The organism is Litoreibacter ascidiaceicola, assembly GCF_900129235.1.
GTDB lineage: Bacteria > Pseudomonadota > Alphaproteobacteria > Rhodobacterales > Rhodobacteraceae > Litoreibacter > Litoreibacter ascidiaceicola.
Genome location: NZ_FQUV01000006.1, coordinates 171,867 through 229,148, shown reverse-complemented (window position 1 = coordinate 229,148; position 57,282 = coordinate 171,867). Strand labels below are relative to the sequence as shown.

54 protein-coding genes (2 of these 54 running past the window's edge) are annotated in these 57,282 nt (G+C 56.3%); 29 read left to right on the top strand and 25 right to left on the bottom strand.

Translation table 11 applies throughout. From position 1 onward, the window contains the following. A protein-coding gene (locus BUB72_RS13920) for an NAD-dependent epimerase/dehydratase family protein (protein WP_073144861.1) crosses the window boundary here: on the bottom strand, nt 1-960 show its 5' portion. Its footprint begins 60 nt before the window's first position; 960 of the gene's 1,020 nt are visible here — the first part of the coding sequence; its start codon is at nt 958-960; the stop codon falls past the left edge of the window. A 161-nt stretch (nt 961-1,121) separates the two neighbouring features. Between BUB72_RS13920 and BUB72_RS13915 the strand changes: the two genes are divergently transcribed. Together BUB72_RS13915 and BUB72_RS13910 are read left to right on the top strand one after the other, a co-directional pair. Then, on the top strand, nt 1,122-1,937 hold the full coding sequence (locus BUB72_RS13915) for a metallophosphoesterase family protein (protein WP_083588682.1): 816 nt from the start codon (nt 1,122-1,124) through the stop codon (nt 1,935-1,937). A gap of 97 nt (nt 1,938-2,034) precedes the next feature. After that, nucleotides 2,035-3,210: an acetyl-CoA C-acyltransferase family protein gene (locus BUB72_RS13910; protein ID WP_073144859.1), complete on the top strand. Its 1,176-nt coding sequence runs from the start codon at nt 2,035-2,037 to the stop codon at nt 3,208-3,210. On the opposite strand, the gene pbpC is transcribed toward BUB72_RS13910, so the two are convergent. Continuing rightward, nucleotides 3,211-5,214, bottom strand: a complete 2,004-nt coding sequence (gene pbpC, locus BUB72_RS13905) for a penicillin-binding protein 1C (RefSeq protein WP_425435171.1) — start codon at nt 5,212-5,214, stop codon at nt 3,211-3,213. A 23-nt stretch (nt 5,215-5,237) separates the two neighbouring features. Further along, nucleotides 5,238-10,670 (bottom strand): alpha-2-macroglobulin family protein, encoded by a 5,433-nt coding sequence (locus BUB72_RS13900; protein ID WP_073144854.1) that lies wholly within the window; start codon nt 10,668-10,670, stop codon nt 5,238-5,240. Between the two features lie 163 nt (nt 10,671-10,833). Here BUB72_RS13900 and BUB72_RS13895 point away from each other — a divergent pair, with 163 nt between their 5' ends. Continuing rightward, nucleotides 10,834-12,939, top strand: a complete 2,106-nt coding sequence (locus BUB72_RS13895; RefSeq protein ID WP_245814858.1) for an ATP-binding protein — start codon at nt 10,834-10,836, stop codon at nt 12,937-12,939. Here BUB72_RS13895 and BUB72_RS13890 read toward each other — a convergent pair. Further along, nucleotides 12,930-13,928, bottom strand: coding sequence for an asparaginase (locus BUB72_RS13890; protein ID WP_073144849.1), 999 nt, complete (start codon nt 13,926-13,928; stop codon nt 12,930-12,932). The genes BUB72_RS13895 and BUB72_RS13890 overlap by 10 nt on opposite strands. 167 nt (nt 13,929-14,095) lie before the next feature. On the opposite strand from BUB72_RS13890, the gene BUB72_RS13885 reads away from it, so the two are divergent. The 3 genes from BUB72_RS13885 to rlmN all read left to right on the top strand — a co-directional run bounded on the left by BUB72_RS13885 (nt 14,096) and on the right by rlmN (nt 16,575). Beyond that, a complete protein-coding gene (locus BUB72_RS13885) occupies nt 14,096-14,626 on the top strand; it encodes an invasion associated locus B family protein (protein WP_073144847.1) in 531 nt (176 codons plus the stop codon). A gap of 95 nt (nt 14,627-14,721) precedes the next feature. Further along, nucleotides 14,722-15,339 (top strand): Hint domain-containing protein, encoded by a 618-nt coding sequence (locus BUB72_RS13880; RefSeq protein ID WP_083588681.1) that lies wholly within the window; start codon nt 14,722-14,724, stop codon nt 15,337-15,339. 42 nt (nt 15,340-15,381) lie between these two features. Further along, entirely contained in the window at nt 15,382-16,575 is a 1,194-nt protein-coding gene (gene rlmN / locus BUB72_RS13875) for a dual-specificity RNA methyltransferase RlmN (RefSeq protein ID WP_073144843.1), read from the top strand. A gap of 76 nt (nt 16,576-16,651) precedes the next feature. Here rlmN and BUB72_RS13870 read toward each other — a convergent pair whose 3' ends face one another. Together BUB72_RS13870 and BUB72_RS13865 are read right to left on the bottom strand one after the other, a co-directional pair. Beyond that, a complete protein-coding gene (locus BUB72_RS13870; protein WP_073144841.1) occupies nt 16,652-16,831 on the bottom strand; it encodes a hypothetical protein in 180 nt (59 codons plus the stop codon). Nucleotides 16,832-16,987: 156 nt separating this feature from the next. Then, on the bottom strand, nt 16,988-17,590 hold the full coding sequence (locus tag BUB72_RS13865) for a L,D-transpeptidase (protein WP_073144839.1): 603 nt from the start codon (nt 17,588-17,590) through the stop codon (nt 16,988-16,990). 159 nt (nt 17,591-17,749) lie between these two features. Here BUB72_RS13865 and dalA point away from each other — a divergent pair, with 159 nt between their 5' ends. After that, entirely contained in the window at nt 17,750-18,259 is a 510-nt protein-coding gene (gene dalA, locus BUB72_RS13860) for a divisome-associated lipoprotein DalA (RefSeq protein WP_073144836.1), read from the top strand. Nucleotides 18,260-18,269: 10 nt separating this feature from the next. On the opposite strand, the gene BUB72_RS13855 is transcribed toward dalA, so the two are convergent. The 6 genes from BUB72_RS13855 to BUB72_RS13830 form a co-directional block, all read right to left on the bottom strand. After that, nucleotides 18,270-18,767: a L,D-transpeptidase family protein gene (locus BUB72_RS13855; RefSeq protein WP_073144834.1), complete on the bottom strand. Its 498-nt coding sequence runs from the start codon at nt 18,765-18,767 to the stop codon at nt 18,270-18,272. 77 nt (nt 18,768-18,844) lie between these two features. After that, the gene (locus BUB72_RS13850) at nt 18,845-19,711 is read right to left on the bottom strand and encodes an SDR family oxidoreductase (RefSeq protein WP_139250687.1); all 867 of its coding nucleotides are present in this window, start codon (nt 19,709-19,711) and stop codon (nt 18,845-18,847) included. Beyond that, nucleotides 19,708-20,736, bottom strand: coding sequence for a tRNA epoxyqueuosine(34) reductase QueG (queG, locus tag BUB72_RS13845; protein ID WP_073144828.1), 1,029 nt, complete (start codon nt 20,734-20,736; stop codon nt 19,708-19,710). Before queG ends, BUB72_RS13850 begins: the two co-directional genes overlap by 4 nt. Then, nucleotides 20,733-21,398 carry an FtsZ-binding protein FzlA gene (gene fzlA, locus BUB72_RS13840; RefSeq protein ID WP_073144826.1) on the bottom strand — a complete coding sequence of 222 codons (666 nt, stop codon included), beginning with the start codon at nt 21,396-21,398 and terminating at the stop codon, nt 20,733-20,735. Before fzlA ends, queG begins: the two co-directional genes overlap by 4 nt. 57 nt (nt 21,399-21,455) lie before the next feature. Continuing rightward, nucleotides 21,456-22,223 (bottom strand): monofunctional biosynthetic peptidoglycan transglycosylase, encoded by a 768-nt coding sequence (gene mtgA / locus BUB72_RS13835; RefSeq protein WP_073144823.1) that lies wholly within the window; start codon nt 22,221-22,223, stop codon nt 21,456-21,458. 56 nt (nt 22,224-22,279) lie between these two features. Continuing rightward, the gene (locus tag BUB72_RS13830) at nt 22,280-22,549 is read right to left on the bottom strand and encodes an I78 family peptidase inhibitor (RefSeq protein ID WP_073144821.1); all 270 of its coding nucleotides are present in this window, start codon (nt 22,547-22,549) and stop codon (nt 22,280-22,282) included. Between the two features lie 105 nt (nt 22,550-22,654). On the opposite strand from BUB72_RS13830, the gene BUB72_RS13825 reads away from it, so the two are divergent. Further along, nucleotides 22,655-23,767, top strand: a complete 1,113-nt coding sequence (locus BUB72_RS13825) for an S-(hydroxymethyl)glutathione dehydrogenase/class III alcohol dehydrogenase (protein WP_073144956.1) — start codon at nt 22,655-22,657, stop codon at nt 23,765-23,767. Beyond that, a complete protein-coding gene (locus tag BUB72_RS13820; protein WP_073144819.1) occupies nt 23,767-24,483 on the top strand; it encodes an NYN domain-containing protein in 717 nt (238 codons plus the stop codon). Before BUB72_RS13825 ends, BUB72_RS13820 begins: the two co-directional genes overlap by 1 nt. On the opposite strand, the gene BUB72_RS13815 is transcribed toward BUB72_RS13820, so the two are convergent. Then, nucleotides 24,480-25,097: a TetR/AcrR family transcriptional regulator gene (locus BUB72_RS13815; protein WP_073144817.1), complete on the bottom strand. Its 618-nt coding sequence runs from the start codon at nt 25,095-25,097 to the stop codon at nt 24,480-24,482. The two genes, BUB72_RS13820 and BUB72_RS13815, sit on opposite strands and share 4 nt — an antisense overlap. Nucleotides 25,098-25,218: 121 nt before the next feature. Beyond that, nucleotides 25,219-25,485: a hypothetical protein gene (locus tag BUB72_RS13810; RefSeq protein ID WP_073144815.1), complete on the bottom strand. Its 267-nt coding sequence runs from the start codon at nt 25,483-25,485 to the stop codon at nt 25,219-25,221. A 166-nt stretch (nt 25,486-25,651) separates the two neighbouring features. On the opposite strand from BUB72_RS13810, the gene mbfA reads away from it, so the two are divergent. The 6 genes from mbfA to BUB72_RS13780 are packed head-to-tail and all read left to right on the top strand — an operon-like array spanning nt 25,652 to nt 30,725. After that, nucleotides 25,652-26,626, top strand: coding sequence for an iron exporter MbfA (mbfA, locus tag BUB72_RS13805; RefSeq protein ID WP_073144812.1), 975 nt, complete (start codon nt 25,652-25,654; stop codon nt 26,624-26,626). A gap of 42 nt (nt 26,627-26,668) precedes the next feature. After that, nucleotides 26,669-27,592 (top strand): AEC family transporter, encoded by a 924-nt coding sequence (locus tag BUB72_RS13800; protein WP_073144810.1) that lies wholly within the window; start codon nt 26,669-26,671, stop codon nt 27,590-27,592. A gap of 10 nt (nt 27,593-27,602) precedes the next feature. Next, a complete protein-coding gene (gene fghA / locus BUB72_RS13795; protein ID WP_073144808.1) occupies nt 27,603-28,433 on the top strand; it encodes an S-formylglutathione hydrolase in 831 nt (276 codons plus the stop codon). Further along, nucleotides 28,430-29,050 (top strand): HAD family hydrolase, encoded by a 621-nt coding sequence (locus BUB72_RS13790; protein ID WP_073144806.1) that lies wholly within the window; start codon nt 28,430-28,432, stop codon nt 29,048-29,050. The genes fghA and BUB72_RS13790 overlap by 4 nt, the downstream gene beginning before the upstream one ends. Next, nucleotides 29,047-29,955, top strand: coding sequence for an ornithine cyclodeaminase family protein (locus BUB72_RS13785; protein ID WP_073144803.1), 909 nt, complete (start codon nt 29,047-29,049; stop codon nt 29,953-29,955). The genes BUB72_RS13790 and BUB72_RS13785 overlap by 4 nt, the downstream gene beginning before the upstream one ends. Then, nucleotides 29,940-30,725, top strand: a complete 786-nt coding sequence (locus BUB72_RS13780; protein WP_073144801.1) for a phytanoyl-CoA dioxygenase family protein — start codon at nt 29,940-29,942, stop codon at nt 30,723-30,725. The genes BUB72_RS13785 and BUB72_RS13780 overlap by 16 nt, the downstream gene beginning before the upstream one ends. On the opposite strand, the gene BUB72_RS13775 is transcribed toward BUB72_RS13780, so the two are convergent. Further along, nucleotides 30,713-31,951 (bottom strand): MFS transporter, encoded by a 1,239-nt coding sequence (locus tag BUB72_RS13775; RefSeq protein ID WP_073144799.1) that lies wholly within the window; start codon nt 31,949-31,951, stop codon nt 30,713-30,715. The genes BUB72_RS13780 and BUB72_RS13775 overlap by 13 nt on opposite strands. 84 nt (nt 31,952-32,035) lie before the next feature. On the opposite strand from BUB72_RS13775, the gene zapE reads away from it, so the two are divergent. Further along, entirely contained in the window at nt 32,036-33,118 is a 1,083-nt protein-coding gene (gene zapE / locus BUB72_RS13770; RefSeq protein WP_073144797.1) for a cell division protein ZapE, read from the top strand. Here the strand turns inward: zapE and BUB72_RS13765 are convergent. The 3 genes from BUB72_RS13765 to BUB72_RS13755 are packed head-to-tail and all read right to left on the bottom strand — an operon-like array spanning nt 33,115 to nt 36,165. Beyond that, complete coding sequence (locus tag BUB72_RS13765; protein ID WP_073144795.1) at nt 33,115-34,386, bottom strand: bifunctional folylpolyglutamate synthase/dihydrofolate synthase; 1,272 nt, start codon at nt 34,384-34,386, stop codon at nt 33,115-33,117. The genes zapE and BUB72_RS13765 overlap by 4 nt on opposite strands. Further along, nucleotides 34,383-35,309 (bottom strand): acetyl-CoA carboxylase, carboxyltransferase subunit beta, encoded by a 927-nt coding sequence (gene accD, locus BUB72_RS13760; RefSeq protein ID WP_073144792.1) that lies wholly within the window; start codon nt 35,307-35,309, stop codon nt 34,383-34,385. Before accD ends, BUB72_RS13765 begins: the two co-directional genes overlap by 4 nt. 55 nt (nt 35,310-35,364) lie before the next feature. Beyond that, nucleotides 35,365-36,165 (bottom strand): CPBP family intramembrane glutamic endopeptidase, encoded by an 801-nt coding sequence (locus tag BUB72_RS13755; protein WP_175549169.1) that lies wholly within the window; start codon nt 36,163-36,165, stop codon nt 35,365-35,367. A gap of 223 nt (nt 36,166-36,388) precedes the next feature. Here BUB72_RS13755 and ilvD point away from each other — a divergent pair, with 223 nt between their 5' ends. The 7 genes from ilvD to BUB72_RS13720 all read left to right on the top strand — a co-directional run bounded on the left by ilvD (nt 36,389) and on the right by BUB72_RS13720 (nt 44,113). Further along, a complete protein-coding gene (ilvD, locus tag BUB72_RS13750; protein ID WP_073144788.1) occupies nt 36,389-38,122 on the top strand; it encodes a dihydroxy-acid dehydratase in 1,734 nt (577 codons plus the stop codon). A 10-nt stretch (nt 38,123-38,132) separates the two neighbouring features. After that, nucleotides 38,133-38,834: a hypothetical protein gene (locus BUB72_RS13745; protein ID WP_139250685.1), complete on the top strand. Its 702-nt coding sequence runs from the start codon at nt 38,133-38,135 to the stop codon at nt 38,832-38,834. Nucleotides 38,835-38,916: 82 nt separating this feature from the next. Further along, on the top strand, nt 38,917-39,678 hold the full coding sequence (locus BUB72_RS13740) for a DUF6478 family protein (RefSeq protein WP_073144784.1): 762 nt from the start codon (nt 38,917-38,919) through the stop codon (nt 39,676-39,678). Nucleotides 39,679-39,690: 12 nt separating this feature from the next. Then, nucleotides 39,691-40,071, top strand: coding sequence for a hypothetical protein (locus BUB72_RS13735; RefSeq protein ID WP_073144782.1), 381 nt, complete (start codon nt 39,691-39,693; stop codon nt 40,069-40,071). Nucleotides 40,072-40,169: 98 nt separating this feature from the next. Further along, on the top strand, nt 40,170-42,194 hold the full coding sequence (locus BUB72_RS13730) for an FAD-dependent oxidoreductase (RefSeq protein ID WP_073144780.1): 2,025 nt from the start codon (nt 40,170-40,172) through the stop codon (nt 42,192-42,194). Next, the gene (locus tag BUB72_RS13725) at nt 42,191-43,057 is read left to right on the top strand and encodes a zinc transporter ZntB (RefSeq protein WP_073144778.1); all 867 of its coding nucleotides are present in this window, start codon (nt 42,191-42,193) and stop codon (nt 43,055-43,057) included. Before BUB72_RS13730 ends, BUB72_RS13725 begins: the two co-directional genes overlap by 4 nt. A 144-nt stretch (nt 43,058-43,201) precedes the next feature. Then, the gene (locus tag BUB72_RS13720; RefSeq protein ID WP_073144776.1) at nt 43,202-44,113 is read left to right on the top strand and encodes a LysR family transcriptional regulator; all 912 of its coding nucleotides are present in this window, start codon (nt 43,202-43,204) and stop codon (nt 44,111-44,113) included. A gap of 31 nt (nt 44,114-44,144) precedes the next feature. Here the strand turns inward: BUB72_RS13720 and BUB72_RS13715 are convergent, their stop codons facing one another. The 4 genes from BUB72_RS13715 to BUB72_RS13700 are packed head-to-tail and all read right to left on the bottom strand — an operon-like array spanning nt 44,145 to nt 47,100. Then, nucleotides 44,145-45,035, bottom strand: a complete 891-nt coding sequence (locus BUB72_RS13715) for an OmpA family protein (RefSeq protein WP_217653861.1) — start codon at nt 45,033-45,035, stop codon at nt 44,145-44,147. 59 nt (nt 45,036-45,094) lie between these two features. Continuing rightward, nucleotides 45,095-45,664 (bottom strand): peroxidase-related enzyme, encoded by a 570-nt coding sequence (locus tag BUB72_RS13710; protein WP_281250217.1) that lies wholly within the window; start codon nt 45,662-45,664, stop codon nt 45,095-45,097. Nucleotides 45,665-45,677: 13 nt separating this feature from the next. Next, the gene (locus tag BUB72_RS13705) at nt 45,678-46,382 is read right to left on the bottom strand and encodes a GNAT family N-acetyltransferase (protein WP_073144952.1); all 705 of its coding nucleotides are present in this window, start codon (nt 46,380-46,382) and stop codon (nt 45,678-45,680) included. Continuing rightward, on the bottom strand, nt 46,369-47,100 hold the full coding sequence (locus tag BUB72_RS13700) for a competence/damage-inducible protein A (protein ID WP_073144954.1): 732 nt from the start codon (nt 47,098-47,100) through the stop codon (nt 46,369-46,371). Before BUB72_RS13700 ends, BUB72_RS13705 begins: the two co-directional genes overlap by 14 nt. 46 nt (nt 47,101-47,146) lie before the next feature. Here BUB72_RS13700 and sfsA point away from each other — a divergent pair, with 46 nt between their 5' ends. Genes sfsA through radC form a run of 3 tightly spaced genes read left to right on the top strand, consistent with a single transcriptional unit; the run spans nt 47,147 to nt 49,534 of the window. Then, complete coding sequence (sfsA, locus tag BUB72_RS13695) at nt 47,147-47,881, top strand: DNA/RNA nuclease SfsA (RefSeq protein WP_073144769.1); 735 nt, start codon at nt 47,147-47,149, stop codon at nt 47,879-47,881. 47 nt (nt 47,882-47,928) lie between these two features. Beyond that, on the top strand, nt 47,929-48,741 hold the full coding sequence (gene map / locus BUB72_RS13690) for a type I methionyl aminopeptidase (RefSeq protein ID WP_073144767.1): 813 nt from the start codon (nt 47,929-47,931) through the stop codon (nt 48,739-48,741). 43 nt (nt 48,742-48,784) lie between these two features. Next, a complete protein-coding gene (gene radC / locus BUB72_RS13685; RefSeq protein ID WP_073144765.1) occupies nt 48,785-49,534 on the top strand; it encodes a RadC family protein in 750 nt (249 codons plus the stop codon). A 3-nt stretch (nt 49,535-49,537) separates the two neighbouring features. On the opposite strand, the gene BUB72_RS13680 is transcribed toward radC, so the two are convergent. The 3 genes from BUB72_RS13680 to secA form a co-directional block, all read right to left on the bottom strand. Next, nucleotides 49,538-51,034: a phosphate ABC transporter substrate-binding/OmpA family protein gene (locus BUB72_RS13680; RefSeq protein ID WP_073144763.1), complete on the bottom strand. Its 1,497-nt coding sequence runs from the start codon at nt 51,032-51,034 to the stop codon at nt 49,538-49,540. Nucleotides 51,035-51,101: 67 nt separating this feature from the next. Then, nucleotides 51,102-51,965, bottom strand: coding sequence for a hypothetical protein (locus tag BUB72_RS13675; protein ID WP_073144760.1), 864 nt, complete (start codon nt 51,963-51,965; stop codon nt 51,102-51,104). Between the two features lie 85 nt (nt 51,966-52,050). After that, nucleotides 52,051-54,741: a preprotein translocase subunit SecA gene (gene secA, locus BUB72_RS13670; protein WP_073144759.1), complete on the bottom strand. Its 2,691-nt coding sequence runs from the start codon at nt 54,739-54,741 to the stop codon at nt 52,051-52,053. A gap of 180 nt (nt 54,742-54,921) precedes the next feature. Here secA and BUB72_RS13665 point away from each other — a divergent pair, with 180 nt between their 5' ends. The 3 genes in view from BUB72_RS13665 to mutT are tightly spaced (at most 22 nt apart) and all read left to right on the top strand, a layout consistent with a single transcriptional unit that may run on beyond the window. Beyond that, on the top strand, nt 54,922-55,761 hold the full coding sequence (locus BUB72_RS13665; protein WP_073144757.1) for a peptidylprolyl isomerase: 840 nt from the start codon (nt 54,922-54,924) through the stop codon (nt 55,759-55,761). A 22-nt stretch (nt 55,762-55,783) separates the two neighbouring features. After that, nucleotides 55,784-57,019: a bifunctional glutamate N-acetyltransferase/amino-acid acetyltransferase ArgJ gene (gene argJ, locus BUB72_RS13660; RefSeq protein ID WP_073144755.1), complete on the top strand. Its 1,236-nt coding sequence runs from the start codon at nt 55,784-55,786 to the stop codon at nt 57,017-57,019. Further along, nucleotides 57,016-57,282, top strand: the 5' portion of a protein-coding gene (mutT, locus tag BUB72_RS13655) for an 8-oxo-dGTP diphosphatase MutT (protein WP_073144753.1). The gene runs 132 nt beyond the window's last position; 267 of the gene's 399 nt are visible here — the first part of the coding sequence; it begins with the start codon at nt 57,016-57,018; its stop codon lies beyond the right edge, outside the window. Before argJ ends, mutT begins: the two co-directional genes overlap by 4 nt.

The window sequence follows — 57,282 nt, the reverse complement described above, 5'->3', positions numbered from 1 at the left end:
GGTTTTTGGCTGATACCCCGTCAGGCGTTTTAGTAGATCAGCCTCGGCCCATGTTGCGGGCACGTCGCCGGGCTGCATATCCATGAAGTTTTTCTTTGCTTCATGGCCCGTCGCCGCTTCAATCGCCTCAATGAATGCCATCAACTGAACCGGCTCACCATTGCCGATATTGACGGCGCGCCACGCGGCGACGGGTGACAGGCTGTCACCGTCCTCGACCTTACCTTCGGAGCGTTCCGGGGGAGTGTCGACCAGCAGCCGGATACCTTCCACCAAGTCGTCAATATAGGTGAAATCGCGGCTCATATCGCCGTGGTTGTAGACGTCAATCGAAGTCCCTTCGAGTATCGCCTTGGTGAATTTGAACAACGCCATGTCAGGCCGCCCCCAAGGACCATACACCGTGAAAAAGCGGAACATCGTCACGGGCATGTCGTACAGGTGGGAATAGGAATGGGCCATTGCCTCATTCGCCTTTTTGGTGGCGGCGTAGAAGCTCATCTGAGTGTCGACCTTGTGGGTTTCCTCATAAGGCATGACGGTATTTGCACCGTAGATCGACGACGTGGACGCCATCAACAGATGTTCACACGGATACGCCCGCACAGCCTCCAATACATTGAACGCCCCGATCAGATTGGCGTCGACATAAGCGCGCGGGTTTTCGATGGACCACCGGACACCGGCTTGCGCGGCAAGATGGATAACAACGTCCGGCTTGTGGTCAGACATGATGCCCATGACCAATCCGTCCGTTTCCAACAAACCTTCGATCGGTGTGAAATTCGGGGATTGGGACAGCATCTGATGGCGTCGCTGCTTCAGCGTCACATCATAGTAATCCGTCATGCCGTCGAAGCCCACGACCTTGAAGCCCTCCGCCAGCAAACGGGCCGCAACATGGTAGCCAATGAACCCTGCCGATCCGGTGACCAGTGCGGTGCGTTTCTTAGCTGTCATGATGGGTACTCCCTGCGTTCAATATTACGTCTGCCAATTTGACGATCAGGTCAAACCCGAAAAAAGTGCGACTTTCCGCGAGTTGGTGCCGTTGCCCCTGTTTCGCTTGCATTTCGCCGTTGAGGCCACCAACTGTAAGGCACCCAACCGAGAGTAGCCCAATGAACCTGCTGCGTTCTTTTTTCAAAGGCAAGAAAGCCGCCACTCAGGAGCATTCTGACGGGCGGAACGTCTCACGGCCTAACCCGACCTCAGCCCATTTCGTGGTGGGTGACCTACACGGAACGCTCGATTTGCTGGAACATATTCTAGAGCAAATCGACCATGTTATCGGCTCGTTGGATCTTAACGATCCCAAGTTGGTCTTCGTCGGCGACTATGTCGACCGCGGACCGTCAAGCTCCGCCGTCCTGACGCGGCTGCACGAGTTGGCAAGCGAGTTTCCGCAGAACGTAACCTGTATCCTTGGCAATCACGAGCAGATGATGCTCGACTTTCTTGACGCTCCAGAAGCCAGGCATGCAAGGTGGTTCCGGAACGGTGCGGCGCAAACGCTGGCCAGCTTCGGTATCGACCTTCCTGACGAGGCTGATTGGCCCGCGACCTCCGGGGCCATCGCCGCTGCTTTGCGCGCGCAAATGGGCGACCAAGTAGAAGATTGGGTACGTTCCCTACCGATGTCGGTCAGGTCTGGAAATCTGATGATCACCCATGCCGGAACCGATCCGGGGCGCGCAATCGACGACCAGTCTTCGCGTGTTCTACTGTGGGGTCACCCCGAGTTCCTGAGTCGGGCGCGCTCTGACGGACACTGGGTCGCGCACGGGCACACCGTCATGGAGAACGCTATTTGCGAAGACGGGCGCATTTCGGTGGATACTGGTGGATATTCCACTGGCTGCCTGACTGCTGCCGCGATCCTGCCCGACGGAACCGTCGAGTTTTTACAAACCACGGAGCCTCGTCAAAACGGCTGAGGTACCGCTACCGTTCGAATTTTTGACAACGCAACGTAACCTCTACGCCCGTGAAGAAATGCGGTAAGGTTGGCGCGACACACACGGAGGACCCAGAATGACTGAAATCATGATCCTGAGCGGCGCACGCACGGCCATCGGCACCTTTGGTGGCGCGCTTGCCAGCACCCCCCCTATCGACCTTGGCGCAACAGTTTCGAAAGCCGCGATGGAGCGGGCGGGGGTCGACCCGTCCCAAATCGGGCATGTAGCATTCGGCCACGTGATCAACACCGAACCGCGCGATATGTACCTGTCCCGCGCCGCCGCTATGCAAGCGGGTGTTCCTGACACGGTTCCGGCGATGAACGTGAACCGGCTTTGCGGCTCCGGCGTGCAAGCGATTGTCTCGGTGATCCAGTCGCTGATGCTGGGCGATGCAGAGTTCGGACTTGCGGGTGGCGCAGAAAACATGAGCCGCTCCCCCTACATCATGCCGGACGCGCGTTGGGGCCAGAAAATGGGTGACATCAAATCCCAAGACATGATGCTGGGCGCTTTGAACTGCCCGTTCGGCACCGGCCATATGGGCATCACCGCAGAGAACGTTGCGGCGGAACATAACATCACCCGCGAGGCGCAAGACGCCTTCGCACTGGAGAGCCAGACCCGCGCCGCACACGCCATCGAAGCAGGTTACTTCAAGGACGAGATCGTGCCCGTCGAAGTCCGCGTGAAACGTGACATGGTGCCGTTTGATACGGACGAGCACCCGAAGGCGACCTCGCTTGAGGTGTTGGCAGGGCTGCGCACTGTGTTCCAGAAAGACGGCACCGTCACGGCTGGCAATGCGTCCGGCATCAATGATGGTGCTGGCGCGGTCGTGCTGGCCACGGAAGCCGCGGCAAAGGCATCCGGCCTGACACCCCGCGCACGGATCATTGGATACGCCCATGCAGGGGTGCGGCCAGAGGTCATGGGCATCGGCCCCGTTCCAGCGGTGCAAAACCTGCTGAAGCGCTCGGGCCTGAAAGCCAGCGATTTCGACGTGATCGAGTCCAACGAAGCCTTTGCCGCGCAAGCGCTGGCGGTTTCGCAGGAACTGGGCCTCGACCCTGCCAAAGTGAATCCCAACGGTGGTGCAATTGCTTTAGGCCACCCTGTTGGCGCGACCGGTGCCATCATCACTGTCAAAGCTTTGCATGAACTGGAGCGGACCGGAGGGTCGAAAGCGCTGATCACCATGTGCATCGGCGGCGGTCAGGGCATCGCCTTGGCAATCGAGCGCGTCTGATTATTCGGCAAAAATAGTGGTGCCCGCGGCGCGGCCTCGGGCATCAATCACCCTCACTTGCAGATATCCGCGTCCTGACGGGACTAGCTGCGCCTGACGCTCCCAACTGTTGGTGAGAACCGGCGCACCGTTTTGCAGCCATGTGAACGGTGCAACACCATCCCTGATTTGAACCGTCACTGCCCCGCCACGCCGCGCAACGCGCGCACCATCAGGTGGAAAGGCCACCTTAGGATGATCCTGTGCCACGCCTTTTTGCTCGGAGCGACTGGTGAACCGTTGCATGGGCCGCGGCAATTCAGCATTTCCTAACAGCAACGCATCGCGTGGCGGCGCAGGCAACGGGTCGCTCTGGGGTTTTACCTTGTCGAAGGCTTGGAACATGAGCGGCGCGGCCAGCTCTCCACCGAAGGCCCCCGGCACAGGCGTGCCGTCGACCCGCCCCATCCAGACACCAATCACATGCCGCCCGTCATACCCGATCGCCCATGCATCTCGGTGTCCGTAAGACGTCCCAGTTTTGAAGGCGACGTCTTTGCGCCCTGCCATGGCCGGACGTGGAACACCCTTCAAGATATCGCCGATATACCAACTTGCCCGTTTGCTCAAAACCGAAGACAAGGGCGCGATGTTCTTCTGGGTCGCCGCGAGGGTCTTCGCCCCGTCGGGCTGCGCGATAGCGGCATATAGCTGGACAAGTTCAGTGAGACTTAAGCCCAAACCACCCAGCGCAATGGCAAGACCAGCCTGATCACCCGCCAGCTGCGGCGACGTACCCGCCTGATGTAGTTTAGCAATCAGGTTGGCGGGGCCGAGCCTGTCCAACACACTCACGACGGGCAAGTTCAAAGAGGCCTGCAAGGCTTCCCTCACACGTATATCTCCGCGAAACAGGCCGTCGAAATTCTGTGGCGCATAGGCTCCGAATTGCATTGGCCGGTCAGAAATCAGCGATTCGGGATGGATTAGACCCTGATCGAACCCCATGCCGTATATCAACGGCTTCAAGGTCGACCCCGGAGAGCGACGCGCCTGCGTCATATCAATAAACCCGCCACGCCGATCATTCGCGTAGCTGGCAGAGCCGACGGACGCGATAATCTCGCCCGTCTGGTGGTCTGCCACCATGATCGCAGCCGACAGATGCTGGCCACCTTCGCCCACGGCCTTGGCAGCCAGCCGTTCCAGCTTTTGCTGAATGCCTGCGTCCAAAGTGGTGCGAATGACCTGTCCGCCTTCCGAGCTACGAACGCGGTCCGTCAGGTGAGGAGCCAGTGCCGCAAAGTCGTGACGCTTTGCGCGAAGTGTTTGCCCTGAGTTGTCCTCCGGCTTCAAAGCGCCGTCACCAACCAGACGCTCCAGAACACGGTTTCGCGCTAGCAGCGCGAGTTTTGGGAAACGGTCGGGTCTGCGGCTTTCTGGCGATTGCGGCAGCGCGATCAGCATAGCAATCTGCGTTGGGGTCAGGCGGCGCGGTTCTTTGCGGTAATAGGCCAGACTGGCCGCGCGCAGCCCTTCCAGATTGCCGCCATAGGGCGCGCGCACCAGATAGAGCGACAGGATTTGCTCCTTGCTCAGTCGCTGCTCCAACGCCAAAGCAAGCCGGATTTGACGCAGCTTTCCGGGCCATGAGCCCGTGCCGCTTTCCTCCAACAGACGTGCAACCTGCATTGTCAGGGTCGACCCGCCAGAAATGACGCGCCCGTTCCCTACCGCTTGAGCAGTCGCGCGCAACATCGCTACAGGATCAACGCCAGCGTGGCTGTAAAAGCGTTTGTCTTCATAGCGGATCAGGAGACGCAGAAATTCCGGATCAACGTCGGCGACGGATATGGAAAGCCGCCACCGGTCGTCTGAGGTTTGAAAAGCCCGCAGCAGTGACCCGCGCCGATCAAGGACTTCTACACCTGTTTCGATGGCCAGCTCCGGCATTTCGGTGCGATCGACCCATCCGTCAAACTGGTCACGCCCCAAGGCGGCCGCCCAAAGGGCGACAGCCAACACCCCAAATGTTCGGGCAAGCCTCACTAGCGGACGACCTGCACACGTCCCTCGTCGGTGCGGGCGCGGTAGAACGGGCGATACATATCTTCGACGCTTGCCGCAGGGTGGTGATAATCCCCGGGTGCCACGGCGCGCAGAATATAGGCCAGCTGAAACTCCTTCTTGCCATAGTGATCAACTGCGGCAAGGAACCTATCGTCGCGAAACTCCGAGTTGCGGACATTTGCGTCGGTATTGAGCCACGGTAGCGATTTGACGTCACCGCTGCGCAACAGGTTCGGGTTATCGATCTCGAAACCGGCAGGCAACGGATCGTTCACCATCAGTCTTGCTTCACCCGTGGCAAGCGGGGTCACGGTCAGGACTGAAACCAAGCGTGTTCCCGACGCCACGCGACCGGCATCAACGGGATTTCCGTCCAGATCATAGTAATCGCGCGCTATCCGGTATCCGTTTCCACCAGCTTCCACAGGGTCATCAGAGACGCCGATGGCCGTGAGTGTCACGATTGTTGCATCGGGCGAGGTATTGGTGATCTCGACAGGTTGCTGCGCATCCTCGTCCAGAACCTTGACCAATGGCCCGTCCACGATATCGCCATTCAACGACAGCCCCGTCCCTTGGCGGTCAATCAGTGCGTTGGCTGCCAGCAGTGTCCACACGGATTCCTGCGTCGAGCGCCCGACCACATCTCCGATGGAAGGTGCAATCTGCGCGCCGATCTCGGCCACGTTCAGCACGTTTGATCCGGCTTCGACGGCCAACGTCAGAACGGCAGCGGCATCCCGCAGGTCGGTGCCGTAATCGTCACGCCATACTTGTGCATTCCCCGTTGGCTTGTCCAAGAGGTTGGCTGCACGTCTAAACATTGCGTCGGCGCGCGACGGGTCACCGTAGGATGCAAGTGCCGCGCCCAATTGTGCTGCCGCCAAGGCTGTGGCGAAATCCGAAGCTTTCGTATCTGCATAGTACCGCAGGTCTCCGATAGATGCGGCACCCTCCCGGGCCAGAACCAGCAGGGCGTAGGCAAGGCCTTCACCGCCATACTCGAAGTCAGGCGCGCTGTTCACTTCGTTGCGCAGGTTATCGAGCGCTTGTCTGAACGCCACTTGCGGCACGTCATGGCCCTGCGCCCGTGCTCTGCTCAAGAAGTCGGTCACGTATGAATCGAGCCACAAATCGCCACGGTCGGGCCGCCAAAGCCCGAAAGCCCCGTTGGATGCCTGATTGGTCAGAACCAACGATATGGACTGGCTGATCCGCTCCGCGATGCCATCGCGGTCTTCCAGACCCATCGCGCGGGCGACCTGATCAAGATAGAGTAACGGCAACGCCTTCGACGTCACCTGCTCGGTGCAACCATAAGGGTACCTGTCGAGCGCGTTGAGCAATCCTGCCACGTCAAACCGGGCCAACGGACCTGCCGCAAGCGTCACGGAGCTGGAGCCAGCGGCGAACCCCGCGAAAGCGTTTTCATCCAGCGTAAATGTTCCGCCCGCCGCCAATGAGAACTGGCTGCGCCGTTGAATAGGCGGGTCGTTCCGGCGCAGCTCGATCCGGTGCGTTTGGTTCAGCGTTCGGCCATCAGGCAGCGTGAGCGCGACATCCACTGAAACAGCGTCGGTCCCTTCTGCGGTAAACGGCATGGATAGGCGTACTGTTTCCTTATCGCCAAGCGTCACAGAGTTCGGGACCTCGCCCGTGAGGCGCGCACCGCTCGCACGAACAGACAGTGGCATGTCTCCTGTCGGACCGTCCGCATGCACGATCTCCAACAAAAGCTGACTGCTGTCACCCGGTGCCAAGAAGCGCGGCAACGTGGCGGCCACCACGACGGGGTCGCGCACCAGTACCTCGGCATCCGCTTCGCCAACCCCGTCTTTCGACCAGACGACCGCCATCAAACGAACCGAACCATTGAAGGCCGGTAGGTCGAACACGGTCTCTACGATACCATCTGCACCGACTTTCAAAGGGCCGCTGACATAGGCCACGAGTTCTTCGGTTGGTGGTGGCGATTTTGCGCGAAGCTGCGCGCTTGCGTCGCCACCAGAGCGCACGGCGCCCAAGGCCCCTGTGGTGCCGTCAATGAGGCGGCCATAGACATCGCGAATGGCGACGCCCAGCTTGCGCTGACCGAAGTAATGATCCGAGGCATCCGGCGGCGTGAATCCCGTCAGATTGAGGATGCCCTGATCCACCGCGGCGATCATCGCGTAGACTTCGCCATCCGCGTTATCAACTTTGAGCCGTGCTGTGAGCGGGCCACGCGGAGCGGCCTCCTCGGCAGTTTCGAATTCCGCCGAGAGTTTCGCATTTTCAGGGTCTACAGACGCATGGGACAAGCCCAAAGCGCGCGCAGGGTTCTGACCTGCCACGGCATCCATCGGGCGCAGAACGGATGCAGACACATACGCCCCGCTTCCCCAGTCGTCTGTGACAGGAAGTGTGATCAGGTTCTCGCCCTCGGACACCTCAACCGCCTTCATATCAATCAGGCGGTTTGACATCACAGTGACCAAGGCCGTGCCCGCATAGCGCGACACGATGCGAAGCGTTGCAGTATCGCCGGACTTGTAGAGTTCCTGATCAAGAGAGGCTTCGAGGAGATCGGGTGTTTGAGCGGCGTCGGCACTTGCGTACCAACCGGCAGTGAAGCTCATCGAGGTCGCAACATAAGGGCCGTCAACGCGCTCGACCTTGATTTCGTATTCGCCCCACTCAACTGGTGCGCCGATTTGCAACGGCGCGCCCGCCGTCACGGTTGCGTCGCCGGATGCCACACTGCTGCGCGTGGTGATCGGGTCCCAGTACCAATTGCCGTAGTTTGAGTACCACTGATACTCGGTCCGCACGCGATTGATGGTCCAACGGACTTGCATGTCTTGTGGTGTCAGGTCGGGGGCCAGCGCGACAATATTGAAATTCGCCTCGGCATTTTCAGGCAAAACGCCATCAAAGCCCGGCTTGACTCCGATCAGCGGTTTATCGAGCAAAAGGGGCCGCGTGATACGGCGCTCGATCGGGCGGTTAGAGCCTTCGCGGACACGAACGACAACTTCAGCTTCCAACGGTTGCATCACCTCGGTCAACTCAGGCACATCAAGCAGTGCGGTTGCCATGCCAGCCACATCAGTGCGGACATTAGAGACAAAGCCGCTACGAATGGGGCGGAACGGGGTGTCGTGACGCCCGAAGCGGTACCCCTTGAAGCCATCCAGAGAGCCGGACGCACGAAGGACCATGTCGCCCTCGACCGCGAGGTCTGCGCCGGGCGCGCCGAACAGATATCGCGCCTCAATCCCAAGCTCGGGGGCATTCTGGCCCGCGATCATAGGTCCTTCGGGGAGCGTGAGAGTCGCGTCGATACGTTCCGGCAGAAAATCCTCCACCAACAGGTTTTGCGTAGACAGCGCAGGTGCGTCGGGGTCCGCAAATATGGCTAGGGTCCATGTGCCGCGAGGAACTTCCGTGCCAAGCGGCATCGCAAACATGCGGCCACCCGCGCCTGCATCCTGCTCGGTGGTTCGTGAATATTCGACGCCGTCAGGGCGGCTTAGGACTGCTGTAAGCGACAAATCATCAATCGACTTGGCCGTACCGTCCCGCGCGAGGGCCAAAGCGTTGATAGTTTCGCCTGCGCGGTAAGCCCCGCGCTCGGTGGTCACGAACAGATCGACGGGCTTAGCGGGCGCGTTGCCTTCTACACCGCGATCCGACAGATCAAATTCGGGGTCGCGTAGGGACAGAAACGCAAAGTCGTCGTCTTTTTGGACCGTCAGCAAACCGGGTGCGGCCGCACCGAGACCACGAATAAGGCCGGCATCAAAGCGGGCATAGCCTTCCGCATTGGTCATTACCGTATCCAACACTTCGTTGGCGCGGGAGATCAGCGAAACGGAAACCCCCTCTTTCGCCGCAACGTCGGAAAGACCGCGCACGAACACATGCATGCCGTCGACGCCCTCAAGGCTGGTCAGGCCAAGATCACTAATCACAAACCACTGCGTTGCGGGGGAAGCTTCATTGGTTGATTTACCCGAGACAGATGCCTGCAGAGCGTACACCCCTGGTTGCATCTGCCCCACGATATCGGAAACCGGCAGTCGGGTCGTGACATCACGGTTCAACTCGGTCTGAACGTCGCCTGTGCCTTTCCACACCTCAACACCCATGGAGGAGCGGAACTCCCGCTCGCCATAATAGCTAAGCGGTCGGGCGAAGAAGTCGCTTTGCATTGTGCGCAAGATGTTTCGGTCCGACACCTTATAAAGCGTCAGGTCCAACTTGTCGGTATTGACAGCGACCACAGGCAACGCGGCATCGCCGCTGCTTGGCAAGATATAGGCACGCCCGGGGAAGCGGACGGACGGGGCGCGGTCGCGCACGTATTGGGTAATCTCTATCGGCTTTTGTAATACTTCACCGGAGTCTGCGGGCAGGCCTTGGCGCAAGGTGAAGCGATAGCGCTCGCCGTGATTCAGGCCACCAAGACAAAGCTGACGATCTTGCGCTTCAATGCTGAGCCCTTCGATCTGTGACTGCACAAAGGACGTGTAGTCGGTGGTTTTGGACAATGGCTCGGAAAACGCGACGCAAATCCGCGGTTCCTCGGAATTGCTTTCAACATCTGTGTCAGCCACGTTGAAGCCGAACAGGCCGATCACCCGATCCAAGGCTTTTTCTGTGTCATCTCTGGGCTGCGAGGACTGCGCAAGCCGCAGCGGCGCGATGGCGTCACGCCCCCTGCCGTTCTGTTCAAACGCCTTCGCCATCGTCGTCAACGCATTGACAGACATCGCAGGGTTGGGCGCGCGTAAATAAGCGTTGATGGAGGCGGTCAAATAGAGCCGGTTAAACTCGCGTCGTTTGCTTGAATCTTTCTTGGCAGCCGACGCGGCATCGCGGGAAAACTGCTCCCATAGATCAGAGCGGTCCTCGACCGTGAGCCCAGCACCAATGAAACGCATCGCGACGTCGGGGTTACCTTCGCCACGGGATTTCGCCGCCGCTTCGACAAACTGTTGGGCCGTAAACGCATTTGCAGCATAGCGGCTCGTCATGGTGGATGCTTGCGTGAGGGCAGCGTTTAAATCGCGTTCGGTCAAGAATGGCGCTTGATCGCGCTGGGCTTCCGCTAATTGCAGCTCGGCTAGTGTCGCGTCACTAACCCTGACCGACAACGCGCCTTCAAAAGGCTCGCTCTGCGTGATGTCCGATTTGGGGAAACAAGCGCTGGATTTGGTGTTGAAGGTGAACGCCTTGCAAGACGCATCGGTCAGGCAGGCGCGCGTGCAGGCGTCGAAGCTGGTGTCGAAGATATTGGTGAGGTCACTGCCGTAGAAATCCACATTGCGCGACAGGGTCATGCGCCGCTCCGGGATCAGGCCGTCGGCAAGCGCTGCCGTTGCGGTCGCGACTGCAATAATACCTGCGAAGAGAATGCGGAACGCCATGATAACCTCGTTTTTCTGAATACTCCCTCAGGGTTGCACGACCACAGCGAGTCGGGCAACCCAATCACGTTAAGTGGGTGTTCACCAAGTTCAGCAAATCTGTGCCGATATACAGGCAGACGATTCGAGGATGATGGAACACTCCCTAGCAAATCACGACCTCATGCAGGAGCGGCGTGCCCGGTTGGCTGCTGAACGGTTATTGGAGCAAAAGCAAGCAGAGCTGACGGCTGCCAATCGCAAACTGTCTGCCCACGCTTTGGATCTGTCTGGTCAGATCGTGGATCAAAGGCGCGTTGTGCAAGAGCTGGAAGGGCAAAACACACGCGTGGCCAAGGACCTTGTCGCGGCCAATCACAAAGTGGTTGCCGTGGAGCGACTGCTTTGGGACGCGATTGACACCATCCGCGACGGTTTCGCTCTGTTTGACGCAAAACTGAACCTGATCGCGGCCAATCCGCCCTATCTCGCTGCTTTTGAGGGCGCGGGCGATATCGGTCCGGGATCAGGGTATGATGAAATTCTTGATCTTTGTATCGACGAAGGCATCGTTGATTTGCGTGGCCAAAAACCGGAAGACTGGCTCGACATGATGCAAGGTCGCTGGACCGGCGCAGAAATTGAACCGATCACCCTTCGTTTTTGGAACGGCGTTTACGTCAAAATTATGGACCGACGCACCTCGGATGGTGGCGTCGTGTCGATGGTACTCAACATCACCGAAAATATCCTGCGCGAAGACGAGCTGCGGGACGCACGGGATAAGGCGCAAGCTGCCGACCGTGCGAAATCCGCATTCCTCGCAAAGATGAGCCACGAATTGCGCACCCCGATGAACGGCGTCGTCGGAATGGCAGACCTGCTGCTTGAAAACGGACTAGACGAAGAATGCACGCTTTACGCCCAGACGATCCGCAGCTCAGGTGAGGCATTGCTAGATATCATCAACGATGTTTTGGATTTTTCAAAGATTGAAGCAGAGAAAATCCAGCTCAAGCCGCAACCATTTGATCTGGAGCGGCTGGTCCAGGATGTTGGTTTGATTGTCGGCCCGACCGTCCAGCAAAAAGGACTGGATTTTCAGATCGACTATGATCAGTTTCTGCCCGCCGAGTTTGTCGGTGACCATGGCCGTATCCGCCAGATTCTGACCAATCTTGTGGGTAACGCCGTGAAGTTTACCGATGAAGGCCACGTCATGGTCCGCGTCGTCGGAATCGTCGATGACGCAACCCGAAGCTGCCAACTGCATTTCACCATTGAAGACAGCGGGCTTGGGGTCGACACGTCTATGGTTGATCACATCTTTGGCGAGTTCAATCAGATCGAAGACGAGGCGAACCGCAAATTCGAAGGCACCGGATTGGGCCTCGCCATCACCCGTAAGTTGGTTGAGCAGATGGGAGGCGAAGTCTGGATCACCAGCGTCAAGGACGAAGGTGCCTGCTTTGGGTTTCAGATAAACCTGCCGCTGGTTTCTGATGCCGAAGCGGTGCCGAACATGATCCCGAAGACAATCAAGTCCGCAATCGTCATCGAGCCCAACGCCATGGACCTCGACATTCTTACACGGCAGATGGAACTGTTGGGCCTGCCGATGATCGCATTGCCGAACGCCGCAGCGGCGAAGACCGATATGGCTCCCGACATCATTTTCGTCGGTCATCACCACGAGTTTTGCGACGGACCCTCCACAATCGAAACCGTAGGTCGCGTTTTTCCTGATGTCCCGATAGTTGCAATGATCTCCCCCGCTGATCCGGCCACTGTCCCAACCAGCATCCCTACGCTTCGAAAACCATTTCATCGTCAGGACCTTTTTGACTGTCTAGCGAAAGCTGCACATACGCCAGTGCCTGAAAAAGAGACCCGTCAGTTGCGCATTCTGGCCGCGGAAGACAACAAAACCAACCAGCTGGTGTTTCGCAAAATGCTCAAGACAGTGACCGCTGATTTGACCATGGCGTCCAATGGCGTCGAGGCTGTCGAAGCCTTTGAGCACGGGCATTTTGATCTGGTGTTTATGGACATCTCGATGCCCGAGATGGACGGAATGGAAGCAAGTCGCTCCATTCGTCAATTGGAGAGCGCTCGCGGCTCTAACCCCGTTCCGATCATCGCTATGACAGCACACGCGATGGCGGGTGACGAGGAACGGATTAGGGAGGCAGGGATTAGCCACTACCTGACCAAACCGCTAAAGAAGGATAAAATTCACGCCCTCATAGAAGAACTTTCGCCCACGGAAACCGCTCCGTTTCAAAGCTGAATAAAGCCCGGGCTTAGGCGCATGTGGCCTGTGATCAGTCCGTTCCAGTTCGTAATTGGACCATGCAGCCGCTTCTTGGCCATTGGATGATTTGCATCGAGAGCCCCGTACTTCACCAAAAGCCCTGCGATTGCGGCCTCGGCGGCTCTCGTCCCGCCATCGACGATTTTCAACGCCATGCCTAGGCCTTGTTCAGGCAGGATCGCGACGAAAACCGCCTCTGCACCCGTTTTGATCGCAACCTTACCGTCCATCGCCCGCATCAGTTCGGTGCAAGCACGCCCTTCACCTGCGACCAGATCGGGATGGGCCCGCATCGCGTCAACCAAGCGGGTCGACGCCTTTGCGCGCGCATCTGATCCGGTCGGCTTGGCCATTCGGGCCATCGCCCGCGCCAGACCTGACACCGTTGTCGAAAAATTCGGCGCGGAGCACCCGTCGATCCCGTAAAACTCGGCCGTCTCTCCAGTCATTTCCTCGAAGGCTGCGCGGGCCGCGCGTTGAACGGGATGATCAACCTCCACGTAGTCCTGACCTGCACCAAGATGCTTGTTGAGTGTTAGAAACCCGCTGTGCTTGCCGGAACAATTGTTGTGAATTTGGCATGGCTGCTTGCCGGCACGGATCAGCGCCTCGTGCGCATCTTTGTCAGACGGTTTTTGCGGGCCGCAGCGGAAATCCGAAACCTGTAGGCCGAGGGTATCCAACCAAACCTGCACTCGGTCGGTGTGAATCGCGGCCCCTTTGTGAGACGCGCAAGACAGTGCCAATTGCTCCGGCGTCAATCCGTATGCGTCAGCGGCACCGCTTTCGATCAAAGGTAAGGCCTGCAACATCTTGCACGACGAACGCGGATAGATCACCTTTTCGTCATCACCCCATGCTTCGACCACGTTTCCACTGGAGTCGCACACGACCGCATGGCCCAGATGTTGTGATTCAAGCAGGTCGCCCCGCCAGATTTCGACCATCGGGATCGGTTGTGTCATAGACGCCTCCTTCTAAAGCGAAAATCCGCCAATTGGGCTTCCCCAACACATGCATTCTGGGCTATCGTTTGGCAATCGAGATAATAATATGCTGTGCTGGCACAAGTTGAATCCGTTAAGGGTCGTTCAGCACACAAGAGGCAGAAACAGCTGGAGCTGTGAGATACATGAAAAAAGTGCTGCAAAGCATGGCCGTAAGCGCGGCCCTTATTCTGGCCACTGGCCCCCTTTCCGCTCAGGAGCAATCCACAAATCGCGTTGCGTCCAAAACGGACTGGAGCGTGTTTGTCGAGGACAACCCGACGCAGTGTTGGATCGTATCCAGCCCTAAGGAAGTCGTGAACACCAAGGGTGGCCGCGTTGTGGCTGTGACCCGCGGCGACACGCTTATGTTCGTGAGCTATTGGCCCGGTGCCGGAAAGCTGGGCGAAGTTTCCTTCACCGGTGGCTACCCCTACCCGGACGGTGCAACTGTCAGCCTGAAAATCGGCGACAGCGAGTATGAGTTGTTCACCAGCGGTGAAACTGCTTGGGCGCCGACCCCTGCGGATGACAACAAGATCATCTCTGCCATGAAACGCGGTGCAGACGCTGTCATCACCGGTGTGTCGAAACGCGGCACGACAACGAAAGATTCGTTCTCACTGCTCGGCTTCACCGCCGCGCTGGAGGATGCCGCGAAGCGTTGCGGCGGGTAATTTAGTCAAATTTTTCAGGGTTAAGGGATCGGCTGCCAAGGTTCCTTAACTCGCTAACTCTAAGACCGGGACAACCGGCCAACAGGCAGCATCAAATGACAATCCACACCAGTACTACATCCATCCGTCTTCCCGTTGAAAAGAAGCCGGTCGCCGTCCGCCTTTCCCCCGCGGGGTTGAGCGTGGGAACGCCCGTCATGACCAGCACCGGGGAACGCTTTGTCGAGGACTTAAAATCCGGCGACCGCATATTGACCAAAGACCTTGGTATGCAAACCATCAAGTGCATTGCCTTCAGGGACGTGGACTTGACTGCGAAGCCTGAGAAATCCCCGATCCGCATACCTTCAGGTATATTCGGTGGTGATCGCCCAAGCGCGGACTTGTTTCTTGCACCCACTCAGCGAATTGCACTGCGGCACCAAATGTTCGACATGCTGTTTTCAGCGCGGGAAGTTCTGATTTCCGCCAAAGATATGTTGCACATAGACGGGGTTCGCCAAGTCGAAGGATTGCGAGGCGTAACCTATGTCTCCTTGGGGTTCCTTCAGAGCCATCTGCTCTATTGCGGGAATCTGGCAGTAGACTTGGGCCCGAGCGATCGCTCGTCCAACCGGCCCGCCCTTTCCGGAGAAGAAGCACGGCTTGCCTGCAGTCTTGTACGCCCGCAGGTCACCCATCCACAGCATGTGGCTGGTTTCCCTTTGCACTAATTTGGTGTATTCGGCGGTCTTCCTGCTCTCTGTGAGGCTCTGATGTCCGCGAACGCTCCTATCACGCAAGATTTAGTAACCATACCGCGCAAGCTGCCCGACAGCGACCGTGTCAACTTGGTTGGCCTGACCAGAGATGGCCTGCGCGACGCATTGATTGCTGCGGGGACCCCTGAAAAGCAGGCGAAGATGCGAACCGGTCAAGTGTGGCAATGGCTATACCAGAAGGGTGTACGTGACTTTGACAGCATGACGAACCTTGCCAAAGACTACCGCGCTCTGCTGGCCGAGAAGTTCGAAATCGCCCTTCCCGAAGTTGTGACCCGTCAGGTCAGCACCGATGGCACGCGCAAATATCTGGTGCGGATCGCTGGCGGTCATGAGGTGGAGGTCGTCTACATCCCCGAGGAGGATCGCGGCACCTTGTGCATATCCAGTCAAGTTGGATGCACGTTGACCTGCTCATTCTGCCACACCGGCACGCAAAAGCTGGTGCGCAATCTGACTGCGGGTGAAATCATCGGGCAAGTCATGCTGGCCCGCGATGATCTGGGTGAGTGGCCAGAACCGGGGCATAACCCGAATGACGAGGCGCGGCGCAAGCTGTCCAACATCGTGCTGATGGGCATGGGCGAGCCGCTCTACAACTTCGAAAACGTGCGCGATGCGATGAAAATCGCGATGGATCCGGAGGGAGTCAGCCTTTCTCGCCGTAGAATTACGTTGTCGACCTCAGGTGTCGTGCCAGAGATTGCCCGAACAGCCCAAGAGATCGGCTGCCTACTGGCGGTGTCCTTCCACGGCACGACGGACGAGATTCGTGACAAGCTGGTCCCGATCAACAAGCGTTGGAATATTGAAGAACTGCTCGCTTCGCTCAGGGCATATCCCAAGGCGTCGAATAGCGAGCGGATAACCTTTGAGTACGTGATGCTCAAGGACGTTAACGATTCTGATGAGGACGCGTATCGGTTGGTCGAACTGATCAAGGGCATTCCCGCGAAAATCAATTTGATTCCGTTCAACGAATGGCCCGGCGCCCCTTATGAGCGATCGTCAAACAACCGTATCAGGGCGTTTTCCGAGATCGTCTATCAGGCGGGGTATGCCTCACCTGTTCGCAAACCGCGTGGCGAAGACATCATGGCGGCGTGCGGCCAGTTGAAATCCGCGACGGAGCGCGCGCGTAAATCTCGCAAGCAGATCGAGGCAGACGCAGGACTGTCCAAAGACTAAGAAAACTTACATCCTGAACGTAGAAAAGGCGCCCGATTGCTCGGACGCCCCTTCAAACAGTTGGTTTAGCGTGCGCTTAGGAAGAAGCAGCGGCAGCAGCCAGAACCAGGAACAACAGTGGAATCAGAATGCCACCAGCCGAAGAAGAAGTTTCTTCAACGATTACAGGCTCTTCGATGATTGGGTCGGAAAGACCACCAGCGAAAGCAGAAGAAGCGGCTGCAGTGAAAACTGCTGCAAGTACGATTTTTTTCATCTCAATTTATCCTTCCAAGACACGCCCGCTGGAACCAGACTATCCGGTCCATCCACAGGCACCCAAGACAGTATCTCGTGACATTCTATAACCAAGGTTGAGAGGTTAATACAATGCCCCGACCCATCAGGTCAGATTCAACTATTCAGAATGTCGTCAAATTAGCAACACTTGTGTGCCCACTTTCGCTTTGGCGAATACCTCGGCGATGTGTTCGTTGAACAAACCGATGCATCCGTTCGACGAACGACGCCCGATTTTGCGCGTGTCGTGCGTCCCGTGAATGCGGTAATAGGTCCAACCAAGATACAGCGCATGCGTCCCCAACGGATTATCCGGGCCCGCTGGCACAAAGTCGGGCCATTCGGGGTTACGCTTTTTCATCGCAGGGGTCGGGCTCCAAGTTGGGCCGTCAACCTTACGCACAATACTGGTGCGACCGCGTCGGGTTAGGTCTTCTGAAAGCGGAACCGACGAAGGATATAAGCTATAATTCCCGTCTTCAGTCCACATGTGAAGGGCGCGACTATCAATATCCACAAGAATCGCACCATTGCGAAGGTTGCTGAAATGGGGCTGCCAGGTCAGCGACCGGAAGCTTGACATATTGCGGCGCACGACTTCAGTCAGATCCCGCTCATTCTCCGTCGTATCCGCGCCATTTTGCGCGAACGCGGGGACCGCAAGGCTGCTAGCGGCGGCACCAGCGCTAAGTAGGAAGTGGCGGCGGTTCACGCCAATTAAATTCTGTTTGCTCATGGAACATACCCTCCTCGAGTAAGTCTTCACCCCCTTAATATGGCGAGAATGCCTCAATCACAAATCAAACAATGATGTGATCGGCCATTTTTCACCACCGTGTTTGATCAGTCTCACGGTTCAGTTTAAGCATTGGCAAAATTCTAAGGAATAAATGGTATGGCAAGACTGATCCTCATCCTGATCTCCGCGTTCTTCGCGCTCTCGGCGTGTACGCCCACTGCACCGACAGTCGGCCCGGATGGCAAACCGCTTCCACGCGTTTACCGAATCAAGACTAAAGACACCGCGGCAATTCAGTTCCGTGTGCTCGATTCCGTCAACGCGTTGCGCGTCGCGGCGGGCAAAGGCTCTTTGGAGCTTGATAGCAAACTGACCGCAGCGGCTGCGACGCATTCGCGCGACATGTCTGTTCAGAACCGCCCTTGGCACTTTGGCTCTGATGGCTCTTCACCGCTCGATCGTGTTGCCCGCACTGGGTATGAGGGTGAAATGGTCGGGGAAAATATCTCTGAATCCTACGAAAACGAGTCCGAGACTGTAGCAGCCTGGATGGAAACACCTGCAACCCGCGATGTTATCTTGTCACCACGCGCCCGCAAGATGGGCTTCTCGTGGTTCCAAGAGCCTAGCGGAAAAATCTGGTGGACGATGGTAACGGGCAGCTAAGGCTGCCCGCTTACGGGAATATGTCGATAACCGTTCCGTTCTTCACCATCGCATAAAGCAGTCTCATTTCGCCATTTCTGATAGCGATACAGCCCGCAGTCCAGTCCGGACCGCGTTTACCTTTCAGGTTGGGCTGGCCGTGGATGAAAATATCGCCTCCGGGCGATTTGCCAATGGTGCGGGCATAGGCACGATCCGCTTCATTCGGGTAAGATATCCCCAATGACAGGTAAAACGAGCTGTTCGGATTGCGTCGATCAATGGTGTAGCGCCCTTCGGGTGTGCGCCCGTCGCCTTCAAACTGCTTGTGGCCCAGAGCACCAAACCCCAGATCAACATCGAAGGTTTTAAGGACACGGTTTCCGTGGAAAACCTTCAGCAATCTCTGACCCTTATGGATTTCGACCTTCGTTACCTCAGGGCCATTATAAGTGATAAATTTTGACGAGCATGCCGACAACACCAACAAAGAGGCCAATAAAAGACCGCGCAAAACCACAAAACGCATATGAGCTACCATCCCAGTTTTTGGAGACTATAACCAAAAATCGATCCCGCAGGAATCCACTAAATTCACCGTCACGCCTATGTGTTTTCGGCGGCAAGTAGCGCCTGAAGTCCACTACGGTAGTCTGGATAGCGCAAAGTCACCCCCAGCTCATCCTTGATGCGATCGTTACGCACGCGTTTCGATTCGGCATAGAAGCTTCGCGCCATTGGGGTCATGTCTGCGGATTCGAAGTCGACCGCCTCTGGCAATGGCATCCCCAACAGCTTGGCTGCATACCCGATCACGTCTTGTGGAGGAGCCGCATCATCATCGCAGAGGTTGTAGATCGCACCGGCGTTGGGACGCCGGATCGACGCTTCCAGAACTTGCGCAATATCGTCGACATGGATGCGGCTGAAGACCTGACCATCTTTGATTATGCGCCGCGCCGTCCCGTTCCGAACCTTTGAAAACGGCCCACGGCCCGGCCCGTAAATGCCCGCTAAACGGAAAATATGAAGCGGCAGACCCGTTTCGGATGCCAGATCTTGCCATGCAGCTTCGGCCTCGACCCGCCGCTTTCCGCGTCGAGTTGAAGGGGTGAGGGGAGTCGACTCATCCACCCAGCCTCCATTGTGGTCACCGTAGACGCCCGTCGTCGACAAGTAGCCAACCCATTCCAGCTTGTCGGCGACCTTCGAGATTTGCGAACGAAGCTCGTTCAAAACCGGATCACCGCGCTCGTCTGGCCCAGCCGATACAAGCAAATGTGTCGCTCTGGCCAAATGTGAGTCCATGCCCGTGGACGGCCAAATAACGGCCTGCACGCCGTCCTGCTTCAAGCTTTCCACCTTTTCCCGAGATCGAGTGGTTCCTGTGACGGTCCAGCCTTGATCAAGCAAAATCCTCGACAACGCCTGAGCGGAATACCCGTGTCCAAAGCTTAAAAGATGCGGCATCAGCTCAACCTTTTAACTGCCCAACGCGCGGCGTCGGCAATGGTAGGGTCTGAATCATGAATATGAGCGCGTGCTGAATTAACCAATTCCGCGTTTTCGGAGTTCCCGATGGCATACAGCACGTTGCGGATGAAACGGTCCCGCCCAATTCGTTTGATTGGCGAGCCGGAAAACTTCGCACGGAAGGCTGCATCATCTAGGGCCACCAATTCCGAGAGCGCTGGCGCGCGCAGATCGTCACGTGCAGCATAGCGCAGCTCCGTCGCGTCTTTAGCAAACTTGTTCCAAGGGCAAACCGCAAGGCAATCATCGCAGCCGTAGATGCGGTTTCCAAGCTTGCCGCGCAATTCTTCGTCGATCGGTCCTTTGTGCTCGATTGTCAGATAAGAGATGCAACGCCGTGCATCCAACTGGAACGCAGCGGGAAACGCGTCGGTCGGGCAAATGTCCAAGCAGGCGCGGCAAGTGCCACAATTGTCTGTTTGGGCCTGATCAGGCTCTAACTCCACGGTGGTGAAGATCGCACCAATAAAGAACCAGTTGCCCAGATCACGGGACAGGACATTCGTGTGTTTCCCTTGCCAGCCCAGTCCAGCCGCCTGTGCCAACGGCTTTTCCATAACGGGTGCGGTATCCACGAAAACTTTGATCTCGACCCCTTCGGCCTGATCTATCAACCAGCGACCAACGCGCTTCAGGCGTTTTTTTACGATGTCGTGATAGTCGCGGTTCTGCGCATAAACCGACACCGCCGCGCGGTCGCGTAGCTTCAGCGTTTCCAGCGGGTCGTGATCGGGCGAGTACACCTCAGCGAGCATGATAACCGAGCGGGCCTCGGGCCAAAGCGCGGATGGATCACCCCGCCATGTCATGCGCTCGGCCATCCACCCCATTTGGCCGTGGCGTCCTTCGTCAACATAGCTGCTTAGACGATCCGGCGCTTGAGGAATGGCATCTGGTGTGCAGATACCCATTTTCGCGAATCCTTCCGCCAGAGCTTGCTGCTTCAGCCGGTCCTTTAAACTCAAAAATCCAGATCCGCATAGTGCGGCGGCTGGATGAAGCCCGGCACCTGATCCGCAAGGATGGACCGGAAGGCGGGGCGAGATTTTATCTTCGCATACCAGTCCTTGACGTTAGCATTCCTGTTCCAGTCCACGTCACGAATGTAATCGAGGCATGAGAAATGGGCGGCGGCGGTGAAATCTGCCAAGCTGAGCTGATCGCCCCCCAACCAACGGCGTTGATCCAGCAGCCAGCCCATATAGTCGATGTGGTATTTGATCTTTTGCGCGCCCAGCTTCACGTTCCGGCTTTCAGGGTATCCTTGCCCCATGATCTTTTTGTTGACCCGCTCGTATAGAAGCTTCGATGTGACCTCTTGGTGAAACTTGTCGTCAAACCAAAACACAAGTCGACGCACCTCCGCGCGATCTTCCGGCTTCTTGGGAAGCAGGGCCGGCTCTGGAATGACTTCCTCCAGATACTCGCAGATGGCCTGACTTTCGCTCAAGGTCTGGCTGTCGATCTTCAGGATAGGCACCTTACCTGCGGGGTTGCGCTGCATGAAGTCGGCGCTTTGCTCCCAGTAACGCTCCTCAACCAGCTCAACCTCAACCTTCTTTTCAGCCAAAACAAGGCGCACCTTGCGGCAAAACGGAGAGAGCGGAGCGTGGTAAAGGCGGTTCATCACATTATCCAATGAGAGAATTCAGTCTGTTTGTCATGGCAATGTTGGAAAGGTTTTTCAACCTTCGAAACACTGATTGCGCCCGTCAGCGCGGATCGTAGCCGCCCCGGCAGCGATAGATCGCGCACGTTTTTGAATGTATGCGGACGGCCTTTTTGCCGAGCGCCCCTTCGGATTTGGCAATATCGCAGCAAGCAAAGAGGCTTGGCGCATAGTCAAATCCTTGGCGTCGACGCCAAAGTACCAAGGTGCTGCGGCACCGACGCCGAACACACCTTCATCGAACTCTGCGACATTCATGTAGACTTCCAAGATGCGACGCTTGGTCCAAATCGTCTCAACCACTGGTGTGATCGCAGCCTCGAGTGCCTTTCGCGTCCAGTTCCGCCCGTGCCAGAGAAATACGTTCTTTACGGTCTGCTGCGAAATGGTCGATGCACCGCGTCCACCACCATCTTCTAGCGCATCGCGGATCGCGGCCATGTCGAAACCCCAGTGATTGCAAAAGTTTGCATCTTCGGCAGCCACAATTGCATGTGCCATATGCGGCGAGATGGTTTCGAAATCGCGCCAGTCGCGCCTTGTATCCTCCAGCCGCCAGTTTTCAGAGAAAATATAGGCGGTCGTAGGGGGATTCACGAATGCGTAAAGCACCACGACAGTGAAAATGAACAGTGCTACCGCAATCACCAAGCGCCATCCCCAACGTACCGCCAGATAAGGCACCACGCCAATCCACCAGAAAATGGAGCGTTTGGGTTTTTCCTGCCTGATTTTCGAAGCTGGTTTAGCCCGTTTCTGGGGTTTCTTTACTGCCTTTGCCATATCGATGTTCTACCCCTATTGCGGGTGCGGTCAAAGGTCTGACGTGTGAGGGATCGCTAGCGGCAGGTTACGCTGGAAATCAAACCGGACCTATCGATATCAATGGTTAACCGATCGGGGCTGAAATCCATGGTGATAACGTCATCAGGGCGCAGAACCCGCGAAGATTTGGGCAAATCCACGTTGTCCAATGCCGACGCCTTTTTACCAAGCAAGCTGTAATAGGCCTCCGCGCCACAACGCGGTTGCCCGTCAAAATCTGCAGGATCTGCGAATTGATCATCACAGGCGGCAAGCAGGAGCAGAAGTGGCAAAAGGAATCGCATCACAGCGGTTTACTGCGTCTGACATACGAGAGCAAACCCATGGCGATTGATTTCAGCGCGACTATGCGCAAGGTTGACCTCAACGCACTGAAAGAGGATCACAACATGCGCACCAGAGCAGCCGTCGCCGTCGAAGCAGGGAAACCGCTTGAAATCATGGATGTGAATCTGGACGGCCCCCGCGAAGGTGAGGTGCTTGTTGAGATGAAAGCTACGGGAATTTGTCATACCGACGAGTTCACTCTGTCCGGTGCGGATCCTGAAGGTCTGTTCCCTGCCATTCTTGGGCATGAGGGTGCGGGTGTGGTTGTGGATGTTGGGCCCGGCGTCACGACCCTGAAAAAGGGGGATCATGTTATCCCCCTCTACACGCCTGAATGCCGTGAGTGCGAATACTGCCTGAACCCGAAAACCAATCTGTGTCAGTCTATCCGGTCAACACAAGGGCAGGGGCTTATGCCAGACGGGACATCCCGGTTCTCGACCCTCGATGGTGATCCGATTCTGCACTACATGGGCTGCTCAACTTTTGCGAACCACTCGGTTGTTCCAGAGATCGCTTTGGCCAAAGTTCGCGAAGACGCCCCATTTGAGAAAATTTGCTACATCGGCTGCGGTGTCACAACCGGAATTGGTGCCGTAATCAATACCGCCAAAGTCGAGATCGGGTCGCGCGCCATCGTGTTCGGGCTTGGTGGCATTGGCCTGAACGTCATTCAAGGCCTTCGACTTGCCGGGGCAGATCAGATCGTCGGCGTGGACATCAACCCGTCGAAGGTCGAGATGGCGACGCGTTTCGGCATGACAGATTTCGTAAATCCCACCGAGGTTGACGGCGATCTCGTTGCCTATCTGGTCGCCCTTACAAAGGGTGGCGCGGACTATACGTTTGATGCGACTGGCAATGTTGGCGTGATGCGGACCGCTTTGGAAGCTGCGCATAAGGGCTGGGGTGAATCGATCATCATCGGAGTGGCGCCCGCAGGTGCGGAAATCAGTACTCGACCCTTCCAGTTAGTCACAGGCCGCAGCTGGCGTGGCACTGCTTTTGGTGGCGCACGTGGCCGCACCGATGTTCCCAAGATTGTTGACTGGTACATGGACGGCAAAATTGAAATCGACCCAATGATCACGCATACAATGGGGCTCGACGACATCAACAAAGGTTTCGATTTGATGCATTCAGGCGAGTCGATCCGGTCAGTCGTGATCTACTAGTGGCTGAGCGTTCTCGACAGCTCTACGCGGTGTTAATCGACGCCGACAATATTCCTGCGGACAATGCGGAGGCGGTTTTGAAAGAGGTCACGACCTTTGGCGAGCCGGCTTTGCGACGCGTCTATGGTGATTGGTCGAGTGGGCAACTGAAGAAATGGACGGATAAAATCCGGGCGCTTGGCTTGGTAGCCCATCAGGAAACCGCAAATACCAAGGGCAAGAACGCGTCCGATATCGGTTTGGTCATTGACGCTATGGATATATTGCACACGGGTCGCTTTGACGGGTTTGTGCTGGTTTCGTCGGACAGTGACTTCACCCGTCTCGCGTCGCGCATCAGGGAAGAGGGTCTGGAAGTTATCGGAATTGGCGAACGCAAGGCACCGGAAGCCCTTCGAAACGTGTGCAACCGGTTTATCTTTATAGAAAACCTGATTGAGGAACCCGCGCCTGCGCGTGGAAGTGATCCCAAACCATCCACCACGAAAGAAAACCCGACCAAGGCAACGCCCCTGATCCTGAGGGCCATGGACAAGATGAACACTGATGACGAGTGGTATGACTTGGGTGCGCTGGGTCAGCTCGTGATGGCGGACAATCCGGATTTCGACACGCGCACATATGGTGAGAAAAAGCTAAGTGACCTAATGCGTAAGTTGAAGCATTTCGAGACGCGCAAAGACGGCAACAAACTTATGCTGCGGCGGGTTAACTAGACACCGTATCGCGCCAAGAACATGTCAACTGCCCCGTCGATGATGCGGTCCACTTCGGCGTCGGTCGGCTTTTCGATGATATTGAAGATCATCTTCACGAAGATTTCCGACTTCACGAGTTCTTGGAATTGCATTGCGGCAAGACCCAGATCGTCGATCTTCAACTCGCCACGTTCGCAGGCATGCTTGAAATATTCGCTCAGGCGGTCTTCCAACAGTTTAGGGCCAGACGCATAGAATTCACGGCCGAGTTCTGGAAAACGATCCGACTCGGCCACGCAAATCCGGAAGATGCGCTGCGCGAAGTTGGAGGTCAGAAACTCCATCATTTTATGCGACATGATCGTCAGCATTTCGCGGACCGGAACATCGGTTGAATCCACCTGTAAGGCGCGATCAGCCTGCGAGGCGCATTCCTGCTTGGCAACCTCGATGAACAGAATGCGCTTGTCCGGAAAATAGCTGTAGAGCGTGGCTTTCGAGACGCCGGCTTCACGCGCGATCAAGTCAACACTTGCACCTTCGAAACCCTGCGCCAGAAACACGTCGCGCGCACCTGCGATCACTTGATCGTATTTGCGGCCGCGTTTGATTTCAGGTGTGTTTCCGTCCAAGTGAGTGCCTCCCGCCTTAATGCGCTATTATAGACCATACAGTTTAGTTTGGGCAATGTCCGCCAATGATTAAGGGCGGGCTATGATGCCCGCCCAGACTCACGCTTCCAAGTAGGGGGAGCTACTCGTCCTGCGCAAGCTTGCGTTTTACCAGTTCAGATTGTGTGAGCGTACCGCACACATCTTTCTGAACGCCCGCACCAAGTTCAAGCAAGCTGCAACCCTTGGGGGCTTGCTCCAGCGTGCTGGATTGAACCCGAGTCACGGTCACATCCTGTGTAGGGTAGGTAAGGTTGGGGAAATATACGAATGACGCACCTCCGTCAGCCAGCGCAGGGCCAGCAAAAGCAACAGAGGCAGCGATCAGGGCAGACTTGAGAGTGTTCATGATTCTTATCCTTCAAAAAGTGAACCGATCAGTTCATATACAGCTATCTAAACCGAGTCGTTCACTTTTACAAGCGCGTTTTGAACCGATCAGTTCACTTTATTCTAAGGGTTGAACTCCCCAACGAATTCTCTATTTTAGAACTATTCTAATTTAGGAGTTCCCGATGCTTCCCTCCGTCAGCTTCCGACGTCGCTTCACTGATCTAACCGAGCAAGAAGTCCTCGCTTTGGCGATCTCGTCCGAGGAAGATGACGCACGCATCTACCGAGGATACGCCGAGCGTTTACGCGAAAGCTTTGCCGCAACTGCCGAGATTTTTGAAGCCATGGCTGCGGAAGAAGACACCCACCGACAGATGCTAATTGATCTGCACAAGAAGCGGTTCGGTGATGTCATACCTCTTTTGCGCCGAGAGCATGTTGCGGGCTTCTATGCACGTTCGCCCATTTGGCTGGTTGAAAACCTCGGTCTCGAAAAAATTCGCGAACAGGCCGGACAAATGGAACGCGACGCGCAACGGTTCTATGAACTTGCCGCCAAACGGACCACCGATGCCGATACCCGTAAACTGTTAGGTGATTTGGCCGCGGCGGAGGCTGGCCACGAGCAAACCGCAGCTGATTTGACAGCAAAAGTTGATGGCGAAGTACGCGACACCGAGGACAAGGAAGCGCACCGCCAGTTTGTGTTGACTTGGGTCCAACCAGGTTTGGCGGGTCTCATGGACGGCTCGGTCTCGACCCTTGCCCCGATATTCGCCGCAGCCTTTGCAACGGGCAATACCTGGGACACGTTCCTTGTGGGTCTCGCTGCTTCGGTCGGCGCCGGTATCTCAATGGGCTTCACCGAAGCGGCGTCAGATGACGGGCAATTGTCAGGTCGTGGCTCACCTTGGAAGCGTGGGTTCGCCTCGGGGATAATGACCACCGTCGGTGGTTTGGGGCACGCGCTGCCTTACCTGATCACGGATTTCTGGACTGCCACCACCATCGCCGCCATCGTCGTGTTCATCGAGCTTTGGGCCATTGCGTGGATTCAGAACCGCTTCATGGAAACGCCGTTCTTCCGCGCAGCCTTGCAGGTCGTTCTTGGTGGCGCACTGGTTCTGGCCGCCGGTGTTTTGATCGGCAGCGGCTAAGCCACTGTTGCCTTTCCCGAGACCGTGATATCGGGGAAGGCGATGCTGGAGATATTTCTGAAAACGCTGCCCTTTTTCGCCATTATCGGTGTGGGCTATTGGGCTGGACGGGTGAAGTTCTTCACACCCGAAGCAACCGGCTATTTGACGAAATTTGTTTTCTACTTCGCCTTGTCGGCCATGCTGTTCCGGTTCTCCGCCAACCTGTCACTGGTCGAGATTTTGGACTGGAGCTACATCGTCGCCTATTTCTGGGCCACGGCACTGGTCTATCTGATCGTCACCTCCGTCGCGTTGCTTCGGTGGCGATCGGTTGAGGAAGCGGCCATCGAGGCGCAATGCGGCGTTATCGGTAATGTCGGCTTTCTTGGCGTTCCAATGCTGGTTCTTCTCATGGGCGAAAACGCCATCGGACCAGTTATGCTGATCTTGGCGGTGGACCTGATCTTCTTCGGCAGCCTCGTGGTCATCCTGATCACCGGATCACGCGACGGGCGCATGTCACTCGGGATACTCAAAACCGTGGGAACGGGCCTGATCAAAAACCCGATGATCGTTTCTATCGTGCTCGGGTTTGCCTGGTCTGCTTCTGCAATGCCCATTCCGGTGCCACTAAACGAATTCCTGTCTATCCTTGGCGGTGCCGCAACTCCGGGAGCGTTGTTTGCAATCGGCGCTTCGCTCGCGACCAAATCAGCGGAACGTATGGAGGTGGCAACCTGGCTGTCTTTCTCGAAACTAGTGCTTCATCCCGCTGCGGTTGCTGTCTCGGCGTTGTGGCTGTTTGCGGTGGACCCCTATTCGGCTTCCGTGATGATTGCCGCCGCCGCCTTGCCAGTCGCGGGCAATGTTTACATGATCGCCCAGCATTATGGGGTTGCCCCGACGCGGGTTTCCGCCAGTATTCTTATCTCAACCGCCGTCAGCATTCTGACGGTGTCGCTGGTAATAGGTTGGGTCAGCTAAAGGAGACACCATGGAAACGATTTCCGAAAACGCGTGCTTTGGCGGAGTCCAAGGCGTCTATTCCCACCGCTCCGAAAGCTGCGATTGCGATATGACATTCGGGCTGTTTCTACCCGCCGAGGCGAAGGACGGTCCAGTGCCTGTCCTATGGTATCTGTCCGGCCTAACCTGCACCCACGAGAACGCCATGGTGAAAGCTGCCGCCCAAGGCTGGGCTGCGGAGCAAGGTATCGCGTTGATCTTCCCCGACACCTCACCCCGAGGTGACGACATCGCCAATGACGAGGCATTCGATCTGGGCCAAGGCGCGGGCTTCTACGTCAACGCCACACAAAACCCGTGGGCGCCACATTTTCAGATGTATGATTATATCACCAAGGAATTGACCGATCTGGTATTCGACAAATTCCCGCTGGATGTAACGCGGCAAGCAATCACCGGCCACTCTATGGGCGGTCATGGTGCGCTAACGATCGCGATGCGCGAAACTGGCCGCTTTGCCAGCGTCTCGGCATTTTCTCCGATCTGCAATCCTACCGATTCAGATTGGGGACGCAGACAGTTTACGGCGTATCTGGGCTTTGAAGAGGATGAATGGGCCGAACATGATGCCAGCCTGCTGATGGCGAAACACGGCTTCGACGGGCCAATTCTGATCGACACAGGCACGAAGGACCAATTCCTCGACCTGCTGAAACCCGAGACGCTCGCCCAAGCCGCGGCTGCCAAGCGTCAGGAAATTATCTTCAGGATGCAGCCAGGCTACGATCACTCATATTTCTTCGTCTCCACCTTCATGGAAGACCACATCACCTTCCACGCGGAGGCTCTATACGCATGATCAAGGCAGTTATCTTCGACATCGGCAACGTGCTGATCGAGTGGCAACCGGAGCGTTTTTACGACAGCGCAATCGGGGAAGACCGTCGCAAGGCGATGTTTGCCGAAGTCGATTTGCACGGAATGAACGACAAGGTTGATCTGGGTGGGCCGTTCAAAGAGACGATCTACGAGGCAGCAGAAGCGTACCCGAAATGGCGCGATGAAATTCGGATGTGGCATGATCACTGGATTGAAATGGCATCGCCCACCATAGACCATTCCGTGAAGCTGCTTCGGGCCTTGCGCAGCAAAAGCGTTCCGGTATTTGCGCTCAGCAACTTTGGCATCGGCAGTTTCGACTATGCCGAAACGGTGTATAGCTACCTTGGCGAGTTCGATCGTCGCTACATTTCCGGCCACATGCAGGTGATCAAACCTGACCCGAAAATCTACCAGATGCTGGAAGATGATTGTGGCCTTGCGCCTGAATCCTTGCTGTTTGCCGACGACCGCGTCGATAACATCGACATGGCGCTATCGCGGGGCTGGAAAGCCCACCTGTTCGAAAACCCGCAAGGCTGGGCAGACTGCTTGGTATCACACGGGCTTTTAAGTGCCGAGGAGGCTGCAGCTTGAGCATCGACATCATCGGATTCGAAGAAGGCGAGGCTGCTATTAGCTGGGCAGGCCTGACAAACGCGCTCGCCGCTGGTCATACGCTGCCTAAAGCCGAAATTGGTGATACCTTTTTGTACCGCGATCCCGATACATTGCTCTCGCGTTCCGCTTGGATCGACGGCTTGGGTGTGGCTGTGAAGTCCGCCACTATTTTCCCTGGAAACAAAGCTGCGGGGCGACCGGTGGTCAATGGGTCGGTCTCGATGTTTTCCGACGAAACGGGAGAGCTGGAAGCATTGGTCGACTTCCATCTGGTCACCAAATGGAAGACTGCGGGTGACAGCCTGTATGCCGCGAAGCTGTTAGCAAACCCTGATCCGGACACGATCCTTGTGATCGGAACCGGCACTGTTGCAGGCAATATGATCGACGCCTATCGCAGCGCTTTTCCGCATTCCCGCTATATTGTGTGGGGTAGAAATACGGACTACGCGACGACCTTCGCTGAGGCCAATGGAGCGACCTCCATCGCGGATTTAGCTGATGCCGTCCAGCAGGCCCAGATCATCTGCACTGCCACAATGACAACGGAGCCAATTCTCAAAGGTGAATGGCTTCAAGCTGGCCAGCATCTGGACCTAATTGGCGCTTACCGCCCAGATATGCGGGAAGTTGACGACAAGGCGTTGCAACGCGCGAAGCTGTTTGTTGACAGCTTCGAGACTACACTGGACCATATCGGGGAGCTGAAAATCCCGCTTGAAAGTGGAGCAATACAACGCGGAGATATTCAGGGCGATTTCTATACGCCAAGCGCGTTCAAACGATCGCCTGATGACATCACGATCTGCAAAAATGGGGGCGGGGCGCATCTGGATTTGATGACCTGCCGCTATATCCTTGATCAATGGAAAGCCGCATGATTTCCGACCAGCAGATTGCAGACTTCCAGCGCGATGGCGCCGTTGTGGTGCGTGGCGTGTTCAAAGACTGGGTGGACGTCATGTCCGACGGGATAGAGCGCAACATGCGTGAGCCAGGTGAATACGCGTCAGAGAACGCTGTGACCCAAGGACGCTTCTTCGACGACTACTGCAATTGGCAGCGCATTCCCGAATTCGAACGCGTGATCCGCGACAGCCCGGCAGCAGAACTGGCCGCCCGTGCAATGGTCTCTGATACGGCGCAAATCTTTCATGATCACGTGCTGGTTAAAGAACCGGGCACACCGAAACCGACGCCTTGGCATCAGGACTCCCCATACTATTTCGTCGAGGGCTCACAAACAGTTAGCCTTTGGATCCCGCTTGATCCTGTGCGCGAAGCCAGTCTTCGTTTCATCGCTGGATCACATAAATGGGACCGCATGGTCCGACCTGTGTCTTGGGCCGATAACAGCGATTTCTATGCTTCGGAAGATCAATGGATTGACGTACCGAACCCTGCCGACGACGACGTTCTGGAATGGCCAATGGAACCGGGTGATGCTGTCTTGTTTGACTTCAGAACCGCCCATGGTGCGCGCGGTAATGAAGCGGCAAGCCGCCGCCGCGCGTTGTCGTTGCGGTTTGTCGGGGATGACGCGCGGTTTGTTGAACGGCCCGGTCGCACTTCTCCGCCCTTTCCGGGTCACGGGATGAAAGCCGGTGACAAATTGCGTGAGGATTGGTTTCCCGTGGTCTACACCGGTTGAGCCGACCACGGTTTTTCCCGCACGGGTAAATGCACGATCGCACTGAACGCACCAACGCCGATACCGAGCCACCAAACCAGCGTATAGTCGCCTGTCACATCGTAGAGCTTTCCACCAAGCCAGACGCCCAAAAAAGACCCTAACTGGTGGGAAAAGAAGACGATTCCATAAAGCGTGCCCATGTAGCGAAGCCCAAAGATATGCGCCACAAGACCGGAGGTGAGGGGCACCGTCGCGAGCCACAGGCTCCCCATTGCGAGGCTGAAGATGATCACCGTTGTTGGCGTCATTGGGGTCAGGATGAACCACGCGGCGACGACCGTTCGCCCTGCGTAGATGCCCGCGAGCAGGTATTTCTTGGAGTGCCGCTTTCCCAGATACCCCGCAAGGATCGTTCCCCCGATATTGGACAGCCCGATCAGAGCAATGGACAGGGCGCCCAAAGCTGACGTGGTGGTAATCCCCATACCCGCCAACAAGCCGCCGCCTGAGATTGGGCCGCATACCTCTGTGATAAACGCTGGAAAGTGGGCGGTGATAAATCCGAGTTGATAGCCGCAGGAGAAGAAGCCCAGAAAGATCATCGTATAGGATGGATCCCTAAAGGCGCGCTTTAGGACTGTCCCCAAGCTAACTTCCAACTCCGACCGTGTCGCCATGGGTGCGCGCATAAGCGGAAGCGCAAACAATGACAGAAGCATGACAGCAGCAAAGATCAGGAAGACCGATTGCCAAGGGAAATAGCCCAACAAGAATTCCGCTGCGGGTGCGCCAAAAACCTGACCGGCAGAGCCCGCAGCAGTCGCGATTCCCAGAGCCATCGACCGGTTCTCGTCCGACGTGGCGCGGCCAACCATAGCAAGGATCACCCCGAAGCCCGTCCCGGCAATTCCGAAACCTACAAGTATCTCATAAAACTGGTGCTCGCCCGGCGTGATAGCAAAAGACGATAAAACTAGCCCTGCAGCGTAGAATAGGGCACCCAGAATAATCGCTTTCCGGTCCCCCATTTTTTCCGCAATCGCGCCGAAAATCGGCTGACCGATACCCCAAGCCAAGTTCTGGATTGCGATAGCGAGACTGAAATCGGCGCGCGGCCATCCAAATTCCTCAGCGATGGGAATCTGGAACACTCCAAAGCTCGCGCGGATCGAGAAGCCGAGCATCATTATGATGCAACCGACAATGAGAACCGGAGTGAAAAGAGGGGTACGTGTTTGTTCCATCGCGAGACCGTCGGTGAATTTCAGGTTTGCGTCAATTCAGGAATATTGCGACACGAGGTAAGCAATACTGATGAGACGTGCCACATGCTTTTGACAGACAGATACAACGCCAAGGTCCAAGCGGGGGAAATCAACCCAGACCCCGCGCAGATCGAGGCTCTGCCGTTTTTTGATATCGTCGCTGAAGAGATGGCAAATTCAACGGGCAAAAAGAAGCTGTTCGGATTGTTTGGTACAGATGATGTGCCTGTGAAGGGCTTGTATCTGTGGGGTGGCGTTGGTCGCGGCAAGTCGATGCTGATGGACCTGTTTTTTGAGACCGTGCCAGAACCGCGCAAGCGCCGCGTACACTTTCATGCCTTCATGCAAGAGGTGCACAGTGCGATGCACGAAGCGCGGAAAACCGGTGTGGACGACGCGATCAAACCGGTTGCCGATGACATTGCCCAAGATGTCCGCCTTCTGTGCTTTGACGAAATGCAGATCAGCGACATCACTGATGCGATGATTGTCGGGCGGCTGTTCGAAAACCTCTTTGCCAGTGGTGTCGTTATCGTAACGACTTCGAACAGGGTGCCGGATGATCTGTATAAGAACGGATTGAACCGCAATCTTTTTGTCCCGTTCATCGACCTTCTAAAGAGCCGTATGACGGTACACGAGCTGGCATCCGAGACCGATTACCGTCAGGATCGGCTGGAAGGCGAGCAGGTCTATTTCTCACCTGCAAACGCGGTGGCAAAGGCGAAGATTTCTGATATCTGGCAAAGCCTTACGGGTGGCGCAGCCGAGCCATTGATTCTTCGGGTCAAAGGGCGTGATTTGACCCTTCCGGCGTTTCGAAACGGGATCGCGCGGGCAAGCTTCTTTGACCTATGCGGCCAACCTTTAGGCGCGGCAGACTATCTTGCTGTGGCCGAAAACGTGCGCGTTCTGGTGCTTGAGGACATCCCCTGCCTTTCGCGTGACAACTTTAACGAAGCAAAGCGCTTCGTGACCCTGATTGACGCCTTGTATGAAGGCAAGGTTCGACTGATTTGCTCAGCAGCTGCGCAACCAGAACGGCTGTATCTTGAGGGCGAAGGCGTGTTCGAATTCGAACGCACCGCGTCGCGGTTGCGCGAAATGCAGGCTGCGGAATGGGGTACTGAACAGGCTCTAACTTAGCCGTTTTCGCGCAATACACCACCAGCAAGGTAAAGCGAGCCGCAAATCAGAATGCGGGCGTTTGGGTCGATTGAAGATATATCTTTGATCGCAGCCAAGACCGTTTCTGACTCCTGCGCTTGCAAGCCCGCCTCCCGCGCAGCGGTAGCAGTTTGTTCTGCTGATAACGTCGCCTGCTCCCCCGGAATTGGAACAGCGTGGAGAGTTTGGGCTATCTCGGCGAGCGGTCTCATATAGCCAACGACGTCTTTGGTATTAAGCATCCCACACACCAAATGGGTCGGTTTCGGGGGCAGTGTCTTCAAAAGTGCAGACAGTGCCTCCCCCGCTGCGGGGTTGTGCCCGCCATCAAGCCAGAGCTCCGCGGAACCTGCAGCATCCACCAATGGCCCAGTTTTCAAGCGCTGCATGCGGGCGGGCCAAACCGCTTGACCCATCGCAGCCTCGCAAGCGGTCTCATCAAAGCCAAGATGCCGGAGAACGGCAAGCGCAGCACCTGCATTCTGGATTTGGTGCGCACCCAACAGGGCGGGCAATGGCAGATCCATCAGGCCGCGTTCGTCCTGGAAAATCAGCCGACCGCGTTCTTCCCAGACGTGCCAGTGCTGCCCATACGCCAGAAGGGGAGCACCAAGTTTGGCTGCTTGTGCTTCGATCACTTCCATCGCTTCATCAGGCTGAGGTCCGACCACGCAAGGCACACTACGCTTGATGATGCCGGCCTTTTCGAAGGCGATCTTGGAAAGCGTATTACCCAAATAACTCTCGTGGTCGATAGAGATCGGCGTGATCACCGAAACCTCTGGCTTAGCGATCACATTCGTGGCGTCCAGCCGCCCGCCCAGACCTACCTCCAAAAGTATAAAATCGGCTCTAATACGGCTAAAAGCGAGCAAAGCGGCGACTGTCGTAATCTCGAAATAGGTGATCGAGTCAGGCCCGTTGGACGTGTAACATTCGTCAAGAACCTCGGTGAGGTACTCTTCTGAAATCAATTTCCCGGCAAGGCGAATACGCTCGTGAAACCGTGCCAGATGTGGCGAGGTGTAGGCGTGAACCAACTTGCCAGCGCCTTCCATTCCAGCGCGGATCATCGCTTGTGTAGACCCTTTTCCATTGGTCCCAGCGATGTGAATTACCGGCGGCAACTTGGTCTCGGGATGGTCAAGCGTTTCCAGCAAGCGCCATACGCGGTCAAGGGTCAGGTCTATGATCTTGGGGTGAAGCGCCATCATCCTGTCGAGGATAGCGTCGCTGGATTGTGTCACTTGGCGGGTTCCGCAGGCTTCACGCCCGCCTCGGCTTCTGGCGCTGGTGCCGGTAAATCGCCTTGGACCGCAGGGGGCAGGCCAGTGAGCATACGGATGATCGTTACCAATTCGTTCTTGATATTCTTGCGGTGTGTCACCCGATCCAGCATGCCGTGGTCGAGCAAATATTCAGCGCGCTGGAAGCCCTCAGGCAGTTTTTCACGGATGGTTTGCTCAATCACGCGCGCGCCTGCGAAGCCGATAAGCGCATTCGGTTCAGCAATCTGCACGTCGCCCAACATCGCATAGGACGCCGTTACGCCGCCTGTCGTTGGATGGGTCAACACAACGATGTAGGGTAAGCCCGCTTCTTTTAGCATCTCGACCGCGATGGTCGTACGCGGCATCTGCATCAGGCCAAGAATGCCTTCTTGCATCCGCGCACCGCCAGCAGCGGAAAAAAGAACCAACGGAAGGCGTTTTTCCACGGCGCGTTCAGCAGCCGCGATGATTGCATTCCCGACATACATGCTCATCGAGCCGCCCATGAAGCTAAAATCTTGCGCAGCAGCCACGATTGGCGTGCGAAGGATTTCACCTTCGGCAACCAACATCGCTTCCTTCTCACCGGTCTTCTTAACGGCAGCCTTCATGCGGTCCGGATATTTCTTTTGATCTTTGAAGTGCAGCGGGTCGGCCACAGGCGCGGGGACAGCAACCTCTGTAAATATCCCACCGTCGAACAGTGCGGTGAACCGCTCGCGCGCTGTGATCGGCATGTGATGGTCGCAGTTGGAGCACACGTTCTGGTTGTCAGACAGTTCGCGATGGAACAGCATCGTGCCGCACTCGTCGCATTTGGTCCAAAGGTTCTCAGGCACCTCCCGGCGCGAGAATAGCGAGTTGATGGTTGGCCGGACGTAGTTGGAAATCCAGTTCATGAGGCTCTGCTCCCGTTGCTTATGTCCAGATAATCCCGAGGCTGGGAAATTGCAATCAACGCAACGCGCGGCGGAGAACGGCCCAGATCACGAACATCACAGCTATATCAAGGATGATGTAGTTCATAAGGATGGACGTATCATCCATTGTGAATGGCGCATGATAAAGTGCAAGCCCCGACAACTCACCCGGAACACCGACCAATAGTAGCGCAACAAAGTTATTGGCGAAGTGAAAGCCCATCGCAGCGGCAAGATTGCTTGTTAAGCGGGTTAGATCCGCCGCGATAATCCCGAACATCGTTGTGGCAAATACGATCAATAGGGCAAGTGTCGGGTCTATCGTATCATCGTAGTGCCCCGCACCGAATAACAATGCTGGCAATATCATCCATATTATCGGGCTGTTAAACCGCGCTGCGAGCTGCTGTTGGAGGTAGCCCCGAAAGACCAGCTCCTCGGACGTGGTTTGGATGAACAGGAGCGGTACCGCCCAAGTCAAATGCTTGATCCAAGCCGCAAAGGGCACGTTGGGAGCATAGGTTTCAGGCGCGATGAGGCGCTCTGCCGCGAAGAAGATAGCATTCGCGGCGGCCAGCACCGCTATCGCAATGAAAAAGTTACGCCAAAACCTTGGCGAAGGTCCAAAAAGGGACGCAGGGCCACGCCAGTGCCACGCAGCCATCGCGAAGGCTCCCAAGCCCATAGGGATAAAGGTCGCAAGGATTAAGGCCATTTGGCCAGGCGATGTACCGTTACCGTAAAGAAGCGCGAAGGCATCCAGACCTTCCAATTCGGGGAACACACCGGAGAGCAGGTCGATCCCGAACCATAAGACAACCGCTGCACCCAACATGTAAACGCCGAGGCCTGTGAGCAAGCCTATGACAATTCGCCAAAATGCTGGATAGACGCGGGCGGGCGCTATAAAGGCCTCGAAAGCCGGAGTTCTGAGCATATGCAAGCGCCTCAACGTGGTTTTCGCCACGCTATCGCCGCAAAACCTCAGGTGCAATCGCGCTTGTGCCTGTTGGGCTTGGGCTTTATTCCGTTTCGCAACGCTTTTGAGGGAGCCATCCATGCTGAAGAAACCTACCGACAAAACCAACATGCCCAGCCGTCATGTGACCGAGGGCCCGTCGCGGGCGCCACACCGGTCATATTTCTATGCGATGGGCCTTGGCGACGAGGAAATTCACCAGCCTTTCGTGGGTGTCGCAACCTGCTGGAACGAGGCCGCCCCCTGCAACATTTCCCTGAACCGTCAGGCACAAGCCGTGAAACTGGGCGTCAAGCAAGGCAACGGTACTCCGCGTGAATTCACCACGATCACCGTGACCGACGGTATCGCGATGGGTCACGAGGGCATGCGGTCCTCTTTGGCGTCGCGCGAAGCCATTGCCGACACGGTTGAGTTAACCATGCGCGGCCACTGCTACGACGCTATTGTGGGCTTGGCAGGCTGTGATAAATCCCTTCCGGGTATGATGATGGCGATGATCCGCCTCAACACACCTTCGGTGTTTATTTACGGCGGCTCCATCCTTCCGGGCCGGCTGAACGGCAAGGACGTCACCGTCCAAGACGTATTCGAAGCGGTGGGCGAACATCAAGCAGGCAATATGTCCGACGAGGCTCTGCGCACGCTGGAGCGCGTTGCTTGCCCGTCTGCGGGCGCTTGTGGCGGTCAGTTCACGGCCAACACCATGGCCTGCGTGTCCGAGGCGATTGGTTTGGCGCTGCCAAACTCCGCTGGTGCACCTGCGCCATATGAGAGCCGCGATCACTATTCCATCGCGTCCGGCCAAGCGGTCATGAACCTGCTGGAGAAGAACATTCGCGCGCGGGATATCGTGACGCTGGAATCCCTTCAGAACGCAGCGCGGGTTGTTGCCTGTACCGGTGGGTCGACCAATGCCGGTCTGCACCTGCCAGCAATGGCGCATGAGGCTGGCATCGACTTCGATCTGGATGACGTCTGCGAGATTTTCCGTGACACGCCGTACTTCGTCGATCTGAAACCCGGCGGGCAGTATGTGGCCAAGGACCTTTATGAAGCGGGCGGTGTTCCTGTCATCATGAAAGAGCTGCGCAAAGCGGGTCTAATCCACGAAGACTGCATGACCGCAACTGGCTATTCCATCGGCGAAGAAATAGACCGCGTGGAGTTGGAAGCTGACGGCAAGGTGATCTACTCGATCGGTGAGCCGCTTTCGAAAACAGGCGGTGTTGTTGGCCTCAAGGGCAACCTCGCCCCTGAAGGTGCAATCGTGAAGGTCGCAGGCATGTCCTCCCAGCACCAGATGTTCACTGGCCCAGCGCGTGTGTTCGAGTGCGAAGAAGATGCGTTCGACGCGGTTCAAACGCGCGAATACGAAGAAGGCGAAGTGCTGGTTATCCGCAACGAGGGACCCGCGGGCGGCCCCGGCATGCGCGAAATGCTGGCGACCACTGCGGCACTTTCCGGGCAAGGCATGGGCAAGAAGGTGGCATTGATCACCGACGGTCGTTTCTCTGGAGCGACCCGTGGATTCTGCGTGGGCCATGTCGGCCCGGAAGCTGCGCATGGTGGTCCGATTGCGCTGCTCAAGAACGGCGACGTGATTACGTTGAACGCGATCTCTGGTGAAATCAGTGTGGATCTTACTGATGACGAGCTCGCAGAGCGCAAAGCCAACTGGAAAGGCCCGCGCGACACGATTTACGCTTCCGGTGCGCTGTGGAAATATTCGCAGCTGGTCGGCTCTGCGAAGTTTGGTGCCTGTACCCACCCGGGTGCTAAGGCAGAGCAGCATATCTACATGGATCTCTGATCCAGTGCGCTTGACGGTTGTTCTTACGGCAGTTGCATTTGCAGTATCGGCTTGCGGGGAAAACCCGCTGGCCGGACTTTCCAATAGCGGATCGAAAGCGGCCCAAACGGAGATTACCGTCACTGCCGACCGGATTGTTTTGCGCGGGCCAACTGGTTTCTGTGTTGACCGGGAATCCTCGAAACATCGTCCAGCACAAGCGTTTGTCGTGTTCGGCAACTGCGCAGCCATTTCAGGCGATGAAGAACTGCCGCAACCCTTTGTGAATGCCATTGCAACTGCGTCGGTGCTCCCTGCTGGAAAGAACGGTCCTACAATTGGTGAATCCGAAACGGCCTTGGATGAGTTTTTTAACTCCGAGTCCGGGAAAGCAGTGCTAAGTGCGACTGGAGATGCTGGTACCGTCGAGATACTCGACAGTTTTACCCGTAACGGGGCCTTTTTTGTTCACGCACGGGATATCGGCACGCCTTTGTTGGCAGAAACGACGAATACCTACTGGCGTGGTTACTTTGATGTGAAGAACTCGGTGGTAGCACTGTCGGTTCTTGGTCTAAAAGACGCGCCTATCAGCAGCGCGGACGGCCTTCAGACACTGTATGACTTTGGCAATGTCCTGATGGAAAGCCAAGCTGTGGCAACCAAGAACGCTACTCGCTCTTCTGTTGGAAATGTTGCCAAGACGGGACTCCTTCGCCGAATACTTGGTTGAAACCATTGTTTGCAATATAGAAACAATGCTAGCCGTCTAATTCAAAGCTAACAGGACTGTCTCAACACCTATGATGGATCGGATGCGAGAATTCGTGCGACGGCGGCTTCACCGCCGGACCTTGCGCCGTTGGGAGGCCGCGGTGCAAGACGCCGAGACCATAGATTTATCGCTTTTGCGGCACCTGCGCGCGCAAGCCCGTCAAATGCGTCGGCGGGTTGATCAGGTCACCCATGTAGCCGACGCACGACTGACCTTGCCCCGAATCGGCTCGAACGCTATCCGCAAACCCGCGCAATCGGATTGGTCGCATCGGCCAGAGCTTTGGCGTGGCCCGGTATCGCCCGTGGGTATCGCCGCCGTCGAGAGCCGGACCAGAATTGGCAATTCAGCGACAGTCTACCACGATTGCCAAATTTCCGAGCTGACTCTGCGCCAAGTACGAAACACCCGCGAAGGCGATCTTGCACCATTTGGACTTCGCATGGATGTGTTCAAATTTGATGGAAGCTTCCTGAGTTTGGTTATCGATTTGCCGGAAAATGCCATTGATGGCCTTAGGAAGAACCACATCCTGAGAATGGACACAGAAGTAGAAACCGAAAAACCGTTAGAAATTTTCGCACGTCTGAACATCAAATATGGCCCCAACGTGGAGCAAGTTGTGCGCGAGTTGCCGCTGGATGGCTCTGAGATGATGGTCGAGTTCGATCTAGCGCATACCAAAATCAGCGAACGCCGTTTAGAGCGTATCTGGATGGATTTGATATTCGAGGGTCCGGAAATGAACGAGATCAATCTGCGCGACGTGACATTCAGCCGCCGCCCGCGCGCCGATTTCTAAGGAACACGCCACATGAGCAAAGTCATCCTGACCAAAACACGTATTCAGGCCGGAACCTATGAAGCAGTCCTGAGCGCTGAAACCGTGGAAAACTACCATCCTGATTTGGTCGCGGTTCATCTGGAACGCGAATTGGATGGCTTGTCGGTCACCGAGGACGCAAGTCTCGGGAACACATGGCATGTGCGCTTCAATATCCCTCGCGAGGTTCTGACGGATGGAGTGCAAACCTTTCTGATCAACGAAAAGCCGACAGGCGATACCTTGGACAGCTTTACGATTGTGACGGGTGAAGTTCTGTCCGACGACATCCGCGCCGAGATGGACTTGCTGCGGTCGGAACTCGACATGTTGAAGAAAGCGTTTCGCCGGCATTGCGTCGAGACTGCTTGAAGATCAGACTTACCCGAGAAGTTGCGCGCATGACGCCGCGTTTTGCGTGACGTGCGCGTAAGCCTGAGTAATGCTGGGGCGAACTCTGGAGGACTCTCATGACTGCATATCCCAACCTTCTGGCGCCGCTAGACCTTGGTTTCACCACGCTGAAGAACCGCGTTCTTATGGGCTCGATGCATACCGGTCTTGAAGAAACCAAAGACTGGAACCGTGTTGCAGAGTTTTATGCCGAACGTGCGCGTGGCGGTGTTGCTTTGATGGTTACCGGCGGCATGGCTCCAAACCGCGAAGGTGGTGTGTTTCCGGGTGCTGCGGGTCTATTTTCGGATGATGATATTGCGAACCACAAAGTGGTTACCGACCGGGTTCATGAAGCTGGTGGCAAGATTGCCATGCAAATTCTACACGCAGGCCGTTACGCATATGGCCCCGAATGCGTCAGCGCGTCGGCCATCAAATCTCCGATCTCTCCGTTTCCGCCCAAAGAACTGGATGAAGACGGAATCGAAAAACAGATTGCTGACATTGCGACTGCAGCCAGCCGTGCGAAAGACGCTGGCTATGACGGCGTCGAAGTCATGGGCTCGGAAGGCTATTTTCTGAACCAGTTTCTGGTCACTCACACTAACAAACGCGAAGACCGCTGGGGCGGCTCTTATGAAAACCGGATGCGGCTGCCTATCGAGGTCATAAAACGGGTACGAGAAACGGTGGGCAGCGACTTCATCGTGATTTACCGCCTCAGCATGATCGACCTGATCCCCAACGGCTCCACTTGGGAAGAGGTGGTGCAACTGGCGAAAGAGGTCGAGAAAGCGGGTGCGACAATCATCAACACCGGCATTGGCTGGCACGAGGCCCGCATTCCAACAATCGCCACATCGGTGCCGCGCCGCGCGTTCACTTGGGTAACCAAAAAGCTGATGGGTGAGGTGTCTATCCCCGTTATCACGTCGAACCGGATCAACACGCCTGACGTTGCCGAAGCTGTATTGGCCGATGGATGCGCAGATATGGTGTCCATGGCGCGCCCATTTCTAGCGGACCCGCATTTTGTCGCGAAGGCCGAGGCTGGCAGAGCGGCCGAGATTGCGCCATGTATCGCCTGCAACCAAGCCTGCTTGGACCATACCTTCAACGGCAAAATAAGTTCGTGTCTTGTGAACCCTCAAGCCTGTTTCGAAACGGAGCTGGTGATCAAGACTGCCCCTACGGCCAAAATCATCGCCATTGTGGGTGCCGGCCCGGCCGGGCTGTCGACAGCGCTTACTGCGGCGGAGCGTGGTCACAAGGTGACCCTGTTCGATAAACAAAATGAAATTGGCGGCCAGTTGAACATGGCCAAACAGGTGCCCGGCAAGGAAGAGTTCTTCGGTCTTGTTGACTGGTACAAAACTATGGTTGCCAAAAGCAGCATTGACTTGCGCCTTGGAACTGAAGCCACAGCCGAGATGCTGACAGAGTTTGACGAAGTGATCATCGCGACCGGCGTCGCACCGCGTGATCCACAAATTGACGGGCAGGATGGCCCCAACGTGCTGTCCTACATTGATGTGCTGCGCGGCGGTGCCAAGGTCGGCAAACGTGTAGCGATCATTGGTGCAGGTGGTATCGGCTTCGATGTGGCGGAGTATCTGACCACCGATGACAGCCCGACCGTAGATCTGGGCGCGTGGATGGAAGAATGGGGTGTCACTGATCCCGAAGCCAAACGCGGTGGCTTGGCCGCCGAAGGGCCACAGCCCGAGCCGGCTGTGCGTCAGGTAACGCTGCTGCAACGCAAATCCGAAAAGCTTGGCAAGCGATTGGGAAAGACGACCGGCTGGATTCATCGCGCTGCGCTACAGATGAAGGGCGTGAACATGGTCGGCGGTGTCAATTACGAACGGATTGACGCACAAGGGCTCCATGTTTCCGACGGTGAAGCGCGGGAAAATCCGCGTGTGATTGAGGTCGACACCATCGTCCTTTGCGCGGGACAGGTACCAATGCGTGAGCTTGCGGATCAACTGGAAGCCAAGGGTACAGCGCTGCACATTATCGGTGGTGCAGATGTCGCCGCGGAGCTTGATGCCAAGCGCGCAATCAACCAAGGCATACGCCTTGCGGCGACCCTTTGACCTTCCAATGGCATCACTTCGAGCTTGGCGACCCCAAGCTGCCGGACTGGCTCTCTGCCAATGTGCCTGACATCGCGGCCTCTGCCCTAACGCAATCCGAAACGCGGCCCAGATGTGATCGTCTTGGCGATGGCGTGATTCTCAACCTGCGCGGCGTGAACCTGAACGAAGGTCAAGACGTTGAGGACATGGTATCCCTGCGGTTATGGGTGACGTCAGACATGATCGTCACTGTTCGTATGCGTCGAATTTTCGCGTTGGAGGACATTCGGAAGCAAATTGCCGAAGGGATCGGCCCGGAAACTGTCGGAGAGTTTCTGACATTGCTGGTAACTGGACTAACAGATCGCATCGAGAACACGGCCCTACGCCTGACATCGGCGACAGACGACATGGAGGATGCAGTGCTTGAAGGCGGGCGCGAAGACTTGGCGGGCTTGGGTCCTCTGCGCCACACGACAATCAAGCTCCGTCGCTACATTGGTCCGCAGAAAGACGCCTTGGTAAAATTGGCAGCGTTGGACAGTCCGGTCTTGACCGAGGCTGACAAACTGCAACTGCGCGAGCCTGCAAACCGCATGGCTTTGGCTCTAGAGGCGTTGGACGCGGTTCGGGACCGGCTTCTCGGCTTGCAAGACCATCTGGATATTCAGGCATCCCTTAGCCAAGGTCGAAACGGCTATGTTTTATCATTGATAGCGGGGGTTTTCCTGCCCTTGGGATTCTTGACAGGCCTGTTCGGAATGAACGTCGCAGGATTACCCGGCACCGAATGGCCAATGTCGTTTGCCCTGCTTTGTATAGCTATGGTCGCCGTTGCGGCAGCACTTGTTGCAGTGTTTAAGTGGCTCGATTGGCTTTAGACGCCATAAGGAAACACATGTTTACTTGTTTCCATGCCATCAACGATCCCTACAGATACCCCTGAATCGTCCAACGGAATTCTCATTCCTGCCCCAATTGAACGGGATAACGCCTCAAACGTCATGAGTTATTGAGGTATCCGAATGGACCGACTGACCGAAATGGAAGCATTCGCCACTGTGGTGGATCAAGGGGGCTTTACCGACGCGGCCCGCAAGATGGGGATTTCAAAATCCGCCGTCTCAAAGCACGTGTCGTCCCTTGAAACACGTCTTGGTGCGCGGCTGCTGAACCGCACAACGCGGCGCGTCAGCCCAACCGAAATTGGCCTCGCTTATTACGACCGCGCCCGCCGCGTTCTGAATGATGCTGGCGAAGCAGACGCCTTGGTCTCGTCGATGCAAAGTGCGCCTTCCGGCTTGCTGCGTATCTCCGTGGCTACAGATTTTGGTGTGAACCACATGTCACCGATCTTGGGTGACTTCCTTGTAGATTATCCCGACATCACCGTGAATATGGTCCTGAACAACCGATTTGTGGAGTTGATCTCCGAAGGATTCGATCTCGCGATCCGTATTGGCGAGATGGAAGACAGCTCGCTGCGTGCTCGCAAACTGACCGAGACCACGAAACGGCTTATCGCTGCACCGGGCTACTTTGAGCAGTTTGGCCGCCCCGAGAAAATCGACGACCTCAACAATCACAAGCTGCTGCATTATTCCAACCAATCGGCTGGCAATGTGTGGAAGCTAACTGCGCCGTCTGGTGAAAAGCGTCAAGTGCGCACACAGGGCTGGTTGACGGTCAATGACGGGCAGTCGCTGCTTAACGCTTGTGTATCGGGCTTGGGCATCGCCTACCTGCCAAGCTTCCTTTACGCAGATGCACTGCGTCAAGGTTTGGTCGAGGAGGCCATGCCGGAGCTTCCGAAAGAAACTCAAGGCATCTACGCCGTCTATCCGCCGGGCCGCTATACACAGCCAAAAGTGCGGACCTTTATCGACTTCCTTGTGGAAGCGTTCAAAGAAAAAGGCCCAGACGTCTGGACCAACTAAGCGACACGATTTTCCCCGATGTTTGGCAGCATCACTCCTGGGTCGAGGTGATAATCACCTCGACCCTTCTGTTTTGAGTCCGGCCTGTTTCAGTCAGGTTATTTGCCCGTGGGGCAAGATATCCGACGCCTTCCGCTTCAATCTGTTTACTCGGGATGTCGAATTTCTTGACCAGCCGAACTGCCACAGATTGTGCGCGCTTTCGCGACAGGCTGACGTTCCCCTGAAGTGATCCTTCCGCATCTGTGTGTCCAACAAGAGCGATGCGGAACTCCGGATTGGCTTTCAAGTATTCGGACAAATCCGACAGTGACTGAAATGCGCCTTCACCCAAGGCTGAAGACCCTGTCTCGAACTGCAAATCATCCAGAACGGCATGCCCGTCCCTTAGCAATGCTTCGATCACAGACCCTGCCACGACATTCGGCACAACCGGCGGCAATTGCTCATCCGCCTCACCCGACTGCGCTGTCACGGAGGTAGCTTCCGGACTGCCCACAAGGATCATCTGAACGAAAGCTGTGTCTGAACCGCGGCTGACAAACAAACTAATATATTCCGGAACCGCACCACCAAGCCGTTGGGCGGCGAGGTACCGAAAATCGCCCAAATCGACATGCATCACAGGCTCTGGCAGCACGTCAGTCGTGAAACGAAAATCGAAACCGCCGCATATCTCGGTCGTACATTCGTACAACAACTCGAAACCGGACGCCTCTAACTGCTGACGCAAATTGTCCATGACCAACAACGACGTCCCGACATCGATAGCAATCCGCCAAGCGCGTGTGATCTGCTGACCTTCTGCCACCAGAGTTTGCACGAATCCGTCCGCATAGGGTCCGACAGGCAGCTTGTAGCTGGCGAACGGCTCAACCTCGGAAAAAGTTTCTGTCGCAGGGCCGGGAAAAGTTAGCTCCAAATCGGCCCAAGCCGAACTAGCGAGCAAGCAGCCCGCCAAGCAAAGAGGCAATGCCCGGATCATCTATCAGCCGCGTGGTATTCCGCATTCGGGCGCATATCCACGGCGGAGGCCATTCGGTTCGTCATGTTGAAGAAGCTTGCGACTGCGGCAATGTCCCAGATATCGCGATCATTGAATCCCACTTTGCGCAACGCGTCGCGATCGGTTTCTTCAATCCGGTAGCTGGCTTCGGTCATTTGCACTGCAAAGTCCAGCATCGCCCGTTGTCGGACATCAAGCGGCGCCACACGGTAGTTCATCACCAATGCCTCACCCAAAGCCGGATCGCCGGACAACTGGCGCACCGCTGCACCATGCGCCACGAGGCAGTAGAAGCACTTGTTCACCGAAGAAACCGCGACTGCGATCATCTCGCGCTCCAGCTTGGACAGGTTGCTGTCGCCAAGCATCAAGTCATTATACATTCCGGTGAAGGCGTTTAGCTTGTCAGGATCGAACGCATAGGACTGCAGCACGTTCGGGATCATGCCCAGTTTTTCCGTGCAGATATCAAAGTATTTCTGTGTCGCCTCTGGCAGCGGGTCGGCCATCGGCAGATCAAGAGCAGTTACATTTGGATTGGTCACGGGGCAGGGCCTTTCAGGGTTTCATCCGGTAATGATACCGCCCAACCACCGACAAGCCCAGAGAGCTATAAAGCGATTGTGCTGCGACATTCGATCCGGTGGTAACCAACGAGAAATGCTCTGCGCCCTGCTCTTTTGCCCATCGCGCAGCGGCGTACATCATGTTTCGGGCAAGCCCGTGGCGGCGATAATCGGGCAGGACCTCCACCGCGTGAACCATTGCTGTTGTCCCGTGCATCGCCACGAATGCACAGCCCGCTGCACGGTCGGATATCCGCCCGAGGATGGATGTTTTAGGGCCTGTCACCCGCTCCATAACCGCTATTCGACCTGGACCGATACCGCCTTCGGACCAGACATCTTTCATGATCTGAAGGGGTGGCCAGATGTCAAATGCTGTGACCGGAGGGACGACTTCCTCAAACACCGGCCCAGTAAACAGGATCGACGGATCGAGCACTTCATAGCCCATTTGCGCCAGAATAGAGTCTAGTTGGCCGTCTTCAGGGCGAAGCGAGAACAGGGCTTGTTGTCCCAGCTTCTCCATCTCGGCCACTGCCAAAGCCACATCGTTCTGCGTTACAGGGCCAGCTGGCCGCGCAGCAGACACCCGTTTGCCACCACCTTGACCATCGCGGATCAACCATGGGCCAACTTGCGTTTCCTTCGCCGCAGGCCATGTGGCCTCAACGACGTCAAAGAGATCATTCGTGTTCAACGCCAAGCACCTTTGCCAATTGCCCGATAACCGCTTTTAGCCGCAACGGATCCGTGCCGCGGACTACCAAGTTGCTGCCATAGATCCCGTCCTTTTGGAATGGGTACGAACCTAAAGAGACGTCTTGATTGGCCTCAGCCAAAATTCCAAGGGGGCCTGCGACGTCACCCTCTCCGATATATACTCTCAAGGTTTCCGAAAGAAGGGGCTGCCCGCCTGTGAGAGTCGCCAAAACAGTCGCAACCATGGCATGAAACACTGTTGGGACACCCGCCATCACATGCACATTTCCAATGCTGAATCCCGGCGCAATCGAGACGGGGTTGTCGATAAGCATCGCGCCATCGGGGATGCGGGCCATCCGTTTGCGCGCATCGTTGAACTCCATGCCCTGACGCTTGTAATGCGCGGCCAACAGATCGCGCGCGTCATCACGGATGTCGACTTTAACCCCGAATGCGGCCCCGATTGCATCGGCCGTGATGTCATCATGTGTTGGGCCAATGCCGCCCGAGGTGAAGACATGGTCGTAACGTTTGCTGAGCACCCTTACGGCCTCGGCGATGCGGTCATGTTCGTCCGAGACAACGCGCGCCTCTTTCAGGTCGATCGCTGCCTCGGTCAACGCGCAGGCTAGATAGTTGGTGTTGGTATCTTTTGTGCGGCCGGAAAGAATCTCGTCCCCGATGACAAGCATGGCTGCGGTGGGGTTTGGCATGGCGTTATCCTTGATTGACGGCTTCCTTTCGGTATAGGCCCCGCCCATGCGCTTTCAAACCCCACTTGTGCCCGCCCGACTAATCCGTCGCTACAAACGCTTCCTCGCAGACGCGGTGCTGGAAAGCACGGGAGAGGAGGTCACCGTTCACTGCCCGAACCCCGGCGCGATGCTGGGACTTAAAGGCGACGGAACACGCATTTGGCTGGAGCCAAACGACGACCCGAAGAAAAAGCTGAAATACGGGTGGCGCACTGCTGAACTGGCTGGGGGCCATTTCGCCTGCATAGATACTGGTTTGCCCAATAAGGTGATCAAGGAAGCGCTCCTAAAAAATCAAATTTCCGAACTCTCGCACTATAACACGGTGAAGCCCGAGGTGGCTTACGGGACAGGAAGTCGCGTGGACTTTCTGTTGGCGCAAAACGGGTTGCCGAACGCTTATGTCGAAGTGAAAAGCGTCACCCTGCGGCGTGACGGAAATTGTGCAGAATTTCCCGATTGCGTCACTGAACGGGGTGCAAAGCATCTGCGGGAGTTGACCGAAATTGCACGCACCGGCGCCCGAGCAGTGATGCTCTATCTGGTTAGCCGAACAGATTGCGATCAACTGCGAATGGCCGCTGATCTAGACCCTAAATACGCCAAAGCTTTCGACATTTCCCGTGACGGCGGCGTTGAGATGCTGTGCTACGCTAGCACTATCTCCAATACGGGAATGTCGATTGGGAAAGCGCTGTCGATCGACCCGGCACCACAAAGCTGCCCAAGGGTGGTCTAACCTCGAACGGCATATTATATGTGTCGCAAGCAACACCGGAGTTACCTTTGGACGACACGACACATAAAGGCCGCATCACCAAGCAAGGCATCCGCATCTATGACGACGTAGATTTCGCAGGTATGGCCAAGGCTGGCGCTTTGGCCGCTCAGATACTCGATGACGTGGCCGAACTTGTGGTGCCCGGCACCACAACGGAGGTTTTGGATACAGCGATCACCAAAATGGTGAACGACGCGGGCTCTACCTCTGCCACCATCGGCTACAAGGGCTACCAACACGCGAGTTGCATCAGCGTGAATCATGTCGTCTGCCACGGCATACCCGGCCCGAAGCTGCTAAAAGAGGGCGATATTCTGAACATCGACGTCACGGTGATCGTGGACGGGTGGTTCGGCGACACCAGTCGCATGTATGTCGCGGGCAAACCCAACCGCAAGGCGGAGCGTTTGATTCAGGTGACCCATGACGCGCTGTTTGAAGGCATCAATGCCGTCAAGCCGGGGAACACATTCGGCGATATCGGGAATGCCATTCAAAAATTCGTTGAAGGACATCGCATGTCCGTTGTCCGCGATTTCTGCGGTCACGGGCTGGGCCGCGTTTTCCATGCGCCACCTAACGTGCTGCACTATGGTCGACCCGGCACTGGTGCGGTGCTGGAGGAGGGCATGTTCTTCACAATTGAACCCATGGTAAACCTCGGGCGACCCGAGACAAAGGTGCTCGCTGACGACTGGACCGCGGTGACCCGTGACAAATCACTGTCGGCGCAATTCGAGCATTCAATCGGTGTGACCGCTGACGGATGTCAGATTTTTACCTTATCACCTGGCGGGAAGTTCCACCCGACCTACTGAGGCGCTTAACCCGCAATTAAGTCGAATCATCCGAACTGGTGCCATGACACTGCACCAAGCACATATGATGGACGCCCTACCGGGGTTGCAGCCGCATCGGATCTCGATTTCCCACTCTCGGGAGGCGGAACAACACGGCCATCGCAAGCGTGTACGGGATAGGTTTTTGAAAGCCGGAGTCGACGCAACGCCTGAATCGGAGCTGCTGGAACTGGTGCTGTTTCGCGCGATCCCCCGCCGGGAGGTGCGTAGCTTGGCGCGTCGCCTGTTGGCGACGTTCGGTGACTTTAACGGAGTTATCGCCGCGTCCCCCAATCGGCTTTCTGCTGTGCAGGGTGTTGGGACAAGCGTTATTCAGGAGCTGAAAGTTGTAGAAGCTGCGGCGCAAACCATGGCGCGAACCAAGGTTATGCACCGCGACGTGCTGTCGTCTTGGGACGCGCTGCTGCAGTACTGCTGCGCAAAGATGGCTAATATGGAGCGCGAACAGTTCCGAGTGCTGTTTTTGGATCGCCGCAACCGCCTGATCGCGGACGAAGCACTGCAGACAGGAACGGTCGATCATGTACCTGTGTATCCACGCGAGGTGATCAAACGCGCGTTGGAACTCAATGCCTCCGCTTTGATCTTGGTGCATAATCACCCGTCCGGAGACTCAACACCCTCCCGTGACGACATCTCAATGACCCGCCAAATTCGCCAAGGTGCTGAAACCTTGGGTCTGGTCTTGCATGACCACCTAATCATCGGAAGCAGTGGGACTTACTCCTTCCGCTCCAACGAGCTCCTTTAGGCTCTATTTCACCCAAACTTCGACACGACGGTTGATGGCCCTTCCCCAATCCGTGTCATCACACGCCATCGGTAGTGCCTCGCCAAATGCGTCTGTGCGGAGTTTCAGGCGCTTGAAATCCGCGTCCGGCGCTGCCTCTTTCAGCAGGCGCAAAACCGTCTTCGCTCGTTTCAGTGATAAGATCAGATTGGGTTCCGCTGGCCCGTCGCCGTCACTAAATCCGGCGAGCAACAAATCTTGGTCATTGAACGCACCAGTTTCAATCGCGCGGGCAAGGCGGATGATGTTTTCTTGTGACTGCACATCAAGGCGGGTGCCACCTGTGAACCGGAATGTGGTCGAAAGACGATCTCGGTCGCGCAACGCCTCGACCATAGCTTGCAAGTTATCCAATGTGACTTCCAGTCCGGCTTGCGAAATTGCGTGGGCAAGCCGGTCACCTTGATCATCAAACCTTGTTTTGGTGATTGCCTGATCCACGAAGCCTGCCCTGCGAATGACCAGATCAGCGGCTGGATCTTGGGTAAAGTCGAGAAACTCGCGTGCGATCAGCGGCAAGCGACGCGCTGGTGTATAGAGCATCAAGGGCAATGTGAGCGGGTAATCCTCCGAACGCAAAGCAGAGAGCGTCGCGTTGGTCTCGAACCCGCAACTTCCGGCTACCTGAAGGGGAATTGCATTTCCAATCTCGCTAAGCGTTGTCAGGCCAATCGCAAAGGTATCGCCCGCCACAGCGTCTGCCAGATCTTCCAGAAATTCATGGTGCGTCGCACCTTCCGCGATGGGTACCGCATTCGGGCGCAATACGCGGTCTTCAAATGTCTCCAAGAGCCCCGATTCCGGCTTCGGAAGGTGACGGATGATCGGAATATCCGCGCCGCCAATGTCCGACCAACGCTTCACGCTGCCTGACAATGCGGCGGCCATTTGTTCCAAGGAAATACTGCGCAGCTGCAGACCCGGTGCGGTAATAGCCACAACACCATCCAAAGCCACGACACGGGCACGCCGTCCTTTCAGCAAATCACCCGAGGCCGCGCTACGTGCCATCGCGATTTCGGCGCTGCGCGGCTCACGCAAGACCAAGGCAATGTCCGCCTCCTCCGCAATTAGGTCTGCATACCCCTCCGCGGTAGTCCCTGATGACAACTCGAACCGCGCCTGCACCCGCTCGCTGTCCTTAAGCTCGAAAGTGGACTGACGGTCATTCGTCACCTCACGCGTTACCGAAAGCCCTTTCCGCATCGCGAAAGCCTGAATCATTGCAGGAATAAGAACGTCAGCCATCCGGTCAGCGCCCGACAGTCGAATGTTTGCAACAAATGCGTTTAAGTCGGGACAACCAGGGCCGTCGCATGTCACGCCCTGACCATCCAACGTCAGTGGCCCATAGATTGTTTCAACACGATAGAACTCGCCATCGTAAGTGAGCAGGGTCCCTTCAATCTGGATCGCACCATCGCGTGACGTCAGCTTCACGTCATTTGCGGACGCCGTCATCGCGGACGCGCAAATCCAGATTGCCGCCCATAAACTGCGCCGTAAAAAGTGCACGTGTTTTTCCGCCTTAGTTTCCCGCGAGTTTCAGGTCTCGAAGGATATTTTTCAACTCCAGACTTTCACCAACTGCCCCGCATCCTGGCCCTTTTAAGGTCAGATCGTAGGTTGAAGTCGGCTCGCCCGGCACCGTTCGATGTACGCGTGCCGCATGGCCAGCTTCACAGTTGTTTGCAGTTACCGCTGCTTGCATCGACAAGCGGACCACACCGGAGGCTGCGCTGTCGCCTATCCGGCTTGAAAAGACCTGTAAAACGGCGCCAGTTATATCAAGCGACTGCCCCAGATGAAAAACCTGACCATCCAAAACCTTCGGAACCTTCGCCACCAACTCACCCGGATCGGCTCCGCTCCATTGCAAAGCCACGCGGGCGAAGTTTTGCGCATCTGGCACATGGGCGGCTGCGGTCAGAACAGTGCCATCCGACAAAACCGCTTTTAGTTCGGCATGCTCATCAAGCGCGGGAAGCAAAAACGATAGTTCACCCGTGAGGGGCATTGGTTGCGTGAAGGCAAGGTTCTCATGCTCAATCCGCACGACATCATAAGGCAAACAAGGTTCAGAAACCCGGACGTTTAACATTGCATCCGGCTTGGTCGTTATGCTCAGAGACGACCCACATGCCGTGCCAAAGTTGGAGATGTTAGCCTGCCTTGCGACAATTTCCGTGACGGGGTCCTGATGCTCCGCAAATGGAGCTATCGCAGTGGTGAATGTTACAAGCGTTTCATCAACATCGTGCGGAAGCTCTGGTGACGGAAGCAAAACGTTCGGCCGTGGCGGCGTAATCGCCGCGGCTATTCCGTCTGCATGTGTCGGGGATACAATACCAAACCACGCAGCCAGCGCTGCGCCTGTCAAAATTCTGCTCATTTACCTGCCTTGCCGAGTATTCTCGTTGCAATAGAATTTTAGCGTAGCAGAAAATTTGCCCCGACGAAACAGTTGGGTTTTACCCTTAACCGAGTTCGCCGTGACAGTGCTTGAACTTCTTACCCGACCCGCAAGGGCAGGGTGAGTTGCGCCCGGGGTTGCCCCATGTCGTTTGATCGTTCTCGTCGAAGCCCGGAGCAGCAACACCTTCGTGTTCCGCTTCCAGCTCAGCTACGGGCTGGCCGCCATTTTGCTGTGCTAGGAACTGCTTCATCAGCTGTTCTTGCTCTTCCTCGCTTAGCGGGCGCACTTTTGACAGCTTTTCAGTGACATCGACACGCAAGCTATCCAACATGCTTTCGAAAAGCTGGAAGCTTTCAGTTTTGTATTCGTTCAACGGATCACGTTGTGCATAGCCGCGGAAGCCCACGACCGAACGCAGATGCTCCAGCTTCAACAGGTGATCGCGCCATTTACCGTCAATTGTTTGCAGCAACAGCTGCTTTTCGATGTTCCGCATCTGCTCTGGACCGAAGTCAGCAGCTTTCTTCGCCATGAACTTGTCGGACGCGTCATAAAGGCGTTCACGAATGTCACCATCGTCGACGCCTTCTTCCTCGGCCCAAGCGATGACTGGTAGGTCCATTCCAAGGGTTTCCATCACAGCGACATAAAGCCCCTGCATGTCCCACTGGTCGGCATAGCTTTTGGCGGGGATAAACTGGTCAACCAGATCGTCGATCACCTGATGGCGCATGTCTTGGGCGATCTCGCCAATGTCCTCGGCTTCCATGATTTCCATGCGCTGGCCAAAGATGACCTTGCGCTGGTCATTCATGACGTCATCGAATTTCAGCAATTGTTTCCGAATATCGAAGTTACGCCCTTCGACCTTTGCCTGCGCCTTTTCCAGCGATTTGTTAACCCACGGGTGCGCAATCGCTTCGCCTTCTTTCATGCCCAATGTGGACAGCATTTTGTCCAAACGCTCAGAGCCGAAAATGCGCATCAGGTCATCTTCCAGCGACAGGAAAAAGCTGGAGCGACCAGGGTCACCCTGACGACCGGAGCGACCACGCAACTGGTTGTCGATACGACGACTCTCGTGACGCTCTGTGGCCAAAACATACAAGCCGCCAGCGGCCTTCACTTCGTCTTCGGCTTTGGACTGTTCTTCCTCGATACGGGAGCGGATCGCTTCGGGATCCCCATCAGGGTCCGCTTCCAAAGCTGCCATGATTTTCATCTCAACGTTGCCGCCAAGTTTAATATCAGTCCCGCGTCCCGCCATGTTTGTCGCTATTGTCACCGCACCCAAGGTACCGGCGTTCCCAACAATCTCGGCTTCCTTTTCGTGCTGACGCGCGTTCAGGACGTTATGTGGAACGCCTGCTTGTTCCAGAAGCTGGGACAGAAACTCCGATTTTTCGATGGAAGTTGTACCGACCAGAACGGGTTGGCCAGTTTCGTGAGCCTTCTTGATCTCTTCGACGATGGCTTCGTATTTTTCCTTCGCCGTCCGGTAGATCGCGTCATGCTCGTCAATACGGGCGATGGGCTTGTTGGTAGGCATCTCGACCACGCCCAGACCGTAAATCTCGGCAAATTCTTCTGCTTCGGTCGCAGCGGTGCCGGTCATGCCGGCCAGCTTGTTATAGAGTCGGAAGTAGTTCTGGAATGTCACAGAAGCCAGCGTGATATTTTCAGGCTGGATGGGGCACCCTTCCTTGGCCTCGATGGCCTGATGCAGACCACCGGACAGGCGACGTCCAGCCATCATGCGGCCGGTGAATTCGTCAACAAGCATAACCTCGTTGTTTCGAACCATATAATCCTTATCCCGATGAAACGCCTTATGCGCCTTCAAAGCCTCGGTGACGTGATGCACAAGGGAGGTGCTTTCGGGGTCGTAAAGGGATTGCTCTTCCGGCAGCAGTTCCATCTCGCGCAGGCGAACTTCGATGAAATCGTTGCCAGCATCTGTGATAGTAACGACGCGGGTTTTCTCGTCGAGCTTGTAGTGCTCTTCGGTCAACTCCGGGATGAGTTTGTCGATGGTCAGATACAGATCGGATCGGTCATCGGATGGGCCGGAAATGATCAAGGGCGTGCGGGCCTCGTCGATCAGGATCGAGTCAACCTCATCGACAATCGCGAAGTTATGGCCGCGCTGAGACATCTCGGCGAGGTTCGAGCGCATGTTGTCGCGTAGGTAATCAAAGCCCAGCTCATTGTTTGTTGCGTAGGTAATGTCAGCAGCGTAGGCGGCGCCCTTTTCGGAATCCGGCTGCTGCGGATAAACCACACCCGTTGTCAGACCCAGCGCAGCATAGACTTTGCCCATCCATTCCGCATCGCGTTTGGCCAGATAGTCATTGACCGTAACGATATGAACGCCCTTGCCCGACAGCGCATTCAAATACGCGGGGAAGGTCGCCACAAGCGTTTTACCTTCACCAGTTTTCATTTCGGCGATGTTGCCTTGATGCAGGAAAATGCCGCCCATTATCTGGGTGTCAAACGCCCGCAGGCCCAGCGCGCGGCGGGCCGCTTCGCGGACGTTTGCAAAGGCTTCCGGAAGCAGGTCATCCAGTTTCTCACCGGATTGCGCCCGCATCGAAAGCTGCTCGGTACGTTGCTTGATTTCGTCGTCGCTCAGGGCTTCGAATTCGGGCTCCAGCGCATTGATCTTAGCGACCAGCGGGCGGACGGCCTTTACTTTGCGGTCATTCGGCGTTCCGAACACCTTTTTCGTAATGGTTCCCAAACCGAGCATATTTCCGCGCCTTTTGTGATGGCTGACAAATTCGTGTGTAGGTTCACCTTGCCCCTAGGGCCGTCGCACCATATCTCGACTGCCAAGACAAGACGCGCCTCAAACCTCTTGGCGATGTAAGGGCCGTGTCTGATAGTGTCAACGCCGCGCCCCCGTGCGGCCCCTGAGGAGACAGGTAATATGGGCAAATTTTCAACACTTCTTCGTGCAACCGGCCTTGCTGTGACCGTCGCAATGCCTGCGGCTGCACAAGATGCAACGACCGTAATGGCGACTGTAAACGGCACGGACATCACGCTCGGCCACATGATCGCGCTGCAGGAGCGCCTGCCAGAGCAATACAAGCAACTCGAAGACGCTGTTCTGTTTGACGGAATTCTTGAGCAGTTGATTCAGCAAACGGCCCTGAGCCAAGAAATGGAGAAAGACCTTTCCGGCGCGATAGAGTTGAGCAAGGAAAACGAAATCCGCGCATTCCTTGCGGGTGAGTTGCTTGCGAAGATCGGTACTGCCGATCTTGATGAAGCGGCTGTTGAAGCAGTCTACAAAGAACGCTTCGCCGAAGGTGAGCCGGATATGGAATTCAACGCGTCCCACATTCTGGTGGAGACCGAAGATGAGGCCAAAGAGCTGGTTACGATGCTTGCAGATGGTGCTGATTTTGCCGAACTGGCGAAAGAAAAATCCACCGGCCCAAGTGGCCCAAGTGGTGGCTCCTTAGGATGGTTCGGCAAGGGTGCGATGGTGCCTGCCTTTGAACAAGCGGTCGTCGCGATGGAAGATGACACGGTATCCGAACCCGTCCAAACCCAGTTCGGCTGGCACGTTATCAAGCGCAACGAAAGCCGTGTGAAAGAAGCGCCTGCATTGGACGATGTCCGCGACGAGATCGAGCGCGAGCTTCGCGCCAAGGCAATCGATGATGAAATTACCCGCCTTACCGACACTGCAGCCGTATCCCGCACTGAGGTTGAGGTTGATCCAGCTGCCATCCGCGATGTAGGCCTGTTGTCAAAGTAACTGGCACAAAAGGTCCATCACCATGGCCAAGATCACCAAAGTATCCCCCCTTGCACCCAAGGGGGGCTTTCCCAAGCTACCCGTGATCGACGGCGTACGCTTTTCGACCATCGCTGCCGGTGTCAAATATGCAGGCCGTACAGATGTGATGCTGGCTGAAATTGACGCTGGAAGCGCGATTGCCGGTGCGTTTACGCGATCTTCAACACGCTCGGCACCGGTGCTCGACTGTCAGTCGAAATTGGGCCGCGTCGAAGATGATGGCAAAGGCTTCGCGTTTCTTGTGAACTCCGGCAACTCGAACGCATTCACTGGCCGCGTTGGGGTTGAGGCGGTTAACGCCATTACAAACGCAACAGCAAAAGCCCTGAACCTGCCCTCCTCGCACGTCTACACCTCGTCCACTGGAGTGATTGGCGAACCGCTTCCCTACGAAAAAATCACCGACGCTTTGGGCGCCTTGTCGCAATCGCTTGATTCCAACCGTATCGAAGACGCGGCGCGCGCGATTATGACCACTGATACTTTCCCGAAAGGATCTACGGCCACCTGCGAGATTGGCGGCATCGAGGTAACGGTCGTTGGTATCGCCAAAGGATCCGGCATGATTGCGCCCGACATGGCGACGATGCTTGTCTATATCTTTACTGACGCCAAGATCAGCCAAGCAGGATTGCAAGACATGGTGTCGCGCCAGAACGAGCATACCTTCAATTCCATCACCGTGGATAGCGACACGTCCACCTCTGACAGCCTGTTGGTTGCCGCGACCGGCACATCCGGCGCGGATGTCGAGGATAACGAAACGTTTGAACGCACGCTTGGCGTCGTGATGAAAGACCTTGCGCATCAGGTCGTGCGTGACGGTGAAGGGGCGACCAAGTTTGTCGAAATTCAGGTTCAAGGTGCAGCCGACAATGGCGAAGCCCGCAAGGTCGCAATGTCTGTCGCAAACTCGCCCTTGGTCAAAACCGCCATCGCGGGGGAAGACCCGAACTGGGGTCGTATCGTTATGGCAGTTGGTAAATCCGGCGCACAGGCTGACCGCGACCGGCTTTCGATCTGGTTCGGTGACGTGCTGGTTGCAGAAAACGGTTGGGAATCGCCGACCTATGTGGAAGCGGATGCCGCGACACATATGAAAGGTGAAGACCTTCTTATCCGCGTCGATTTGGGAATTGGAGCGGGACACAGCACCGTTTGGACCTGTGACCTGACCCATGGCTATATCGAGATCAACGCGGATTACCGATCGTGAAAACTGTATTGGTTTCTGCCGTCGCACTCATTGACGCGGATGGCAGAGTGTTACTTGCCCAACGCCCCGAAGGAAAATCCATGGCAGGTCTGTGGGAGTTTCCCGGTGGCAAGGTCGAACCCGGTGAAACTCCGGAACATGCGCTAATCCGCGAGCTGCAGGAGGAGTTGGGCATTAACACCTGGCAAAGCTGCCTCGCCCCACTGACTTTCGCCAGCCATAGCTATGACGATTTTCATTTGCTCATGCCGTTGTTTGCCTGC

Excerpts from the sequence above, each read along its gene's own strand:
- BUB72_RS13915 (WP_083588682.1), top strand. The coding sequence starts at position 1,122 with ATGAACCTGCTGCGTTCTTTTTTCAAAGGCAAGAAAGCCGCCACTCAG.
- BUB72_RS13910 (WP_073144859.1), top strand. The coding sequence starts at position 2,035 with ATGACTGAAATCATGATCCTGAGCGGCGCACGCACGGCCATCGGCACC.
- BUB72_RS13900 (WP_073144854.1), bottom strand. The coding sequence starts at position 10,670 with ATGGCGTTCCGCATTCTCTTCGCAGGTATTATTGCAGTCGCGACCGCA.
- BUB72_RS13895 (WP_245814858.1), top strand. The coding sequence starts at position 10,834 with ATGCAGGAGCGGCGTGCCCGGTTGGCTGCTGAACGGTTATTGGAGCAA.
- BUB72_RS13890 (WP_073144849.1), bottom strand. The coding sequence starts at position 13,928 with ATGACACAACCGATCCCGATGGTCGAAATCTGGCGGGGCGACCTGCTT.
- BUB72_RS13885 (WP_073144847.1), top strand. The coding sequence starts at position 14,096 with ATGAAAAAAGTGCTGCAAAGCATGGCCGTAAGCGCGGCCCTTATTCTG.
- BUB72_RS13880 (WP_083588681.1), top strand. The coding sequence starts at position 14,722 with ATGACAATCCACACCAGTACTACATCCATCCGTCTTCCCGTTGAAAAG.
- rlmN (WP_073144843.1), top strand. The coding sequence starts at position 15,382 with ATGTCCGCGAACGCTCCTATCACGCAAGATTTAGTAACCATACCGCGC.
- BUB72_RS13870 (WP_073144841.1), bottom strand. The coding sequence starts at position 16,831 with ATGAAAAAAATCGTACTTGCAGCAGTTTTCACTGCAGCCGCTTCTTCT.
- BUB72_RS13865 (WP_073144839.1), bottom strand. The coding sequence starts at position 17,590 with ATGAGCAAACAGAATTTAATTGGCGTGAACCGCCGCCACTTCCTACTT.
- dalA (WP_073144836.1), top strand. The coding sequence starts at position 17,750 with ATGGCAAGACTGATCCTCATCCTGATCTCCGCGTTCTTCGCGCTCTCG.
- BUB72_RS13855 (WP_073144834.1), bottom strand. The coding sequence starts at position 18,767 with ATGCGTTTTGTGGTTTTGCGCGGTCTTTTATTGGCCTCTTTGTTGGTG.
- fzlA (WP_073144826.1), bottom strand. The coding sequence starts at position 21,398 with ATGAACCGCCTTTACCACGCTCCGCTCTCTCCGTTTTGCCGCAAGGTG.
- mtgA (WP_073144823.1), bottom strand. The coding sequence starts at position 22,223 with ATGGCAAAGGCAGTAAAGAAACCCCAGAAACGGGCTAAACCAGCTTCG.
- BUB72_RS13830 (WP_073144821.1), bottom strand. The coding sequence starts at position 22,549 with ATGCGATTCCTTTTGCCACTTCTGCTCCTGCTTGCCGCCTGTGATGAT.
- BUB72_RS13825 (WP_073144956.1), top strand. The coding sequence starts at position 22,655 with ATGCGCACCAGAGCAGCCGTCGCCGTCGAAGCAGGGAAACCGCTTGAA.
- BUB72_RS13810 (WP_073144815.1), bottom strand. The coding sequence starts at position 25,485 with ATGAACACTCTCAAGTCTGCCCTGATCGCTGCCTCTGTTGCTTTTGCT.
- mbfA (WP_073144812.1), top strand. The coding sequence starts at position 25,652 with ATGCTTCCCTCCGTCAGCTTCCGACGTCGCTTCACTGATCTAACCGAG.
- BUB72_RS13800 (WP_073144810.1), top strand. The coding sequence starts at position 26,669 with ATGCTGGAGATATTTCTGAAAACGCTGCCCTTTTTCGCCATTATCGGT.
- fghA (WP_073144808.1), top strand. The coding sequence starts at position 27,603 with ATGGAAACGATTTCCGAAAACGCGTGCTTTGGCGGAGTCCAAGGCGTC.
- BUB72_RS13790 (WP_073144806.1), top strand. The coding sequence starts at position 28,430 with ATGATCAAGGCAGTTATCTTCGACATCGGCAACGTGCTGATCGAGTGG.
- BUB72_RS13780 (WP_073144801.1), top strand. The coding sequence starts at position 29,940 with ATGGAAAGCCGCATGATTTCCGACCAGCAGATTGCAGACTTCCAGCGC.
- BUB72_RS13775 (WP_073144799.1), bottom strand. The coding sequence starts at position 31,951 with ATGGAACAAACACGTACCCCTCTTTTCACTCCGGTTCTCATTGTCGGT.
- zapE (WP_073144797.1), top strand. The coding sequence starts at position 32,036 with ATGCTTTTGACAGACAGATACAACGCCAAGGTCCAAGCGGGGGAAATC.
- accD (WP_073144792.1), bottom strand. The coding sequence starts at position 35,309 with ATGAACTGGATTTCCAACTACGTCCGGCCAACCATCAACTCGCTATTC.
- BUB72_RS13755 (WP_175549169.1), bottom strand. The coding sequence starts at position 36,165 with ATGTTGGGTGCAGCGGTTGTCTTATGGTTCGGGATCGACCTGCTCTCC.
- ilvD (WP_073144788.1), top strand. The coding sequence starts at position 36,389 with ATGCTGAAGAAACCTACCGACAAAACCAACATGCCCAGCCGTCATGTG.
- BUB72_RS13740 (WP_073144784.1), top strand. The coding sequence starts at position 38,917 with ATGCGAGAATTCGTGCGACGGCGGCTTCACCGCCGGACCTTGCGCCGT.
- BUB72_RS13735 (WP_073144782.1), top strand. The coding sequence starts at position 39,691 with ATGAGCAAAGTCATCCTGACCAAAACACGTATTCAGGCCGGAACCTAT.
- BUB72_RS13730 (WP_073144780.1), top strand. The coding sequence starts at position 40,170 with ATGACTGCATATCCCAACCTTCTGGCGCCGCTAGACCTTGGTTTCACC.
- BUB72_RS13720 (WP_073144776.1), top strand. The coding sequence starts at position 43,202 with ATGGACCGACTGACCGAAATGGAAGCATTCGCCACTGTGGTGGATCAA.
- BUB72_RS13700 (WP_073144954.1), bottom strand. The coding sequence starts at position 47,100 with ATGCCAAACCCCACCGCAGCCATGCTTGTCATCGGGGACGAGATTCTT.
- sfsA (WP_073144769.1), top strand. The coding sequence starts at position 47,147 with ATGCGCTTTCAAACCCCACTTGTGCCCGCCCGACTAATCCGTCGCTAC.
- radC (WP_073144765.1), top strand. The coding sequence starts at position 48,785 with ATGACACTGCACCAAGCACATATGATGGACGCCCTACCGGGGTTGCAG.
- BUB72_RS13680 (WP_073144763.1), bottom strand. The coding sequence starts at position 51,034 with ATGACGGCGTCCGCAAATGACGTGAAGCTGACGTCACGCGATGGTGCG.
- BUB72_RS13675 (WP_073144760.1), bottom strand. The coding sequence starts at position 51,965 with ATGAGCAGAATTTTGACAGGCGCAGCGCTGGCTGCGTGGTTTGGTATT.
- secA (WP_073144759.1), bottom strand. The coding sequence starts at position 54,741 with ATGCTCGGTTTGGGAACCATTACGAAAAAGGTGTTCGGAACGCCGAAT.
- BUB72_RS13665 (WP_073144757.1), top strand. The coding sequence starts at position 54,922 with ATGGGCAAATTTTCAACACTTCTTCGTGCAACCGGCCTTGCTGTGACC.
- argJ (WP_073144755.1), top strand. The coding sequence starts at position 55,784 with ATGGCCAAGATCACCAAAGTATCCCCCCTTGCACCCAAGGGGGGCTTT.